Raw genomic sequence first — 47,438 nt, 5'->3', positions numbered from 1 at the left:
GCTCATCCCTGCTGACCTCCGTACCAGCCAGCAGCTTGAATCAGAAAATCGCCCGCGCGGGAATCCCCTTTCGATTCATTCAAACAAGATCACGCTCTAGGCGCGGAAGCTTTTGGGGTCGATCCCGAGCTTCTGCATCTTGTCGTAGAGCGTTTTTCGGGGAAGCCCCAGCCGCGCCATCGTTTCGGCGATATTGCCGCGCGTCTGCGCCATCGTGTCGTGGATGATCGTCGCCTCGAACCGGCGCACCCGCTCGGCGAGCGGCGCGTCGGCGGGCATCGCCGACAGGCCGGGGTCAGACGGCAGGTCGAGCACGACGCTATAGGCGAAATTCTTGAGCTCGCGGACGTTGCCCGGCCAGTCATGCTCGACGAGGTGGCGGCGGATGCCGTCGTCGATCTGGAACCCCGCCATCCCCATCTTCGCCGCGGCTTCGTCGAGGAAGAAGGCGAAGGTTTGCGGAATGTCCGAGCGACGTTCGCGGAGCGGCGGGATGCGCAGCTTCACGACGTGCAGCCGGTAATAGAGATCCTCGCGGAAGTCGCCGCCGCGCACCGCATCCATCAGGTCGGTCTTGGTCGCCGCGACGACGCGCAGGTCGACAGGCTCGGGCGCGCTGGCACCGATCGGCTGCACCTCGCGTTCCTCGATCACGCGCAGCAATTTCGCCTGCACCGACGGGTGCATCGTGTCGATCTCGTCCAGGAACAATGTGCCGCGATGCGCGCTACGGATACGGCCCGCCTGACCAAGCTTGCCGCTGCTCCGGTCGACCAGATCGCTGCCGAACAGCTCGGCCTCGGCCAGCTCGTGCGGCAGCGCCGCGCAGTTCACCGCGACCAATGAGGCAGGGCTCCGCCGGCTCTGGCGGTGGAGCATATGCGCGACCAGTTCCTTGCCCGTCCCCGTCTCGCCTTCGATCAGCACATCGATGTCGGCTTGCGCCAGCTGCGTGATCGTCTCGCGCAGCCGCAGCATCGCAGCGCTTTCGCCGATCAGCGGACTATCGATCGCCGCTGCCGCCGCGGTCAGCCGCCGGTTGTCGAGGATCAGCGCGCGGTGCGCGAGCGCGCGGCGCGCGATGCCGACGAGGTGATCCGCGGCAAAAGGCTTGGCGAGGAAATCGAAAGCGCCGTCGTGGAGCGCGCGCACCGCCATTGCGACATCGGCGTGGCCGGTGATCAGGATGACGGGGATGTCGGGATCGATTGCGTGGATCGCCGCGCGCAGTTCGAGCCCGTCCATCCCAGGCATGCGGATGTCGGTGACGACGATCCCGGAGAAGCCCGCTTCGATGCGCGGCAACACGCTCTGCGCATCGGGAAAGGCTTCGACCGCCAAGCCCGCAAGGTCGAGCGTCTGGACATTCGCTTCGCGCAGCGCCGCATCGTCGTCGACGAAAAAGATCGTCTGCTCGCCGGTGAAAAAGCTCATGCCGGCCTCAACGTCAGGCGGAACCCCGCGCCGCCGAGCGGCGAGGGGACCAGGGTCAGCGTACCGCCGAATTCGGCCATGATATCGCTCGCGATCGCAAGTCCGAGCCCGAGCCCGTCGGGCCGCCCGGTGACGAAGGGGGTGAAAAGCTGTGGCAATAGCTCGGCAGGAACGCCGGGGCCGTTATCGCAGACGTCGATATGGACCGGGTCGCTGCCGTACGCATGCAGCGTGATGCGCGCATTTTTTTCCCCATGCACCGCGTCAACCGCATTTTGCAGCAGGTTGACGAGCACCTGCTCGAGCCGGACGCGGTCGGCGTGCACCGTCGCCGCGGGATTTTCGATTTCGACGTCGAGCGCGATGCCTTGCGCGCGTAGCCGGTCGCCGATCAACAGCAGCGTCCCGTCGACCGCTGATTGCACCGCCACGGGCCCCAGCGAGGTGGGCTTGCGGCGCGCAAAATTGCGCAGCTCGTTGGTGATCGCCCCGACGCGTGCCGTCAGTTCGACGATGGTATCGAGGTTGCCGCGTGCCTTGTCGGGCTGCGCCCGTTCCAGATAGCGTAGGCTGTTCTCCGCAAACGTCCGGATCGCGGCGATCGGCTGGTTGATCTCGTGCGCGACGCCCGCGGTGATCTGGCCGATCGATCCCAAACGGCTCGCCTGCGCCAGCTCCTCGCGCGCGGCGCGATAGCGGCGATCGGTTTCGCTCTGCCGTTCGGACGCCAGCCGCAGTTCGTCGTTCGCAGTGCGCAGGTCGCGCGTACGCGCGGCGACTTCGCGTTCGAGCGCTTCGTGCGCGGCCTGGCGCAGCGTCTGCCGCTCGACGACGCGCAGCAGCGTGATGATGGCCGCGCCGACAAGGATCAGCAGGACGAGGAAGGCCACGCGCGCGGTGGCATTGGCGCTGGCGCGTGCTGGCTCGGCGGGCTGGAGCAGGCGGAGCGTACCGCCGGGGAAGGACACGCGCTCGTCGGCTTCGCGGAACAGGTCCGCGCCGACGCGAATGCCATCCCCGGCGCGGCTGACCGGCAATGGATCGAGCCGCGCCTCGCCATAGCTGCGCGTCGCGCGAAGCCGCTGCTGCGCCGCGGCCGAAATCGGGGCGAAGGAGCGGAAGCGCCAGCGCGGCTCGCTGCTCATCACGATGATCCCCGCTGCATCGGTGACGAGCGTTGCCGCCGCCGAATCCGCCCACCGCGATTCCAGTTTGTCAAACTCGACCTTGAGCACGATCACGCCAAGCTGGCGCCCGCCGACATCGACACGGCGCGCGAGGTAGAGCCCGGGGCGTCCGCTGACCGTGCCCAGCGCGAACAGCTCGGCCTCGCCGCTCTGCATTGCGCCTTGGAAATAGGGTCGGAAGCGGTAATTCTCGCCGACGAAGCTCGTCGGCGCGCGCCAGTTGCTTGCCGCGATCGTCATTCCGCTGGCGTCGATGACATAGATCACCGTGGCGTCGGTGCGCGCCGCAAGCTGTTCGAGTTCGCGATCGAGCCGCCGCGATGCGGCATCGCTCTTGTCGGCGAGCGCGGCACGCACGTCGGGGAATTCGGTGAGTACGCGCGGCAGCAGGCGGAATTTCTGCAACTCGCTTTCGAGCAGGCTTGCGTGCGCCCGTGCATTCTGCCGTGCCTCGACGTCGGCTTGTGCGCTGGCACGGCCCGCGGCCCATTGCGCGAGGCCGAGCCCCGCGACGAGCAGGATCGCCAGCCCCGCCGCCACTGCGACGAACAGGCGTCGGCGGCTGGCATGGGGTCCGATCGGGGGCGAATCGCTTTGCACGGACATGTGCGGATTATTGCACAAATGCTTGAGAGCGTATGCGGTATTTCGCACAAGTTTGATGCTTTGCAGCGTGGTACGTTCACTATTTTATAATAAAAACAATAGGTTGGTTAGATTTCCCGTGGCGTTTGACGATGATTCCATGTCGCCTCTATTTTTAGCCAAAGGCCGGGAACACCCTGGTCCGCGTCGAGCCGGACGCAAAATATGGGGAGAGGCTGGTGGCAGCCACGATCGACATGAACGCGGTGCACACGCCGGCCAAGTCCGGGCCATGGTGGTCGCATCTCTATGTGCAGGTGCTCGCGGCGATTGCCGGCGGTGTCCTGCTCGGCCATTTATGGCCCGACGTCGGCGTCCAGCTCCAGCCGCTTGGCAAGGGCTTCATCGACCTCGTCAAGATGATCATCGCGCCGGTGATCTTCCTCACAGTTTCGACCGGCATCGCATCGGTCGGCAGCGGCAAGACGCTCGGGCGCCTGACGGCGAAGACCTTCGCCTATTTCCTCTTCTTCTCGACGCTCGCGCTGATCATCGGGCTGATCGTGGCCAATGTGGTGCAACCCGGCGCGGGGATGAATATCGACCCCAGCACGCTCGATCCGGGCGCGATCGCGAAAATCGCCGAATATGACGCCAAGGCGCACGACACCTCGCTCGTCGGTTTCCTGCTCGCGATCATTCCGACGACCTTCGTCTCGGCGCTGACCTCGGGGTCGATCCTGCAGGCGCTGTTCGCGGCGATCCTGTTCGGCATCGCGCTGTCGCACACCGGCGCCGCCGGCGCGCAGGTGCTCGGCATGCTCGAAAAGCTGTCGAGCGTCTTCTTCTACCTCGTCGGCATGTTGATGCGCTTTGCGCCGATCGGCGCATTCGGCGCGATGGCGTTCACCATCGGCGAATATGGGGTTGAATCGCTCGTCAATCTCGGCGCGCTGATCGCGACTTTCTATCTGACCTCGATCCTGTTCGTGGTCGTCGTCCTTGGCGGGATGGCACGGCTCTGCGGCTTTTCGATCTTCCGGCTGATCGCCTACCTCAAAGCCGAACTCCTGCTCGTACTCGGCACCTCGTCGTCCGAAGCCGCGCTGCCCAGCCTGATGGAAAAGCTCGAGAAGGCAGGCTGTGCCAAATCCGTCGTCGGCATGGTCGTGCCGACCGGTTACAGCTTCAACCTCGACGGCACCAATATCTATATGACGCTCGCGGCGCTGTTCGTCGCGCAGGCAACAGGTATCGACCTCAGCCTCGGTGACCAGGTTGCGCTGCTGCTCGTCGCGATGGTGAGTTCGAAGGGTGCGGCAGGGGTCACCGGCGCGGGCTTCATCACGCTCGCCGCGACGCTTACCGCCGTGCCGACGGTGCCCGTCGCGGGGCTGGCGCTGATCCTCGGCATCGACCGCTTCATGAGCGAGTGCCGCGCGCTGACCAACTTCATCGGCAACGCACTCGCCGCGATCGTCGTCGCCATGTGGGAAAATGCGCTCGACCGCGATGCCCTCAACCGCGCGCTGAACGGTGAGCCCGCACCGCTCGCGGCGCCGCCGGTCGAGACCGACAGCGATTGAGATCAACAAGATATAGAAATTCAAACAATAAAATTGGGGAGAATGATGATGAGGCGCAGTTTTGGAACAATGCTTCTGGCGAGCACGGCGATCTGCCTTCTCGCGGGCGCACCCGCACAGGCCCAAACCGTCGAAGCCGATCCGGCCGCCGAGGCAACCGATGCCGCCGAGCCGCAGCCCGATGGCGAAACCGTCGGCGATATCGTCGTCGTCGGTTCGCGCATCGAGGGCGCGCGCGTCACCGAGGCGCTGCCCGTGGTGGTCGTCGGCCAGGACAGGCTCGACGCGATCGGCGCGGTCAGCGGCGATGAACTGATCCGCAACATCCCGCAGATGGGCGACGTCAGTTTCAACCCCGGCAACAATGCGCAGACCAGCAACGCCGCGCGCGGCGACGTCGGCTCGGTCAATTTGCGTTCGCTCGGCGTCGGCAACACGCTGGTGCTGCTCAATGGCCGCCGCATCGTCACCCATCCGGCGAGCCAGGGGCTGTCGGACACCGGCACCGTCCCGGTGCTGAGCTACAACTCGAACGCGATCCCGACGACGGGGCTGCAGCGGCTCGAAGTGCTCCTCGATGGCGCCGCCGCGCTTTACGGCTCGGATGCCGTCGCGGGCGTCGTCAACACGGTGCTCAAGGATAATTACGACGGCCTCAGGATGCAGGCGCAATATGGCGGCGCCGAGGGCACGCATCTGCGCGAATTCCAGGGCAATATCCTCGCCGGCAAGAGTTTCGACCGCGGCAATATCACCCTCTCGTTCGAATATACCGACCGCTCGGCGCTGCGCGCAGAAGATCAGGATTTCACTGCGTCGGCGAACCTTCGGCCGCTGTTTGCGGATGATCCCGACTTCGCCGACTCGCAGACCCCCGACGCCCGCGCGACGCGCGGGGCGTGGCCGGCGTTGCAGGTTCCCGTCACCGGCGGCCGTCCGCGCCGCGGCACGACGAACCTGACCACCGCAGCCGGCGCATTCACGGTTCGTCCGACGCGGTTGGGCGGCTGCACGCAAGCGCTCACCGCCGATCTGTGTCTGGTGAACACCGCGCTCGCGACCAACAACGCGTTTCGCGACCTGCGTTACGACACCGCGGTAGGGACCACCGTGATGCCCAGCGTGAAGCGCTACAACGCATTCGTGAATGGCCACTACGACGTCACCGACGATCTGACTTTGTTTGGCGAATTCGGCTATTACCGCTCGAACACGACCCGCATCCAGCCGCCGGTGATCAACCTCAACCAGATCTGGATTCCCGCCAGCAACTATTACAATCCGTTCGGTGCGACGACGGTGGGCGGCCAGCCCAATCCCAACCGCATTGCGAACCTGACCAATGTGCCCGCCGCCGGCCTGCCGGTGCTGCTGACCACCTACCGCTTCGTCGATACCGGGCCGCAGGCGGTGAAAGTCTCCGGCGAGCAGCTGCGCGGCCTGATCGGCGTCCGCGGCGAGGTTGCGGGCTTCAAATGGGACAGCGCCTTCGTCTATTCCGAAGCCTCGGCGGTCGACAGCAGCCTTGCGGTTCGCAGCTCGGCGCTCCAGCAGAGCCTCGCGCTCGCGACCCCCGACGCCTATAACCCGTTCAACGGCGGCTGCATCGACAGCCTGAGCTCGGGCGATTGCACCCCGAGCTCGCAGGCGGCGATCGACGCGATTACCTTCCAGCTTCGGCGCCGGTCGAAAACCACACTGACGATGGGCGACTTCCGCGCCTCGCGCCCGGACCTGTTCGCCTTGCCCGGCGGCGATGTCGGCGTTGCCTTCGGCCTCGAGGTGCGGCGCGAGACGCAGCGCGACGATCGCGATTCCGCCGTCGACGGATCGAGCCCCTTCATCGATGCCGTGTCGGGCGCGGTGACGATCAGCGACGCCGCAGCGGTCAGCGACAACCCCGACACCTATGGCAAAAGGACGGTCGCGGCCGGCTATGCCGAACTCGCGGTGCCGCTCGTGTCGGAGGAGATGAACATCCCCCTCGTCCGTCGTTTCGACGTCCAGCTTGCCGGCCGCTACGAACATTACAGCGATTTCGGCAGCGTCGCGCGGCCGAAAATTGCCGCGGCGTGGGACGTCGTCGACGGTATTCGTTTCCGTGGCTCCTTCTCGCAGGGTTTCCGCGCGCCGAACCTCGAACAGGTCAACGCGGTCGAATATGCGCGCCTTGCGACCAGCCAGGATTTCCTGCGCTGCGAGGTCGATCTGCGCGCCGGGCGGATTCCCAATTTCACCGCTTGCGGCAACAATGTCGGCTATTCGCGCCGCGTCTCGGGCAATCCCGATCTGAAGCCCGAAAAGAGCACCAACTATAATCTGGGTGCGGTGTTCGAGCCGACCTTCCTGTCGCCCGACCTCGGGCGGATAACCTTCACGGTCGATTATTGGTCGATCAAGCAAAAGGGCATCGTCGGCATCCTCGGCAACGATACCGCCGTCGCGCTCGACTATCTGCTGCGCCTGCAGGGATCGTCGAACCCCAACGTCATTCGCGACGCCGCCAACGCCGACGATATCGCGGCTTTCGCGGGAACGGGCATTACGCCGGTAGGGCGGATCAACACGGTCCGCGACCAGTTCGTCAACCTGTTGCCGCAGACCGTCCGCGGGCTTGATTTCGCTTTCTATTGGCAATCGCCGAAGACCGATGTCGGCAAGTTCGATTTTTCGGTCAACGCGACGCGGCTGCTCAAATTCTCGCGCGCGCCGGGCGATGCGGTCGACATGCTGGTCGCGGCTGCCGAAGCCGGCGAGATCAACCCCGCGACGCCGCTGCCCGAGACCCAGAATCTGATCGAGGCCAATGGCCGCCCGAAATGGCGCGGCACCGCGTCGCTCACCTGGTCGCTCGGGCAGTTCCAGATCGGCGCCTTCGCGCGCTACACCGGAGCGGTCGATGAAACCGCCTTCGTCGATGCCGATGGCAACCCGTGGCGCGTCAAGTCGCAGGTCACCGGCAATCTTTATGCGCAGGTGCGCGTCAAGGACGCCGACGGTCTGGGCGGCGACATGCGCTGGCGTGTCGGGGTGCGTAACATCACGAACGAAAAGCCGCCGCTTTCGTCCGAGGGCTATCTGGGGTCGCTCTACAACCCCTCTGGCCGTTATTGGTACACCTCGGTCACCACGGAGTTTTGATATGACATACGGGCACGGCATCTGGTTTCTGATCGGCGCTGCCGCGCTCGCCGTCGCGCCGGCGGCAACGGCAAAGGAGAGCGCGCCCGCGCCGACCGCCGCCGGCGCGACCCCATCCGTCACCCCGAAGGCGGCGCCGAAGACGATCCTGTTTATCGGCAACAGCTTCACGCAGGGGGCGCATTCGGCGGCGCGCAACTGGCGCGCGGGGTCGGTTACCGATCTCAACAACGCCGACTATGGCGGCGTGCCGGCGTTGTTCAAGCTCTTCGCCGAGCAGGCGGGGCTCGACTATCGGGTCAGCCTCGAAACACAGGGCGGCAAATCCCTGGGCTTCCATTTTGACGAGCGGCGCCAGCTCTTCGACCGGCCGTGGGATGTTGTCGTGTTGCAGGAATTCAGCACGCTCGACCGTGACAAACCGGGCGATCCGGCGGATTATATGCGCAACGTCGACCGGCTCGCCGCGCTGTTCAAGGCGCGCAATCCCGCCGTCGACATCCGCCTCGCCGCGACATGGACGCGCGCCGACCAGATCTACAAATCCGGGGGGCATTGGTACGGAAAGCCGGTGACGGCGATGGCCGATGACCTCCGCGCCGCGGCCGACCGCGCACGATCCGCCACCCCGTCCGTGGCGGGTATCGTGCCGGTCGGCCAGGCATGGAACCGCGCGATGACCGAAGGCGTGGCGGACCCCAATCCCTATGACGGGATCGGCTACGGCCAGCTCGATCTGTGGGCGTACGACCATTATCACGCCAGCGTCGCGGGCTATTATCTCTCGGCGCTCGTTACCTTCGGCGCGATCACCGGCGTCGATCCGACGACGCTGGGCGCAAAGGAGAAGGGCGCCGACGAACTGGGGCTCTCGGACGCACAGGCGGCGGCGTTGCAACGCGTCGCGCGCGATACGCTCGCGAACGGGTAATCGGCCTTCGGGAAAAAGGGAGCCGGACAGGTAGGATGCTCGCCTGCCAATTCGTTGGCCGCAGGGAGAAAACGGAAAAATCCCTGCGTTCATCATCTCTGTCGCGTCCGATTAACACGGCTCCACAAAGTTCACAACGTTGTGCCGATGCGGTCGAGACGAGCCGTGCAGGGAGGGGGAGGGTGCGCGATCCGTCTCGATGGAGTTATTGGAGCAGGGCGATCCCTGCCCGATAAGGTCCGAGATTGGACCGCCTGATTGTACCAACGCATCACAAAGACCAGATGGTACACTGGCTTTCGCACCTCTCAGGTCTCCAGCCCGCGCGGCCGCTCGGCTACTTCCAATGCAAGGGACGCAACCGCGTCGAAGCACTGGAAGGGCAAGTGTCATGAAGATCGTCGTGATCGGGGGAACCGGGCTTATCGGTTCAAAGGTCGTCAGCAAACTGAACGCACTCGGGCATCAGGCCGTCGCCGCCGCGCCCAACACCGGCGTCAACACGCTGACCGGCGAAGGGCTTGCCGAAGTCCTGACAGGCGCCGAGGTGGTCGTCGATCTCGCCAACTCGCCGACCTTCGACGAGGCCGCGATCGATTTCTTCAAGACCGCCGGCAAGAATGTCGCCGAGGCCGAAAAAGCGGCGGGTGTCGGCCATCATGTCGCGCTGTCGGTCGTCGGCACCGAAAAAATGGGCGGCAGCCCCTATTTCGTCGCGAAGCAGGCGCAGGAAGAACTGATCCGGGGTAGCGGTATTCCCTACACGATCATCCACGCGACGCAGTTTATGGAATTCCTTCGCGGCATCGGCCAATCGGCGGTCGTCGGCGACGAAATCCACCTCTCGCACGCCTACATTCAGCCGATGGCGGCCGAGGATGTGGCCGATGCGGTGACCGCGGTCGCGCTCGCCGAACCCGCGGGCGGGACCGTCGAGGTCGGCGGACCCGAAAAATTCCACCTCGACGAAGTCGTCGGCAAGGTGATGGCATTCGACGGCGATACGCGCCCGATCGTGGTCGACCCCGAGGCGCGCTATTTCGGCCTGCGGCTCGAGGATGACTCGCTGATCCCCGGCCCCGATGCCAAGCTCGGTTCCACGCGCTTCGACTGGTGGCTCGAAAACGTCCCGCCGCCGCCGAAGAAATAAATATCATCGATCACAAGGGGAGATCATCATGCTCAAGACGATTTGTATCTGGACGGCCGTGATCCTCGGCATCGGCGCCGAAGCGAATGGGCTGTTCATGCTCTGGTCGCCCGCCGACTGGTATCTCGCGGTTCCCGGCGTCACGACGACCGGCCCGTTCAACCAGCATTTCATCCGTGACATCGGGCTGATCTTCCTGTTCGTCGGAACCGCGCTCCTCGTCGGCGCCTTCCGCCCGCAATATCGCGTGCTGCTGTGGACCGCCGCGAGCCTTTGGCTCTGGGGCCACGCGCTGTTCCACTTCTGGGAAGTCGCCGTCGGCATCTGCGGGCCGGATGCGCTCGCGCGCGATTTTGGCGCGGTGACCTTGCCCGCGATCCTCACGGCGCTGCTCTCGATATGGGCCGTCGCCGACGCCCGGAAGGCACCGTCGCGCTCCGCCTCTACGCTGTAATTCACCCCGAAGAATAAGGAGAATATCGATGACCCCGCGTATGAATATTTTCCAGGCCGCCCCCGATGCAATGAAGGCGATGCTCGCCGTCGAAGCGACGTTCGAAAATTCGGGCGTCGAACATAGCCTGCTCGAACTGGTGAAGCTGCGCGCATCGCAGATCAACGGCTGCGCTTTCTGCATTCACATGCACGTCACCGACGCGGTGAAGCATGGCGAAAGCCACATGCGCATTCACCTGCTCGACGCCTGGCGTGAATCGCCGCTCTACACCGACCGCGAGCGCGCCGCGCTGAACTGGACGGAATCGCTGACCGGCATCGCCGAAACGGGTGCGCCAGACGAGGATTATGAGCTGCTGAAGGCGCATTTCGACGACAAGCAAATCGCCTATCTGACCGTCGCGATCGCCGCGATCAATTTCTGGAACACCGTCCAGATCAGCCTGCGTGCCGTCCATCCGGTCGAACAGGCGGCCGCAGCCTAACGAGCCCCCGAGGTGCTGGGCTTGCCGACCCTGCCGTTCAGCACCGACCCCGGCCGCTGGGGCACCGCCCTCCCGGTGTCCCAGCGGCTCCCCGTCAGGAGATGATCGATGAAACTCTATTATTGCCCCTGGGCCTGCAGCCTGGCCGCCCATATCGCGCTCCACGAGGCCGGCACACCGTTCGAGAATGAGAGCGTCGACATCAAGACGAAGATCACCGCGAGCGGCGCCGATTTCAACGGCGTCACGCGCAAGGGTTATGTTCCCGCGTTGCAACTCGACAATAGCGAGGTCTTGACCGAGAATATCGCCGTTCTCGATTATCTGGCGGGCGTCTATCCGCAATATGGCGTCGAAGGCCCGCTCGGCCGCACGCGGCTCGTCGAGGCGCTCGCCTATATTTCGACCGAACTCCACAAAAGCTTCAAGCCCTATTGGCACAATGGAACCGATGAACAAAAGGCCGTCGCGAGCGCCTATATCACCGCGCGGATGCGCTATCTCGGCGACACGCTCAAGGGCGACTATCTGTTCGGCGACCAGCCGACCGTCGCCGATTTCTATCTGTTCGTGAACACGCGTTGGGCCGAACGTTTCGGCGTCGAAATTCCTCCCGCGATCGCCGCGATCCATCACCGGCTGAACGCGCGTCCCGCCGTGCAGGCGACACTCCAGGCCGAGGGGCTCGCTTAACTGCGGGTGCCTTGGCGGTTCCTGCATCCGCACGCTTTCTGTTATGCGTAGGTTGGTCAGCCGCCGCGATTCCGGAGAACATCATGCCGACGCGCCCTTTCGATTTTCACAATGCCGCCGGCGATCGCCTGTCGGGTCGCCTCGAGCTGCCGGTCGGTTCGACCAAGGCATGGGCGCTGTTCGCGCATTGCTTCACGTGCGGGAAGGACAATAAGGCCGCGGTGCGAATATCGCGCCGCCTGGCCGGTGCCGGCATCGGCGTCCTGCGCTTCGACTTTACCGGGCTCGGCGCCAGCGAAGGAGAATTCGGCGCGTCGGGTTTCAGCCATAATGTGAAGGACCTGGTCGACGCAGCAGGCGCGATGGCGGATGCGGGGATGCCGCCAATGCTGCTTGTCGGACACAGCCTGGGGGGCGCGGCCGTCATCGCGGCAATGGGATCGCTGCCCGGCATCCACGCCGTCGCGACGATCGCGGCGCCCTTCGACGTCGAACATGCGCTCCACCAGTTCGACCCCGAAGGGTTGGAGACGATCGAGCGCGAAGGAAGCGGCGTCGTGGCGATTGGCAGCCGCCCCTTCACCGTCCGCAAGGAGTTCGTCGCCAGTCTGCGCGAACAGGATCAGGGCGCGCGCCTCGCAAAGCTGAAGCGGCCCCTGCTGCTGCTCCATTCGCCGATCGATCAGGTGGTCGGGATCGAAAATGTCACCAGCATGTACCTCGCCGCCAAACATCCCAAGAGCTTCGTCTCGCTCGACGGCGCCGACCATCTTTTGACCAATGCCCGCGATGCCGATTTCGCCGCCGACATGATTTCGGCCTGGGCCAGCCGCTACCTGCCGGCAACGCCGCCGACCGCGGCCAGCCAGTTCGACGCGGAGGCAGAGGAAACGCGGCTCGGCAAATTCCAGCTCGCGATGCGCGCGGGCAAGGCCGCCTTCATCGCCGACGAGCCCGAAAGCGCTGGTGGTCTCGGTTCGGGGCCGACCCCGTTCAACCTTCTCTCGTCCGCACTCGCCGCCTGCACGACAATGACCTTGCGCCTTTATGCGGACCGCAAGGGCTGGCCGGTCGACCGGATCCGCACCGGCGTGACCCACCGGAAGGAAAAGGGCGCGGACAAGCCCGACATCTTCAGCCGCCGCGTCGAGATCGAAGGCACGCTCGACGACGCGCAGCACGCCGAGCTGATCGCCGTCGCCGATCGCTGCCCCGTGCATCGCACGCTAGAGGCGGGGTCGCGCTTCGAGGCGACCGAGGCCGGATGGGAGGAGCCCTTGGTGCCGGGGGACGAAACGCCCGCTTAGTGCAGGGCGATTGTCGACTCTCGGTTCTGCCATGACCACGCCCGCCGGGTTAAATTGCTGAAACAGCAATCGTATCGCTCCATTCGTTCGGCGGCGCTCGCCGCATTATTCTTCTCGGGTATCGCAACCGCTCAGGCCGCCGAAGATGCGGCGAAGCCGACCGTCGTACTGGTTCACGGCGCTTTCGCGGACTCCTCCGGCTGGAACGACGTGATCGCCCGTCTCGAAAAGGACGGTTATCCTGTGATCGCCGCAGCGAACCCGCTGCGCAGCGTTGCGAGCGATGCCGAAAGCGTCGCCGCGGTCGTGCGCTCGATCCCGGGCGGCGTGATCCTCGTCGGGCACAGCTATGGCGGCGTCGTCATTACCGAAGCCGCAAAGGGCAATGCCAATGTGAAGGCGCTCGTCTATGTCGCCGGCTTCCTGCCCGACACGGGTGAATCGGCGCTGACGCTCTCGGCTAAATTCCCGGGCAGCACGCTGGGCGATGCCCTTTCGCCAGTGCGCCTGCCGGACGGCGGAACCGATCTTTATATCCAGCCCGCCAAATTCCACGGCCAGTTCGCCGCCGACCTGCCCGCGGCGCAGGCGACGCTGATGGCCGCGACGCAGCGGCCGGTGACGCAGGCGGCGCTGACCGACGCATCGCAGGCCGCGACGTGGAAGAGCCTGCCGACCTATGTGATCTATGGTGCCGAGGACCGGAACATCCCCGCCGCGACGATGAAATTCATGGCCGACCGCGCCCATGCGCGCAAAACCGTCGGCGTCGCAAACGGCTCGCACGCGCTGATGGTCTCGCATCCCGTCGAGGTCGCCGAGCTGATCGAGAATGCAGCGACCGACCGACCGCTAGGGCAGCGGAACGAACCGCCGCGCCAAGCGTCCAATAGGCGCCCGTCTGCCAACGCAGACGGGCGCCTTCGGTCATTGCGGCCGCGGGGCATTTGCGATCCGGCTGGAGGATTGGATGCAGGCGCTGGAGGGACTTGACGCCAAGCCATCGCAACGCCCGTGGGACCGGCACGCCAGCCCGATCTCGATCCTCATTCTCGGCGGCCTGTTGCTGGCAGCGGCGCTCGGCTTCACCGGCGGGCAGCCAAGCACGCCGCGCACAGCCGATCTGGGCGATGTGCGCCTGACGGTCAAGACGCCGACGACCATTCGCAACGGCGAGTTTTTTGAAACCGACATCACAGTGAGGGCCGAGGTTCCGCTCGACGACGCCGTGGTCGCCATATCGCCCGCGCTCTGGCATGACATGACCGTCAACACGATGATCCCGGCGCCCGCCGAAGAGAGTTTCGAGGACGGCCGTTTCCATTTTTCTTACGGCCCGCTCGCCGCTGGGGACAGTCTCCACATCAAGGTCGACGGACAGATCAATCCGCCGCTGTTCGCAGGCACGCGAGGCGAAATCGCGGTCCTTGACGGCAGCCGGCGCATCGGTGCGATGCCGCTTCGCATCAAAGTGCTGCCCTGATGGATATTGTCCTTCGCGCCACGGTGATGTTCTTCATCCTGTTCCTGCTCATCCGGCTGCTCGGCAAGCGCGAACTCGGCCAGATGACGCCGTTCGAATTCGTCGTGCTCGTCGTGCTCGTCGTGCTCGGCGACCTGATCCAGCAGGGCGTGACGCACAACGACTTCAGCCTGACCGGCGCGACGCTCGCCATCTGCACCTTCGCCTTTTGGGCGCTGGTGCTCAGCTGGACCGCCTATCTGTTTCCGCGCGCCAAGGATCTGCTCGAGGGCGCGCCGCGCGTGATCGTGCGCGACGGCGAGATCGTGACCGAAAATCTGCGGCGCGATCGGCTGACGCGCGACGAGATCCTGTCCGAAATGCGGCTCGCGGGGATCGGGCGGATGTCCGAGGTCGCGTGGGCGATCCTCGAGCCGCAAGGGAAGATGAGCTTCATCAAGAAGGACGATCAGGCGGCGCAGCAGCAGGACCGCGACGATCCCGTCAGCTAATAGATCGGGGTGATCTGCATCTGGGGCAGCGGCCGCGGCGTCCCGTCGCTGAGGTCGGGGCCAAGGTCGTCCCACTCCTCGCCGCGCGACACCAGGTCGGCGAACAGCGTCTGCGCGGCACCTTGGGCTTCGGCCGACCGGAACTTATACGAAACCGGCGGCGGCGCTCCCGTGCGCACCGTCGCAAAGGCGGCCGCATAAGCCGGGATCGGCGGAACGACCTTCGCGCTCGCCGCAATCCGGATCGTATAGCGCTGGAGGCCCGAGGCGACGTTCCGCCATCGCACCCAATAATGATTGTCGAACGAGAATTGGTACAGCCGTTCGCCGGCGACCGTGCCTTTCAATGAAATGCTGTCCAATATGGCCTGCGACATGTCGAGGTTCATGCCGCCCTCGACCTTGTCGAGCGCGACGTGGACGATCCGGTCGCGCTGCCCCGGCGCCCGCGACTGCAACAGGTCGCGCCAGTTCTGCATCGTGCTGATGATCCCGAACACGAAGCCGGACACCTCGGCCAGCGCGAGCGGCCGGGCGATCGAGCTATAGCTGCGTTGCCAGCCGCGATTGTTGTGCAGCGGAAGCCACACCGCGGCCTCGGCCTTGTCCTGCGCACTTTGAGGCTCGGGGTTCTCGGCCGCCGCATCGTCGTCGCTTTGGGGATAGACGAGATTGATTGCAAACGTCGGCCAGCGCGGCAGCGGCGCGTCGAACAGGTGGAGCGGAAAATTGCTCGACACGCCGCCATCCGAAAACCAGCAGATGCGGAAACCCTCGATCACGGAGAGGGGCGCCTCGCCGCCGGTCGCGAGACTATCGGTACTCTGGCTCAGCGTCGCCTCCTTGGCATCCTCGCCGTCATCGAGTGCGTCTCCCTCCGTCTCGCCGCGGAGTGTCCGCCTCCCGACGGGCTCGTGGAGCGGCACCGCGCTGATCAGCAGCGGAAAGCTGAGGCTCATGCGCATCGCCACCAGCACGGGCATCCGGCCCTTGCCGGGCAGGCGGTAATAATCCTTCTCCCCGACCCGATCGGGCGACCCCGCCATCGCCACCATCGCATCGACCACCGGCTTGGGGAACAGCAGGTCGAATTCTTCGCGCAGGAACCAGAAGGACGCGTCGGTAAAGGGCAGCGTCCGCGGTTCGTGATGCGAGACGCCCGTCGTGATCATCTGCAGCGAGATCGCCGTTTCGGTGTTCGGCTCGCCAGCGTAGCGCGGCGCGTCCCACAGATCGTCGAACAGCAGCGGCTCTGAAATCGCCTTGCCCGACAAGGATTGCAGGACGTCGTGCAGCCATTCGGTCAGCGCGGGTTTCGCGGCATCCCTGTGTACGCTCAGGCCCGAGCAAAGCCCGAGCAGATTGCGCCGCGTAACGCGCGCAACGCGCAAAACTGCGGCAATCGCGGCGCCAAGATAGGAGCAGATCACCGACGGCAACAGCACGGCGACAACTCCGTGCGGCCCCGCGAGCCAGTAACCTCCCACGAGGAACAGGCCGAGCAAAAGCAGCGCTTCGAGCGGCGCGATCGCCACAACCGCAACTGCGGCGACCAAGGTCTTGCGCAGCACGCTCGCGTTCCCGGCGAGGGTGACGATCAATCGATAGGCATTTCGTCCGCCGCGCGCCGGCTGGAACAGGCTGAAGATGAAGCCCTGCGACGAAAGCTGCGCCGCGATGCGTTCGAGACCGGCGAAGCCAAGCCTCGCGGGGCAGGGGGCGGTCGATCCCGATGCGACATGCTTGCGGTCGCCCAAGGCGGCCGCCGCGGTGGCGGCCGCGGCGATCGCGCCCGCCGACGTTCCGCCGATATTCTTGAACCGGAAATCGCGCGCGAGCGCCAGAACGGCGTTCGGATAAACGATGCCGCTCGTGATGCCGCCCTTCATCACCAGGTCGCAATAGCGCGTGGCTGTATCGCTCATGTCATCGCTCTCCGGATGTGCAGGGCTTTTTCTTTTCTTATCCCGCGGCGCCGATCAAGTCGCTGTCCTTCTTGATGAAGTGGGCCAATCCGACCATCATATAACGCAATTGCTTATGCTGTGTTGGGGCTGTAATACGGGCGCTGCGCATGAAATGGTTCCGTAAACCCGAAGGCCCCGATCCCACCCTCGCCGCGACGCCGGGTGGCCCGTTCGCCGATATAGCAGCGCCGCCGCCGCCCATCGTGTCCGAGACGCGCGGGCGCAAATGGATGCGCCGTATTTCGCGCGGTTTTGCGATCTTCTGCGTGATTTTCATCCTGCTCGTCGGCTGGCTCGCGCTCACCGCACCGCTCTCGAAATCGCTCGAACCGATCGCGCCGCCGCAGATCACCTTGCTCGCCTCGGACGGCACGCCGATCGCGCGCATCGGGGCGATCGTCGATACGCCGGTGAAGGCGGCGGATCTGCCGAAACATGTGACCGGCGCCTTCCTCGCGATCGAGGACCGGCGCTTCTACACCCATTGGGGCGTCGACCCGCGCAGCATCGCGCGCGCGGTCTGGAGCAATGTCACCGGCGGACGCACGCAGGGCGGCAGCACGATCACCCAGCAGCTCGCGAAATTCACCTTCCTCACGCCCAAACGCACCCTCGGCCGCAAGGCGCGCGAGGCGCTGATCGCCTTCTGGCTGGAAGCTTGGCTCAGCAAGGACGAGATTCTCGAACGCTATCTTTCGAACGCCTATTTCGGCGACAACACCTATGGCCTGCGCGCCGCATCGCTCCATTATTTCTATCGCCAGCCCGAGAAGCTGACCCCGGCGCAGGCGGCGATGCTCGCTGGGCTGGTACAGGCGCCGTCGCGCCTCGCCCCCACCAAAAACCCTGACCTCGCCGAAAAACGCATGAAGCTGGTGCTGAATGCGATGGTCGCGACCGGCTATCTCACCGAGCAGGAGCGGGGGGCGCTCCGTACCCCGCGCATCGATGTGCGCAGCCGGAACACATTGCCGACCGGCACCTATTTCGCCGACTGGGCGCTGCCCGAGGCGCGCAAATTGAGCGATGTCGGCTATTCGCGTCAGACGATCGCGACGACGCTCGATGCGCGGTTGCAGGGCGTCGCGCGCCGCGTGACGGGGCGCGCGGGGCTGGGCAAGGCGCAGGTCGCGCTCGTCGCGATGCGCCCGAATGGCGAGGTCGTCGCGATGATCGGCGGCAAGGATTATGCCGCATCGCCCTTCAACCGCGCGACGCAGGCGCGGCGCCAGCCGGGTTCGACCTTCAAGCTGTTCGTCTATCTCGCCGCGCTCCGCGCCGGCTGGGACCCCGACGACATGATCGACAACAGCGCGATCGAGACCGGCTCCTATCGTCCCAAAAATTCGGGCGGCGCCTATTCAAAGGAAATCAGCCTCGAAGACGCGTTCGCCTCGTCGAGCAATGTCGCCGCGGTGCGGCTGCTCCGCGAAATTGGCGACGACAAGGTCATCGACATGGCGCGTGACCTCGGCGTCACCGCGCCGATGGCCAAGGGCGATCCCAGCCTCGCGCTCGGCACGTCGAGCATGACCCTGCTCGAACTTACCGCCGCCTATGCCGCGGTCGCGGCGAACAGCTATCCGGTCGAGCCGCACGCGTTCGAGACCGACGAAAAGGGCTGGTTCGAGAATCTGATCTCAGGCCCATCGAGTTTCGGGTCGAGCGAGCATGAGGACATCGAACAAATGCTGCGCGCCGCGGTCAATCGTGGCACCGGCCGCGCCGCGCGGCTGCCGCAGGCGAATTTCGGCAAGACCGGCACCAGCCAGGACAATCGCGACGCGCTGTTCGTCGGCTATGCCAACGGCCTCGTCGTCGGCGTGTGGATCGGAAACGACGACAATACGCCGCTTCAGGGCGTGTCGGGCGGCGGGTTGCCGGCGCGCATCTGGCGCGACTTCATGACCGAGGTATCGGGCAAGAAGGCCGCGCCGCGGCCGAAGAAGGTGGTCGATCCGACCGGCCCCGTCGAGCCGCTGGATATTCCCGACATCGGTGACATTCCGATCGGCGACCGGACGCGCATCGGGATCGAGGGCGGCGATGCGGTCATAACGACCGAGATCAACGGCAGCCGGATCGACCTGCGTCTGCCGATGTCGGAGGGGCGTCCGCCGCCCGAGGTCACGGCCGAGCCGCCACAACCCGTGCCTCCACGCTAGGTCGGTTGTGGGCCGGAGGTCAGTCCGTCGGCAAAATATCGAATGCGGCGGTTGCCATCATCTGGCCATTGACGATCAACTCGACCTCATGCCGACCCGGATGATGTCGCCGCGTGCTGAAATCGCGGATCGTCTGTCTGATGGCGAGCGGCGCTGTCTCCCCAGCCGCGAGTTCGAACGTCTTGAGTTTGAAGACCTTGGCAGCACTTTTTCCGCCCGCGCGGGCGTAATGGACGCGATAATCGACCACCAGCCGCTGATCGTCGGCTGAGGCCGACGCGAGATCGGCGGTGATGGCTATCCGGTCGCCGAGGCGAACGGTTGCTGGCGAAATTCCGAAATTGCGCACGCTTACTGCGGCGCCATGGCCAACACCGATAAGCGCGAGAGCGGCGGGATCGCCCTTCTTGATCAGCGTGCGCAGCGCATGGCGGATGATCCAGGCCGTGCGCGCGTCGTCCTGCGGCCACGCCGCTAGGCGGCCCAGCAGCCAGTCGGGCCGGTCCTTGGCGATATCGTTCAGATGATTCGCGACCGATTTGCGGACGTACAGGCTCGGATCGGCCTTCAGCATTTCGAGGATCGGCGCCGCTAGCGTCGGATCGGCCTTCAGCGCCGGGACGCGTGCCGCCCAAGGCAGGCGCGGCCGCGCACCCTCGCTCGCGAGCCGGCGGACATGCTCGTCCGCGCTGCCGGTCCATCGCATCATGACGGCCAGCGCGCGTGACGTATCCGCGGCCAGAAACGGACGGATCGCAAACTCGGCCGAGCCGAAGCGCGTCAGGTCGGCGAGCGCATCCATCGACCGGTCGAAATCATCGAGGCCATAGCGCGCGACATATTCGGTAACCGCCATCGCCTGAAACCCATGGGTGAGCCGCGGCGCCATCGCGCGGACGACATCGAGCGCCGCTGCATAATCACCGGGCAGCGCCGCATGGAGCGCGTCGGCGATATGGCGCACGCGTTCCATGATCGACAGTGCATCCAGCCCGCCCGATGCCGCAGACAAAAAGGCGGCGCGATCGAAGCGTGGCGACGCCGCCGTCCCCGCATCACCGATCGTCTGCATTGCTTGCGGGCCCAGAATATCCTTGAGCAGGGCGGGGGTTTCTTGGGTCATTGCGGCTTTGGTCCCGACGCCTTAGCGGCGCTCGACCAATCCGCCACCCAGCGCGACATAAAGCGTCACCAGATTGTCGACCTGCGCACGCCTCAGCTCGATCAGCGCCTGTTCGGCGGCGAACAGATTGCGTTCGGCATCGAGCACTTCGAGATAGGTCGAGACCCCCTCGCGATACCGCTTGCGCGCGAGGTCGGCGATCTGCCGGGTCGCGAGCGTGCCGCGTTCCTGCGCCTCGACCTGTTCGGCGAGGTAGCGGCGGCCAGCGAGCGCATCGGCGACTTCGCGGAACGCGCCCTGGACGGTCCGCTCATAGGTTGCGACGGCGATATTCTCGCGCGCCTCGGCGACGGTCAGATTGCCCTTGTTGCGCCCGAAATCGAAGATTGGAAGGCTGATCGACGGGCCAAAACTCCAGCCGAAACCGTCGTTGCTGAACAGGTTGTCGAGCGAACCCGAAGCGAAGCCAAGGTTGCCGGTCAGCGAGATCGACGGGAAGAAGGCGGCGCGCGCGGCGCCGACATTGGCGCGTGCGGCGCGCAATCGTTCTTCGGCCGCCACCACGTCGGGCCGCGCGACGAGCAGGTCCGACGGCAGGCCGGCGGTCAGCGTCGGCGACTGGCCCTGCGCGACGAGCGGCAGCGGTGCGGGCAGGGGGCCGGCAACCGGTCCACCGGTCAGCACGGCGAGGAAATTATCGGCCTGCGCCTTGCCGAGCTTCAGGCTCGCAAGTTGCGTCTCGGCCTGCGTCAGCAGCGTTTCGGACTGGCGATAGTCGAGCGCCGACGTGACCCCCGCATCGAGGCGGCGCTTCGCGATCCGCAGCCCTTCCTTGCGGCTCGTCACCGTGGCTTCGGCAAGCTTGATCTGCTCCTCGGCGCCGCGCGACGAGAAATAGGTCGAGGCGACGTCGCGGACGAGCGTGAGGCGGAAGGCGCGCTCGGCCTGCTCGGTCGCGAGATACTGGCTGCGCGCCGCTTCGGACAGATTCTTGACGCGCCCCCAGAAATCGAGCTCGAACGAGGTCACGCCGACGCCGACCGAATAGCGATTGGAAGTGTCGGTCCCGGGTCCGGTCAGCGAAGCGCCACGCGTGCGTGTGGCGGCGGCGCTGGCGCCGACCGTCGGCAGACGGTCGGCATCCTGGATACGGTACAGGCCGCGCGCTTCCTCGATCTGCGCAACCGCGACGGCGAGGTCGCGGTTGCGCTCGATTGCCTGCGCGATCAGGACCTCGAGCTGGGGATCGGCAAAGAAGTCCTGCCAGTTGACCTCGGTTGCCCGCTGCCCGAGCGTCACATCGCCGGCGAATTCGGCCGGATAGGCAGGCGCGGTGGGCAGCGCCGGGCGCTCATGTTTCGGCGCCATATTGACGCATCCGGCGAGCGTCGTCGCTGCGAGCAGCGCGATCAGGTTACGCATGACCGGGTTCCTCATGATGTCCTTTTTCGGCGGGGGCGGGCGGCCGCTTGCGGCTGATCCACTTGCGTACCGATAGATAGAAGAGCGGGATGAAAAAGATGCCCAGCAAAGTGGCCGCGATCATCCCGCCCATCACGCCCGATCCGACCGCGATGCGGCTGGCGGCGCCGGCTCCGCTCGCGATGACGAGCGGCACCATGCCCAGAATGAAGGCGAGGCTGGTCATGATGATCGGCCGCAGGCGCAGCTTCACCGCTTCCATCACCGCGTCGAGCGCCGATTTGCCTTCGGCCTCCTGCTCGATCGCGAACTCGACGATCAGAATCGCATTCTTCGCCGCAAGCCCGATGATCGTGATCAGCCCGACATTGAAATAAATGTCGGCGGAAAGGCCGCGGAACATCGAGAAGAGCACCGCGCCGAGCACGCCCAAGGGCACCACCAGCAGCACCGCCACCGGCACCGCCCAGCTTTCATAAAGCGCCGCGAGCAGAAGGAAGACGACGACCAGCGACAGCCCGAGCAGCATGCCGATCTGGCCCGCCGACTGCTTCTCTTCATAGGAGATGCCCGTCCATTCGAAAGAGAAGCCCGCCGGCAGTGTCTGCGCCAGCCGCTCCATCTCGGCCATCGCCTCGCCGGTCGACTGGCCGGGCGCGGGTTCACCCGAAATCGTCATCGCGGGATAGCCGTTATAGCGCTGAAGCTGCGGAGCCTCGGCAGACCACTCGGCCTTGCTGAACGATCCGAAGGGCACCATGTCGCCGTTCGCGCTGCGCACGCGCAGTTCGAGCACGTCCTGCGGCGTCATCCGGCTCGCGGCATCGGCCTGCAACAGCACGCGCAGCACGCGGCCTTCGCGGGTGAAGTCGTTGGCGTAGGCGCTGCCGAAGCTGATCGCGAGCGTCGCATTGACGTCGCCGATCGACAGGCCGAGCGCGCGTGCCTGGATCCGGTCGATGTCGACCTTCAGCACGGGCGCATCCTCCTGCCCCTCGGGGCGGACGTTGGCGAGCAGCTTGCTCTGCATTGCACCGCCCAGAATCTGGTTGCGCGCGGCGATCAGCGCGTCGCGCCCGTTGCCGCCGCGGTCCTGTAGCTTGAAGGTGAAGCCGCTCGACGTCCCGAGTTCGGGGATCGACGGCGGGCTCAGCGAGAAGGCGAAAGCCTCCTTGATGTTCGCATAGGCGCCCATCGCCTTGCCCGCGATCGCGTCGGCGCTGTCGCCGTCGCCCTTGCGCTCGTCCCACGGTTTCAGCGGGGTGAACATGATCGCGTTCGCCTGGCCTTGGCCAAAGAAGCTGAAGCCGTTGACCAACACGACATTGGCGACCTGCGGCTGTTCGGCGAAGAAGGCTTTCACCTGCTTGGTCGCCTCGTTGGTGCGCTGCGTCGTCGCGCCGGGTGGCGCCTGGATCACGGTCACCAGATAGCCCTGATCTTCCTGCGGCAGGAACGAGCCCGGCAGGCGCGTGAAGAGCAATGCGGTGATCGCGACCATCAGCGCGAACACGCCGAGCCAGCGCAGCGGCGTCGCCAGCATCTTGCCGACGCCGCCCTGATAGCGGTCGGTCGTGCGCTCGAACCAGCGGTTGAAGCCGCCGAAGAAGCGGTCAAAGAATGCGCCGATGCGGCCCTTGCGCTCGGTCTGGTCGTGCGGCTTCAGCAGCGTCGCGCAGAGGGCAGGCGTCAGCGTCAGCGCGAGCAGCGCCGAGAAGGCGATCGAGATCGCGAGCGTCATCGAGAATTGGCGATAGATGCCGCCCGTCGATCCGGGGAAGAAAGCCATCGGGATGAACACCGCGATCAGCACCAGCGTGATGCCGATGATCGCCGAAGTGATCTGGCTCATCGCCTTCACCGTCGCGTCATAGGGCGACAGATGCTCCTCGTTCATGATGCGCTCGACATTCTCGATCACGACGATCGCGTCGTCGACGAGGATGCCGATCGCGAGCACCATGCCGAACAGGGTCAGCACGTTGATCGAAAAGCCGAACATCCAGAGGCCGAGGCACGCACCCGCGAGCGCGATGGGAACCACGACGGTGGGGATGACGGTCGCGCGCCAGTTCTGGAGGAACAGGAACATCACGAGGAAGACGAGCAGCATCGCTTCGCCCAGCGTGATCACCACCTCTTCGATCGAAAGGCTGATGAAGGGCGTCGTGTCGTACGGGATCGACCAGGTGACGTCAGGCGGGAAGCCCTTCGACAGTTCGGCCATCCGATCGCGGATGCCCGTCGCGGTCGACAGCGCATTGGCGCCAGGGGTGAGCTGGACCGCAAGGCCGGCCATCGGCTTGCCGTTGAGTTCGGACGAGAAAAGATAGCTCGCCGCGCCCAGCTCGACCCGGCCGACGTCGCCCAGCGTCACCGCCGACCCGTCGGGGTTCGCGCGCAGGATGATGCTTTCGAACTGTTCGGGCTTGGTGAAGCGGCCCTGCGTCGTGATGACGGCGTTGAGCTGCGCGCCCTTGGCGAGCGGCTGGTCGCCGAGCTGGCCGCCCGGCGTCTGGCTGTTCTGTTCCTGCACCGCGCCGAGCGCTTCTGCCGGCGACAGATTGTGCGAGGCCAGCTTTTGCGGGTCGAGCCAGATGCGCATCGCATATTCCGGCGCAAATGCCTGGACGTTGCCGACGCCGTTCACACGCCGCAGCTCGTCGAGCACGCGCGTATTGGCGAAGTTGTTGACCTCCATCGGGTCGGTGTTGCCGCTCTTCGAGGTGATCGCGACGATCAGCAGAAAGCCCGAATTGGCCTCGGTGACCGAAATGCCTTGGCGGCGCACATCCTCGGGCAAACGCTGCTCGACGCGGCGCAGGCGGTTTTGCACCTCCATCTGCGCATTATCGATGTCGGTCCCCGCCTCGAAGGTCAGGGTGATCGATGCGGTGCCGTTCGATTCGCTGGTCGAGGCCATGTAGAGGAAACCCTCGACCCCGTTCAGCTCCTGCTCGATGACCTGCGTCACATTCTGTTCGAGCGTGCTCGCGTCGGCGCCCGGATAGGTGACGCCGATCGTCAGCGATGGCGGCGCCACCGACGGATATTGCTCCACGGGAAGCCCGCGCAGCGCGATGATGCCCGACAACAGGATGCCGATGGCGATGACCCAGGAGAAGATGGGCCGGTCGATGAAGAAGCGGGGTGTCATGTCAGGTCAGCGCTTCGCCGCGGGGGTCGATGCCGTTCCCTTGGGCTGCGCGACGCGCACCGGTTGCCCCGGCTGCACCTTTTGCAGCCCGTCGACGATCACCCGGTCGCCGGGTTTCAGCCCGTCGAGGATCGCCCACTGACCGGCGACCATCGTGCCGAGCTTCACCGGGCGCGGGGTCGCGATATTCTTGGCGTCGAGCACCATCACGCTCGCCTCGTCGGCGGCCAGCTTGACCGCGCGCTGGGGTATCAGGACGCCATCCGACCGGTTGCCCGCGAAGATGCGGGCACGGACGAACTGTCCGGGCAGCAGCGCCGAATTCGGGTTCGGGAATTCGGCGCGCAGCGCGGCGGTGCCCGTCGCCTCGTCGATCGACAGATCGAGGAAGTCGAGGTGGCCGACGACCGGAAAGGCGGTGCCGTCCTCGAGGATCAGCTGCACTTCGACGCGGTCGAATTGGGGCGCGGTGACCTTGCCGGATCCCATGTCGCGGCGGTTCGCTAGCAGGTCCGAACTCGATTGCCCGAAATTGACATAGACGCGGTCGATCTGCTCGATCGTCGTGAGCAAGGTGCCGGCCCCCGCGTTGACGAGCGCGCCCTCGGTCACTTCGGCGCGCCGCGCGCGGCCCGATATGGGGGCGGTAACCATCGAATAGCCAAGGTTCAGCCGCGCCGATTCCAGATTGGCCTGCGCCGCCTGCACATCGGCCTCGGCGGTACGCTGCCCGGCGACCGCGGCGTCATATTCCTGCTTGCCGATCGCTTGGTCGGCGAGCAGCGGCTGATAGCGGCCGACCACCTGCCGCGCGTTGGCGGCGGTCGCCTGTGCACGCGCAAGCTGCGCGCGCGCCGCATTGGCGGTTGCAGTCAACTCGCGCGGGTCGATCCGGAACAGCGGCGTCCCGGCACGGACGTAGCTGCCTTCGTTGAACAGCCGGCGCTCGACGATGCCATTGACCCGAGCGCGGACTTCGGAAGTGCGAAATGCCTGAACGCGGCCAGGCAATTCGATCACATTCGGTACTGCCTGCGTGCGGATCGTGACGATATTGACCTCGGGCGGCGGCGGAGCGGGGGGCGCTTCCGACGAGCAGGAAGCCAGCACCAGAGCCAGCGCAGCGCCGGCGGCGCAGCCAAGAGGACGAAAGCGACTCATATGGACCCCTGAAAAATCGCAGTTGTGCGGGATTTGTTTATACGCAAAAGCTTGCGTTGAGGCGCTCTGTAATTTAAATTACAAAAAAGCGCAAGGGAGGAGGAAAAATTTGAGCATGTCGGAATCGGCCTTATGTCAAATGGATAGGCCATCGCCACGCGAACGTCGGCAGAGCGCAATCCTCGATGCCGCCGAGGCGCTGTTCCTCGAACAGGGGTATGAGCGCACCAGCCTCGCCGAAATCGTCAAGCGTTCGGGCGGCTCGCTCGCGACGCTCTATGAGTTGTTCGGCAACAAGCAGGGGCTGCTTCGCGCGATCGCAACGCGCTGGTGCGACGAAGCGATGCTGCGGTCGCTTGACGACGACGCCACGCGGGGATTGTCGACCGTCGAAATCCTCAAGAGCTACGCGCATCGCCAAAGCGAGCTAATGGAATCGCCGCACGCGGTCGCGCTGATGCGCATGTTGATTTCCGAGAGTTTGCGCGACCACGAATTCGCGATGCAGATTTACCGCGACCTGCACGTGCCCGCGCTCGAGGAACTGATCGAGCTGTTCGCGGAATGGGCGGCAACCGGCAAGGCCGACATCGACCGCCCGGAGGCGGCAGCGCGCCTGTTTTTTGATATTGTCGTCGGCGATTCAATGCTGAGCACGCTGATGGGGATCGAGGACGAATGGCTCGACCCGGAAGAGATCGACTGGCGGCTCCAGCCTTTCCTGTCGCATTTCAATATCCGTTAGCGCGACCCTTCGGGGCGCCGCGATCTGTTGACAGGGTTGTCAATAACTGAAAATGTGCCGGCTCCTGCTTCGGGAGCGTCGTGCCTTGGCCAGTACTGCCCTGCCTTCGGCCGCCCGCGCCGACGAAACCCCGGTATTGCGCCCGCGGACGGTCGCCGCCTATGCCGCGACGGCGGGGCCGACGGTGATCCTCGGCCTGCCGTTCAGCGTCTATCTGCCGCCTTATATCGCCGAGGGCGGCGTCATTTCGGTGGCGCTGGTCGGGCTGCTCTTTTCGCTCACCACGATATGGGACGGCGTCGTCGACCCGCTGATCGGGACGATGGTCGACCGTGTGCGCACCGGGCTCGGCGCGCACCGGCGCTGGATGCTGCTCGCGATCGTGCCGCTGTTTCTGCTGCTGCTCGCGCTGGTCACGGTCGGCGACCGGCTGCCCTTTGCGGCGCTCTTCCTGATGATGATATTCTTTTATTCGAGCTACAGCCTTTATGAGGTCGCGCAGCTGTCGTGGGGCTCGGCGCTGGTGCGCACCCCGGCCGACAGCGCGCTGCTTTACGGGATGCGCGACTGGTTCGCGAAGATCGCTCTGATCCTCGCCTTTGCCGCGCCTGCGGCGGCGCAGCTCCTGATCCCAGGGATCAGCTTGCAGGGGCGGATCATGGCCTATGCCAGCCTCTTCCTGCTCATGGTGCCAGTCGCGCTTTTCGCGATCCGCCTCGTCCCGCCGCGTGCGGTTGTGGCAGAGGCGGGCATCGGCTGGCGGCACGAGATACGCGCGTCCTTCTCCTTCCCGCCGCTGATGCTGCTGCTTGGCGTGCAGTTTCTCAACAGCTTCGCCTTCGGATCGCTGACCTCGCTGTTCGTCTTCTTCGCCGCCGCGGTGCTCGATCTCGACGCGCAGAGCGCGGTGCTGCTCTTCGCAAGCTTCATTGGCGGGGCCTTCGCGTCGCCCGTGTGGACCTTTCTCGCGCGCCGGTTCGGCAAGCCGCCGATGATGATGGCGATGGGGCTCCTGATCTCCAGCCTGCTCGTTGCGACCTTGTTCCAGAAACCGCAGGGCCTGGAGCAGGCGGTGGGTTTCTCGCTGATGCTCGGGACCGGGTTCGTCGGATTGCTCTTCACTTACTCGATGCTCGCCGACTTGATTCCGCAGGATGCCGGCCGCTGCGGCCGCAATCGGTCGGCTTTTCTCTTCGCGCTCTTGAACCTGATGCAGAAGTTCGGCGTCGCCGCCGCGATCGCGGTCAGCTATCTTCTCCTCGACCTCGTCGGCTTCGACCCGCAGAACGGCAAGGCCGCGGCGCGCGAACTGCACCTGCTGTTCGCGCTCCAACCGACCGTCAGCTGGATTGTCATGGCCGGGCTGCTGATCTGGATGCAGCGCGCGCTTGCCCGCCTTTGACTTGCAATCGCCGCAGGGCCCAAGTAAAGGCCGCTTTCATTCGGACAGATGCGCCGTTTTCCTTCCGCCTTTCGCCGATTTGATCGGGGAGGGTGGGCGGACTATTGCCCCAAGCGCGCTTGACGCGCGGGGGGCGGCAACCCATCTGGCCCGGATCATTGACGCAAAAAGACAGGACGATCGACATGGCGAAGACCAGCCCGGCTGAGTTCATCAATCAGGTACGCGCCGAAGCCCGCAAGATCGTGTGGCCCACCAGCCGCGAAACGGTACAGACGACGATCATGGTGATCATCATGACGACGATCCTTGCGCTGTTCTTTTTCGGCGTCGACACGGTTTTCAACGCGATCGTCAGCTGGCTGACGTCGCTCGCGCGCTAACGCCCGCGGTTTCAGGGACAGGATACGGATAAACATGGCGCGCTGGTACATCATTCACGCCTATTCGGGTTTCGAGAACAAGGTTCGCGATTCGGTGCTTTCCGAAGCCGAACGCATGGGCCTGACCGACTTCGTCGAAGCCGTCGAAGTGCCCGTTGAAACCGTCACCGAGGTGAAGCGCGGCAAAAAGGTCCAGGCCGAACGTAAATTCTTCCCGGGCTACGTCCTCGCCAAACTCACGATGACCGACGATGTCTATCACCTCGTCAAGAACACGCCGAAGGTCACGGGCTTCCTCGGTTCGATGGGCAAGCCGCAGGCGATCAGCGAAGCCGAAGCCGCACGCATCCTGAACAGCAAGGAAGAGGCAGCGGCCCGTCCGAAGCAGGAAATCCGCGTCGATTACGAAATCGGCGATCAGGTCAAGGTGCTCGACGGTCCCTTCGCCAGCTTCAACGGGCTGGTCGAGGAACTCGATTTCGAAAAGGCGCGCGTCAAGGTGTCGGTGTCGATCTTCGGTCGCGCCACCCCGGTCGAACTCGACTTCGAACAGGTCGAACGCTTCAAATAACATCGCAGCGCGCCTCTGGGCGCGCGCGAAATCCGCTGAATGGAACGCGCCATGAGCCTCACTCCCGAAGAGATGCAGGCTCGTGCCGACCATGCGCGCGAAATCTACACCAGCGTCGATCGCGAACGGCTCGTCCGGCATATCGTCCACCTCTTCGATCTCGAAGCGGCGGACGAGCCCGACGAATTCACTTACCCCGCCTTCACCAAGCCGCGCCGCCAGCGCATCTTCGGCGGGCAGGTGATCGCGCAGGCGATGGTCGCCGCGGCGCGCACCGTCGATCCCGGCAAGAGCGTCCATTCGCTCCACGCCTATTTCCTGCGCGGCGGCGACGAAGCGAAGCCGCTCCACTTCCGCGTTCACCGCGATTTCGACGGGCGCAGCTTCGCCAACCGCCGCGTTGTGGTGCGTCAGGACGGCAAGGTGATCTTCAACCTCACCGCCTCGTTCCAGGCGCCCGAGAAAGGTCTGTCGCATCAGATCCCGATGACGGGTATCCTGCCGCCCGAGGAATGCTGGGACTTCGCCGATTTTATCGCCGTCGACCCCAAGATCAGCGACCGGCGCATCGAACATATGGCGCGCATGCACCCGTTCGAGGTTCGCGCCTTTCGCCCGCCGCCGTCCGAAAAGGCGACGATGCAATATGAATGGTTCCGCATTTCCTCGCCTGTCGGCGACGATCCGCTGATCCATCGCGCACTGCTTGCCTATGCCTCGGACATGGGGCTGCTCTCGACGACGCTGATGCCGCACGCGATGACCTGGGACACGCCGGGCCTGTTCTCGACCAGCCTCGACCATGCGATGTGGTTTCACGACGATATTCGCGTCGACGAATGGTTCGTCTATGTCATGGACAGCGACTGGAGCGGCGGCGGCCGCGGGATCAACCGCGGGCGCATCTATCGCCGCGACGGCACGCTGATCGCCTCGGCGGTACAGGAAGGGCTGATCCGCTACGATCCGGCCGCGACCCAGTAATTAGAGTCGTCATTGCGAGGAGCGAAGCGACGCGGCAATCCAGAGTTTGCGTAAACCGCTCTGGATTGCTTCGCTCTGCTCGCAATGACGGTCGAAAAAGCAGGCGGTCGGCTTGCCTTTTTTGGCTTTTACGTCTAACGGCGCCGCTTCGCGTCAGACAAGGGCGTGATTCCGCGCGGGAGGAAGGGGTGATGCCCTTCTGTTCGACCGCTAATTTTGAGCCTCGGATCAAGTCCGGGGCGACAGAAAGATAGGAGGCCATCATGGCTAAGAAGATCAGCGGCTACATCAAGCTGCAAGTTCCGGCAGGGACCGCAAACCCCTCGCCGCCGCTCGGGCCGGCACTCGGCCAGCGCGGTGTCAACATCATGGAATTCTGCAAGGCGTTCAACGCCGCAACCGATTCCATGGAAAAGGGCACCCCGACCCCGACCATCATCACCGTCTTTGCCGACAAGAGCTTTACCTTCGTCACGAAGACGCCGCCGGCAACCTACCTGATCAAGAAGGCCGCGAACCTCAAGGCGGGCTCGAAAGAACCCGGCAAGATCAGCGGCGGCAAGATCGCGCGCTCGAAGCTCGCCGAAATCGCCGAGATCAAGATGAAGGATCTCAACGCCAACGACATCGAACAGGCAACGAAGATCATCGAGGGCAGCGCGCGCTCGATGGGCCTCGAAGTGACGGAGGGCTGATCCGATGACCAAGCTGACCAAAAAGCAGAAGGCCCTCGAGGGCAAGGTTGATGCGCTGAAGCTGCACACCGTCGACGAAGCGCTGAAGACCGTTCGCGAGCTGGCCTCGGCCAAGTTCGACGAAACGCTCGAAATCGCGATGAACCTGGGTGTCGATCCGCGCCACGCCGACCAGATGGTCCGCGGCGTCGTGACGCTCCCCGCCGGCACCGGCAAGGACGTCAAGGTTGCCGTGTTTGCGCGCGGCGACAACGCCGACAAGGCGCTGGCCGCCGGCGCCGACAAGGTTGGCGCCGAGGACCTGATGGAAGACATGCTCGCGGGCAACCTCGACTATGGCCGCGTCATCGCGACGCCGGACATGATGGGCATCGTCGGCCGCCTCGGCAAGACGCTGGGTCCGAAGGGCCTGATGCCGAACCCGAAGCTGGGCACCGTGACCCCGAACGTCGCCGAAGCCGTGAAGGCCGCCAAGGGCGGTCAGATCGAATTCCGCGTCGAAAAGGTCGGCATCATCCACGCCGGCCTCGGCAAGCTGTCGTTCGGCGAGGAAAAGCTCCGCCAGAACTTCGACGCCTTCGTCGACGCGATCGTCAAGGCCCGCCCGGCCGGCGCGAAGGGCAAATATGTCAAGAAGATCGCGCTGTCGTCGTCGATGGGCCCGGGCGTGAAGGTCGATACGGCCGACGTGACCGGCGCCTGACAGGCACGCAATGATTTAGGGAAGGGCCGGGGGAAACTCCGGCCCTTTTCTTATGCCTGCTTTGGGTTGGGAAGCGGACGTTCCTCGCCTTCGTCACCCCGGATCAAGTCCGGAGTGACGATGAGGGACTATCCTCCCTGTGCCGCAGGCATGGGGAGGTGGCCGCGCGAAGCGCTGACGGAGCGGCTTATGGCGCGACGTTGCGGCCCCTCCACCCCCGCTTCGCGGCGGTCCCCCTCCCCACGGCTGCGCCGCAGGGAGGATCAATGTCCACAATTGGTCGAATCCCGCCTTTCCCCCGGTCAGGCCGGTTTGCGAAACTCGATCAGGTCCCATTTGTTTCCATAAAGGTCGAGGAAGACCGCGACCGTGCCATATTCGGCCTCCATCGGCTCGCGCTCGATGCGAACCCTCTTGTCGAGCAAGCGCTGATAGTCGCGCGCGAAATCGTCGGTCTGCAGGAACAGGAAGACGCGCCCGCCGGCTTGGTCGCCGATGAATTTTGCTTGTTCTTCATTGGAGGCGCGCGCCAGCAGGATCGTCGCCCCGTCCGGCGGATTGCCGGGCGGCGCGACGAGCACCCAGCGCTTGTCCTGCGCGGGCTGGTAGTCGTCGGCAACCAGCGTGAAACCGAGCGTCCCAACATAAAAGTCGATCGCCTCGTCATAATCGCGGACGACGAGCGCAATATGCGCGAGCGATTGCCGCGTCATTCGCGCAAGCCCCGTAGCGCCGCGCCGGCCGCAAATGGCCCGATCACTGTCAGCAGCAGGCTCGTCGCCGCCAGCAGCTTCATCGCCCCGCGCCCCGACGGGTCGAGCATGCCCGCGCCGAAAATCAGCATTGGCACCGCGAGCGGGAGGACGAGCAGCCCGCCGATCGCGCTGCCCCCCTTGTGGTTCGCGGTCAACGACGCACTCAGCACTGCCAGCGAGGCAAGCGCGGGAATAGCGATGGCGATTCCCGTCGCGAGCAGCTGCGTCCGCGCGCCATCCTGCGCCAGCAACGCCGCCGCCGGGAATAACGCGATCATCAGCGGCAGGCCGAAAGCGATCATGTGCGCCGCGATCTTGACGGCCGCGACAACTTCGTCGGCCATCCCGCGCACCGCGAGCTGATCCAGCACGCCGGTATCGCGGTCGGGGCGCACCAGCCGGTCGATGGGAAGGAGCGCGGCGAGCAGCGCCGCGACCCAAACCATCCCGCCGCCCGCGCGCCGCAATAGCGGAGCATCGGGGCCAACGGCGAACGGGAAGGCGGTCGCAACGAGCAGGAAAAACAGCACCGGCAGCCATAGCGCCCCGCTGCCCCACGCGCGGCGGAGGTCGCGCCAGAAGAGGGCGATGAGCGCGGTCATGCGACCGGGTCCATATCGAGTTCCGCCAGATCGGCGATGGCGAGCGCGAAGTGCGAAGCGAGCAGCAACGCGCCGCCGTTGCTCCGATGCTTTGCGATGGCGGCGACCAGCCGTGCCTGCGCCGCATCGTCCATGCCGTTCGCGGGCTCGTCGAGCAGCCAGATCGGCGCGCCCGATGCGATCACGCGCACCATCGCCGCGCGCTTGCGCTGCCCGGTCGAGAGCATCGCAACGGGAACCTCAGCGAGGGAGCCAAGCGCCATGTCGTCCATCGCGCGGTCGACACTGTGTCCGTCGACGGTGTCGATCCGCGCCCAGAAATCGAGCGCGCGGCGCAGCGGCAGCTCGGCATCGAGCGCCGATGCCTCGTCGATCAGCGCGACACGCTCGCGGCGCTCGATGGTCCCTGCGGCAGGGCGCAGCAGTCCGGCAGCGAGGCGGATCAGGCTCGATTTGCCCGCACCGTTCGGGCCGCGCAGCCACAGCGCGTCGGCGCGGCCAAGCGAGAGCGACAGATTTTCGAAGAGCAGCCGATCGCCGCGGATGCACGCAACCTGGTTCAGCCCCAGCAACGCCGTCACGCCATATCTTCCAGCGCGTGCATATCATCATCCGAAAAACCGAAATGATGCCCGATTTCGTGGATCAGTACATGGCGTACCAGCGTGTCGAGCCGTTCGCCGGTCTCGATCCATTCGACGAGGATCGGGATGCGATAGAGGGTGACGCGATCGGGCATGCCGCCGCTCTGGTCGATGCTGCGCTCGGTCAGCGGGCGGCCTTCGTAGAGCCCGGTGAGTTCATAAGGATGCTCGATGTCGAGCGAGGCGAGCATCTCGTCATCGGCGAATTCCTCGATCGAGACGACGACCCCCTCGATATGCGGGGCAAATACCGCGGGCATCGTCGCCAGCGCCGTCTCGGCCATCGCGAACAGCGCATCGGCATCGGGCGCGCCGCCGGTCCATCCAGCAGGCAAATCGGGCAGGGCAGGCTTGTCGCTCATCGCGCCCTTCCTTATGGCGGCGGCACGATATTGACCAGCGGGAGAAAGAAGATGGTGCAGAAACTCGACGATGCAGAGCGCGGCGCGCTCCTGGCGCGCTTTCCCGAATGGACGCACGAACCGGTGCGCGACGCGATCACACGCCAGTTCAAATTTGCCGATTTCGCGCAAGCCTTTGGCTTCATGGCGAGCGTCGCGATCATTGCCGAGAAGATGGACCATCATCCCGAATGGTCGAATGTCTACAACCGCGTCGACATTTTGCTGACCACGCACGACGCCGATGGCCTGTCGGAACGCGACGCGAAGCTCGCCGAGGCGATCGAGGCGCTGCTCTGACCGCTAACGACCGATAGTTGCCGTTCTTCTCCCCTCCCGCTGGCGGGAGGGGTCGGGGATGGGCAGCGACGTTGCGATGGCCCACCCCGCTGCGGCTAGCCAGCAAGCTGGCAAGCCTCGCTGCCCCTCCCGCTTGCGGGAGGGGATACCCGCGCACCCACTCTTACGGCCGCTTCACACCCCAAAGCCGCCGCTAGTGCCGATCTTCATCGCTTGACTTGCGCTGCTCGACGACCCCCTTACAAGCAGCGCAAAGCACAGCAAACGCCCCAGGGGAGCCCACCGCATGACCGACAGCCTGTTCCGCCGCAAACCGATCGTTCCGGAACGGCGGGAGGGCGAGCAGACGCTGGCGCGGACGCTGGGCTGGCCGCATCTGATCGCGCTCGGCGTCGGGGCAATCGTGGGCACGGGTATTCTGACGCTGATCGGGGTCGGTGCCGACAAGGCGGGGCCTGCGGTCATCCTGTCCTTCGGCATCGCGGGGTTGATCTGCGCTTGTGCCGCGCTCGCCTATGCCGAAATGGCGACGATGATCCCGGCATCCGGTAGCGCCTATACCTACTCCTATGTCGTGATCGGCGAACTGCTCGCCTGGGTCGTGGGGTGGAGCCTGATCCTCGAATATTCGCTTGTCGTCAGCGCGGTCGCGGTCGGCTGGTCGGGCTATGCCGCGCCGTTGCTGGAAGCATGGGCAGGCGTCCCGATGGCGCTGATGCAGGGCCCCGAACTCGGCGGCATCGTCAACCTGCCCGCGATCGCGATCATCGCGGTCGTTGCGGGGCTGCTGCTCGTCGGCACGCGTGAAAGCGCGACGCTCAACGCGATCCTTGTGCTCGTCAAAATCGTCGCGCTTATCGTGTTCGTCGCGGTCGCGCTGCCTGCGTTCAACGCGGCCAATCTCGAACCCTTCAGTCCCTTTGGCTTTGCCAAGCATATGGGGCCCGATGGCGTCGAACGCGGCGTGATGGCTGCGGCGGCGATCATCTTTTTCGCCTTCTATGGCTTCGACGCGATCGCAACCGCGGCTGAGGAAACCAAGAATCCTGACCGTGACCTCAAGATCGGCATCGTCGGGTCGATGTTCGCGTGTGTGATTATCTATATTGCCGTCGCGGTCGCCGCCGTGGGCGCCATCGCCTACACGCGTTTCGCCAACAGCCCCGAACCGCTGGCACTGATCCTGCGCGAACTCGGCAGCCCGCTCGCGGCGCAATATCTCGCGGTCTCGGCGATCATCGCGCTGCCGACGGTCATTCTCGCCTTTTTCTATGGTCAGAGCCGCATCTTCTTCACGATGGCGCGCGACGGGCTGCTGCCCGCCAGCCTTGCCAGGCTGTCGTCGCGCGGGACGCCGGTGCGCATCACGATCTTCACTGCGCTCGTCGTCGCGGTGCTCGCGGGCTTCATCCCGCTCGGCGAGCTTGCCGCGCTCGCCAATGCCGGCACGCTCGCGGCGTTCACCGCGGTGTCGATCTGCATGCTGATCATGCGCCGCCGCGCGCCCGATGCGCCGCGTACCTTCCGTACGCCGCTGCCTTGGGTCGTCGGCGGCATCGCGGTGCTCGGCTGCATCTATCTCTTCTTCAGCCTGCCGGCGCAGACGCAGTTATGGTTCCTCGTGTGGAATGTCGGCGGACTGGGCGTCTATTTCCTTTATGCCCGCCGACACGCCGTCGTCGGTTCGTCCTAGTCGAACAACTCGCTCAGGAAGCTCTTCTTGTAATTCTTCTTGTACGGCTTGCCGTGGTGGCGGTCGTCATAGCCGCGCTCGCGATATTCGGGCTGCTGCTGTGGCGGCGGGGGAGGAGCAGATGCGCGCGGCGCGGGCGCGGAGGTGCTGGCGGCTTCGCTGCGCTCGATGATCTTGTCGAGTTCGCCGCGATCGAGCCAGACGCCGCGGCATTGGGGGCAATAGTCGATCTCGATTCCCTGCCGTTCCGACATGGTCAGGTTCACGCGGCAGGTCGGGCAAAGCAGCCCCTGGGCATCGGACACGAAGTTTCCTTTCAAGGCAAAGGCGACCCGACGGGCCGCCATGTCCCTAACGTGGCACGGCCAACTTGCGTTCCGCAAACAGAAAAGGTCCCGCTCCGACCGGGGAGGCGGAGCGGGGCCGAGTTTCGCCGTGCTCTGTTCAGCTGTCGGCTTCGAAAGCCAGCAAGTCGCCGGGCTGGCATTCGAGTTCGATGCAGATCGCCTCGAGCGTCGAGAAGCGCATCGCCTTTGCCTTGCCGGTCTTGAGGATCGACAAATTGGCCAGCGTGATGCCGATGCGGTCGGACAGATCGGTCAGCGTCATCCGCTTCGCGTTGAGCAGGTCATCCAGTTTCACGACGATCGCCATCACACGGTTCCTTCCAGCTCGTCGCGCATCGCGGTGCCCTGTTCGAACACCGCCGCGAGGACGAAGGCGAGGAGGATCGCGAGCAGGCTGCCGAGCGAAATGCCCCCCATGTCCGCAAAATCGCTGCCCGCTTTCGCAATGCTGCCGGCGGCCCACTGCAGCGGGATCGCCAGCAACTGCGTGACGACCAGCGCCCAGCCGATCCGGCGCAGCCGTCCGGCATTGGCGGGAATGAAGGGATCGCGCGCCGCGCTCGCCACGAGGGCCTGAAACTGGCGGATCATATAGGCTGCGGCGGCAAGGATGGCGAAGAGCAGCAACATCAGTACGCTGACCGGGAAACGCAGCGTCGTGACGTCGATGAATTCGGGGCTGCCGCGGAAGCCCTCCATTACCTCGGGCCAGGCGACGATCAGCGCGATTGCGACACCGATGACGAGCAGCGCGGACGCCACGATCAATCCGAGGATCAGCCAAAGCAGCCCGCGCGTCGCGCCGAGAAGGGTGTTGTTGGGAACAGGCATATCGTTCTCCGATGGTTTGCTTATCGAAGAACGATATATTTCCAGCTTTTCTTATCGTCAATCGATAATATCGAAAAACGATAATCAGTCGCCTCGGCGGCCGCCGGCACGTGCCCCTATCGTCACCCCGGACTTGAACGGGATTCCATGACTGCATGCGCGGTGCTTCGATCGAGGGCGTTATGAATCCCGGATCAAGTCCGGGATGACAAGGGGAAGGGGGTCAAGCCGCCTGCCAGTCGAACGTCAGCGGCGCCTCGCGAAAGGCGAAGCGGTCGAGGTGGCGCGCCACCACGTCCCTCATCGCGTCCACATGCTCGGCGCTGCTAGCGTCTATGCGGACCGACAGCGCGTCGGCTCCGGCATCGAACGTCACCAGCGCATCGCCGGTCCATGTCGCGCTGCGCGCGTCCTTGGGGAAGATCACGGTGCCGTGGTCGGGCGTGAATTCGACCGCGAGATTATGCTGCCAGTGCTTGCAAAGCTGCTGGAGATATTTGCTCGCGTGCGCCGTGGGCACGTTGGCGACAGCGCTAACCATCACAGCCGCTCGATCTTTTGCGCCGCCTCGTCGATCAGCGCGACGATGTCGTGCAGCGCCGCATTGTCGAGGTCGCGGTCGCCGAGGCGGTTCATCAGCACCTGGCGCAGATTGCCCATCGCGCGGCGCACCGACGCCGAGTCCGTGCGCTGCGTTTCCTCACCGACCGCGGTCAGGCGGGTGATCGCGGCGTCGACGATCTCGCTATTGGCTTCGAGTTCGGCGCGTCCCGCGTCGGTGATCGCGAACAGCTTTTTCGCGCCGTCGCTCTGCTGCGCTTCGATCTGCCCCATGTCGTCGAGCATCGTCAGCGTTGGATAGATGACGCCGGGGCTCGGCGCATAGCTGCCGCCGGTCAGTTCCTCGATCTGGCGGATCAGGTCGTAGCCGTGGCGCGGTTCGTCGGCGATCAGTTTCAAGAGCACGAGCCGAAGCTCGCCGCCGTCGAACATCCGCCGCCGCTCGCCGCGCTCGCCCCGGCCTCCGCCACGACGACCGCCGCCGCCGAAGCCGTGCCCGAACCCGTGGCCAAAGCCGCGGCCGCCGCGATGCATCGCGTGCCGCCCGCCGCATCCGCGACCATCCATTTTCGCATAGAATATCATTTTTCGTTCCTTAGAGTGATTCTAGATGCGTCTAAGATATATCTTAAGATAAAATGTGCAAGGGCTTCTGGATAAATTCTCGATGGTATGCGGGGCGATCAGCTTCGCGGCGCGAAGCGCAAGTGAATCAACGGATAGGCGCGGCCTTGGCCATCGCGCTCTGATCGGCTGGTCGGCACGAAACCCAGGCGCTCGTAGAAACCGACGGCCTGCTTGTTCTGCTCGTTCACTTCGGTCGTAAGCGTCGGATGGCATTCCAGCGCATGCGCGACCAGCGCACGCCCGACCCCGCCTCCGCGATGTGCGGGATCGATGAACAACGCCTCCATGCTCGATCCGTCGAGCAGCATGAAGCCGATCGGCCGGTCATCGGCGTCGACTGCCAGCCACAGTGGCGCTGCGGGCAGGAAGGATTGGACTTCGGCTTCGATCGCGGCGCGATCTTCGGCTGCCAGAAAGTCGTGCGTCGCATCAACGGCGTCGCGCCATATCTCGACGACGCGCGCGCCGTCGGCGGGTGTCGATTGTCGGATCCGTATCATGAAGGGCCTTTAGTCGATCGCGACAGGGCTCGCCAACCCGGAAGGCCACCGAAATCCCGCGATCGGCCTTGACTTTGCACCCATCGACGCTATTAGCGCCCCCGTGTTGCCGCGGGTTCGCGCTATGTGGACTTGGGGCAATTCCGTCCGAGACAGTTGGTGAAGGGGATTTGCCCTTCTTAATTTCCAGCCGAGACGGGGAACAGTCTTTTTCGGTCGCCCGCCTGTTTGATCAGGCGACGCGTCTTGACCGACCCCATCGGACATCGTTGCGCAAATGCAGGCGAGCCTTGGCTCGCGTCTGTCTTTGCGTGTGTTAGCCGCCCGGCGGCGTGTGCGTTTCGGCGCGCGCGGTTCCGGGCAGATGAGTGGAGTATAGGCATGGATCGTACGGAAAAGGCCGAAGCCGTATCCTCGCTGAACGCTACGCTGGCATCAGCTGCCTCGGTTGTGGTCGTCCGCAACCTTGGCATGACCGTCGCTCAGTCGACGGTGCTGCGCCAGCAAATGCGTGATGCAGGGGCCGACTTTCGCGTCACGAAGAACCGTCTTGCCAAAATCGCGCTCGATGGCACGTCCTACACCGGTATCGGCGAACTGCTGACCGGTCCCACCGCACTTGCAACCTCGACCGATCCGGTCTCGGCTGCAAAGATCGCGGTGGAATTTGCCAAGACCAACGACAAGCTTGAAATCGTTGGTGGCGGCATGGGCGACGTGGTCCTCGACGTGAATGGCGTCAAAGCGCTGGCTTCGCTTCCCTCGCTCGACGAGCTCCGCGCCCGGATCATTGGTCTGGTGCAGGCTCCGGCCACCAAGGTTGCGCAAATTGCCGCAGCCCCGGCGGGCCAGTTGGCGCGGGTTTTTGGCGCATATGTCGCCAAAGAAGCAGCGTGATTTCGAACTGAACTGAAACTTACTGCCGGGACATCCCGGTTCTGATGGAGAATGAACATGGCTGATCTTGCAAAGATCGTTGAAGAACTGTCGACGCTGACCGTCCTCGAAGCGGCTGACCTGTCGAAGCTGCTCGAAGAAAAGTGGGGCGTTTCGGCTGCTGCTGCTGTTGCTGCCGCTCCGGCCGCTGCCGCTGCTGGCCCGGCTGCTGAAGAGCAGACCGAATTCGACGTCATCCTGACGGGTGACGGCGGCAACAAGATCAACGTCATCAAGGAAGTCCGCGCGATCACCGGCCTGGGTCTTGGCGAAGCCAAGGCACTCGTCGAAGGCGCGCCCAAGGCGATCAAGGAAGGCGTGAACAAGGCGGAAGCTGAAGAGCTGAAGGCCAAGATTCTTGCTGCCGGCGGCACCGTCGAACTGAAGTAATTCGGTTGGATGGGTTCCGGCCGGTTGATCCGACCGGGGTCCAGCGAAAAGAAAAAGGGCGGCGCCGCGAGGCACCGCCCTTTTTTTATGCGGTGAGGGGACCACCGCGAATTGTCGGGCCTAGTTGTTCGAATAGCCCGGACGGAAGGTGGTCGAGGTGCGGACACGCGCGGGTTCGGGGCGGCGCACGTCCTGTTCCTGCGTCGCAGGGGCAGGGCGCTGGGCGATTTCCCATGCGCTCACCGGCTTGCGAGTCATGTCCTTCTGCGCGCCGAGTGTCTCGTCATAGACGGTGCGTTCTTGGCGATCGAGGAAACGCGCACGCTTCAACCGCTTGCTCAGCGTCGCAAAGGGGTTGTCGTCGGTGGGCCCGGCCATCGCCATCGCCTCGTGACGACCCATGCTGCCACTTGGCGCCGCGGCGAAGGCGGGAACTGTCCGCGGAGCGACCTCTTCGCGCGGGGCATAGGCGGGCGTGATCCACGGCTGCGTTTCGCCGGTCACCGGCTCGGCCGCAGCGTCGGGCGCGGGCTCATATTCATACGCCGTGGCTTCCGCGCCGGCCACGCGGCGGCGGCGGGCGAAGGCCAATCCGGCGCCGCCGATGATCAGCAGCGCGGCTGCGCCGCCGGCGATCTCCCAAGGAAATTCATTGCCGGTCGTGCTGGCCGTTTCAGCGGGCAGCGATGCCGGCTCGGCGATCGGCTCGGCCGGCGCTGCCATCGGGGTGGCGATCGGCGTAGCTTCCTCGATTGCCGGAGCCTCGGCCGCCGGCGTCGCGGCCGGCGTGGCCGTCGCTGCTACGGGCGCCGCCGAGCGCGCACGCGGTGCTGCGCGTTCGGCGCGCGCCGGGGCGGGCGCTGCGGCGCGCTGCGCTGCCTTGGGTGCGGGAGCAGTCTTTTCGACCGGGATATCCAGCGGGACGCGGATAACCGGGGCCGGTGCGGCGGGCTGCGCGGTTGCGACTGCGGCGGTGGTGCTCGGTTCGGGCACCGTGGGCGGGGTCTGCGGTGTTGGCGCCGCGACTGGCGGGGTCATCGTAACAGTCGGGGCTTCCTGCGCAAAAGCGCCGGGGGTGGAAAGAACCAGGAACGCGGCAATCGCGCTCATGGCGGGGCGGGAGAGGGCGATATTTCTTGTCATAGTGAAGGACGAACGAGCCACCTGCCGAAAATGCTGCTTGGGCAGCCCGGTTTCCGGGATGAGCCGTGGCTGCCGAACGGCGCGGCGAGGATTCATGTGCGGCTGGTCGTGCCGTCATACCATTTTTGCGATCGGTCGGACCGGCCCGATGATCGCCCGGGGCGGTTCAGGGAGCACGCATTTGCAAGGACATGCGCTTCATTATGACAGGGATTTTGCGTTTTGGTGTCGGGCGGGTCACCAATTCGTCATTCCGGCGCAACCTGGGCGTGATCAAAGCCGCGCATGAAAACCACCGACCTTGCCCCGACCCGGCTGCCGAACCAGCTGTGCGAGACGCAGCGGCTCCTCTTCATCGCCAAGCATGCCCGCTGGACCGGTGGGCTACATGCCGATGACGGCAATCACGCGCTCTATCACCGCGAAATGCGCGAAACGCTCGAAGGGATCGGCATCGAGCTGCTGATCGCCGACAGCTATGCCGCGCTGTTCGACCGACCCGCCGCCGATTTCGTCTTCCCGTTGCTCAATCGCGGCGGCTTCTTCAATTCCGAAATGCTGCTGCCCTTGCTCTGCAACCAGCACGGGCTGCCCTATCTTGGCGCCTCGCCGATCGTGCGCGGCTTGTCCGACGACAAGCATCTGACCAAGCTCGAGGCCGCGGCGCGCGGCGTGCCGACCGCGTCTTGGGCGCTGTTTCGCCGCGGCGCTCCGGTTGACGTGTCGCGCTGCCCACCGGCGCGGCGCTGGGTGATCAAGCCGAACAACAGCTCGGCCTCCTGGGGTGTTCGCGACGCGCACGACCGCGTCGAGCTCGCGCGCTCGGTCGCCGAAATCCACGCGCTCGATCATGACGCGCTCGTCGAACCCTTCATCGACGGCAGCGATATCGAGGTGCCCGTGATCACGCTCGATGGCGAACCCGCGATGCTGCCGATGATGATTTTCGAGCAGGACGATCCGGCCCAGCTTCGGACCTATCAGGAAAAGCGCGATCTGGTCGGCAATGTCGGGTACAGTATCAAGCGGTTCGACGATCCTGCGATCAGCGAGCAGATCATCGACTACACGAACCGCATGGCGGACATATTCCGCCCGTTCGACTACGGCCGGTTCGAGTTTCGCGTCGATCACACGACCGGCGATGTCCGTCTGCTCGAGGTCAATCTCAACTGCAATCTCTGGTCCGAAAAGCTGTTCTCGCGCTCGGCGGTGGCGGCGGGCTTCACTCACGCGACGCTAATTGAAACGATCGTCGCCGAAAGCATGCTTCGCCAGATCGCGCCGGCCGCGGCGCGGCGGAGCGCCGCATGAGCGGTTCGATCCTGATCCTTGCCGGCCGCCGCGACGGTGCCGTCGATGCGCTGGCCGAGGCGTATGGTGTCGGCGACAAATGCCTTGTGCCGGTCGCCGGCAGGCCGATGATCGCGCATGTTCTCGAAAGCGCGGCCGATAGCAGCGCCCGGCAGGTGTTCGTTTCGACGCATCACGCGGTGCTGCTCGCCGAGTTGAACGACCCGGTGGTCGATCTGCTCGGTGACCGGCTGATCATTGTACCTGCGGCCGACAATCTGGCGGATTCGGTTCTCGCTGTCGCGGGGATTGCCAGCTTCCCGCTGCTCGTTACGACCGCAGACAATTGCCTGCTGACCCCCGCGACGATCGCCGAAATCGAAGCCGAAGCGGAACGGCTCGGCGCGGATGCCGGGGTTGCGCTGGCGCGGCGCGAGGATGTGCTGGCGGTTCATCCCGAAGGCCAGCGGCGCTTTTACGAGTTTTCCGACGTCGCGGTGTCGAACTGCAACGCGTATTGGCTCGGGCACCCGAACGCGTTGAGGGCGGCGGAGGCGTTTCGCGGCGGCGGCCAGTTCGTCAAGAAGCCGTTCCGCGTGATGCAGGCGTTCGGCCTGATCAACCTGCTCCGTTTCCGCTTCGGGCTCGGTCCGATCCACCACATCTTCCAGCGAATTTCGCGCCATCTGGACGTCGAGATCGCCCCGCTGCTGGTCAGCAACGGGGCGACGGCAATCGATGTCGACAATGAAAGGTCGCGGCGCGTGACCGAGGCGCTGATGAAGCGCCCCGACATCGTCAATCCGCGACCCAGTTCCCGTGGAAGCCGGGGGGCACCCGATGCGGAAGATGCACGACAGCTTGCGGTGACCCGGTAAAGTCGTCGGCGTTGAGGATGACGAGCGCGGTCGTCTCGTCATTCATGTCGACCACCAGGCCGATCAGCCAGCCGTCGTCCTCGCCGCCGCTTTCGCTGCGCGGGACGAAAACGAACTCGCCGGGATGCCGGCCGGGGCCGAAATCGTGGATGGCGGTCGTGCCCTTGTCGAGGTCGTGCTTGAACAGGCGCGTGTCCGCGAGCGCCCATTCAGCCGACACGCCGTCGGGGATCGCGATCGTATAGGCAAAGCGATAGGGTTTCGTGGTCAATCGTTCGTCATAGCGCGGGAATTCCTGCGCATGATCGTGGATGACCGTGCGAACCGTGGTGCCCGCCGCCGGATCGATCGTCCAGCGTTCCATCCGCGATTTCTCGCTGTCGGGACCACGTTTCGAACTCGCGAACATCGTTTCGTGCGCGACAACGTCGACGATCACCTTGCCGTCGCCGGTTTCATAAGCGTTGGCGGCGTGAAAGACATAGCAGGGCTCGACCGGCGCCCAGATGATGTTGTCGCCGCTGCCTTTCCTGGGGAGGAGGCCGACGCGTGCCGGATGTGCGTCGTTCCACGCATAAGGGAAGCGATAGCCGCCAAGCAGCATCTTCATCGAGAAGGTGACGGGCAGGTCGAAGACGAGCACATAATTCTCGGTGATCGCGCAATCGTGGATCGACGGACCGTCGCTGACCGCGATCGCCTCCTCGCGAATGACATGCGCTTGCCTGTCGAGCACGACGTGCCAGACCTTGTTCGGCTCGTCGCCGCGATAGGTGATCGCGTGCATCTCGTCGGTCACCGGATCGTGATGCGGGTGCGCGGTATAGGAGCCGACGAGGGTGCCGTCGAACGGGTTATGCGCGATGGTATTGAGTTCGTAACCGAGCTCGACAGGCTTGCCGCCGGCTTCGACGATGGCGAAGGTGCGGCCGGCGAGGCCGACGACATTGGTGTTCGGCGCGTCATTGCCGTCGGCGCGCGGGCCGGGAGGGAGCTCCTCGCCGAGCACTTCGCAGGCTTCCGAGCCGCGGACCCAGCGGTTACGATACCAGTCGGCCTTGCCGCCTTCGATACGGATGCCGTGGACCATGCCGGCGCCGGTGAACCAGTGATAGCTGGCGGGATCGGGGGCGGCTGCGGGGTTCGGCCCGTTGCGCAGGTAACGGCCGGTCAGCGCGGTGGGGATCTCGCCCTCGACGCTGAGTTTCTCCAGCGTGACCTCTTCGGTCATCGGCTTGTGGATGCCCGTCAGGAACGGGTGCGCGTCGGTGGGGCGGGGGAGGCGCTTGCGGTTGAAGTCGGCGACCTTGCCGATGCCTTTCGCGACCGCGCCGCGGATCAGGGTTTCGACGTTGCTTGCCATGATATTGCTCCTTACGGATGTTGGCGAAAGTGCCGCCCCTCGGCTGGCCGGGAGGCCGGCCGCTCGGGATAAATTGCCCCTCGGGCAGCGGGGGGCTTGTGCGGGCGACTCGATATGTTTACAGTGACAACATGATGACGAACAAAGATAACAGTGTCAACATAAAAAGCGACGGCGCGAAGGCGGCGGGCGCTTATCATCATGGCGACCTGCGCGCGGCGGTGATCGCTGCGGGGCTGAAGCGGCTGGAGGACGCCAACGGCGCCGAGCTCGGGCTGCGCGCGCTGGCGCGCGACGTCGGCGTGAGCGCGACCGCGCTGTACCGGCATTTCCCCGACAAGGAGGCGCTGCTCGACGCGCTCGCCGACGAAGGGCTGCGGCGCCTCGGTGCGCTCCAGGCGCAGGCGTGGTTGAAGGCGGGCGGCGCAGTTGCGGGCTTCAAGGCGACGGGCATCGCCTATGTTCGCTTCGCCCACGACGAGCCCGCTCTGTTCCGGCTGAGCTTCACGCGCCAGATGTCCGAACGCTGTCCCGACGGCAGCAGCGATGGCGGCGAGGTCGCGTATAATCTGCTCCGCGCGGGGGTCGGGGAGGCGCTTCCCGGCGTCGAAGACCCCGATACCGCGGCGCTCCACGCCTGGGCACTGGTGCATGGCCTCGCGATGCTGATCCTCGACCGGCGCATCGAATGGGACGAAGCGAAGGTCGCGGAAGTTGTCGGGCTAACCTTTGGCGGGGTTGGCTGAGGCCCGCACGAAAGCGCCGCGCGTGGGTATTATTATTAGCGGTTTATTTTCCCCTTTTCGGTTAACTGATCGCATGACCCAGTCGCTGTCCCCCAGAGTCGAAGCGGTCTTTTGGTTCCTGCTGACCGCAACGGGATATTTCCTGCTTGCCAGCCTGTCGTTGCACGCCACCAAGGGCGCCGACAATATCGCGGCGGTATGGCCGGCCAGCGGATACCTCCTCGCGCTGCTCCTCCTGATGCCCGCATCCGCGCGTGTCGTGGCGTTCGCCGGGATGGTGGCGGCCAGCCTGGCGGCGAACATCCACGGCGGTGCGCCGCTCTGGTCGAGCCTTGCCTTCACTTTTTCGAACGGCTGCGAAGCCGCGCTTGCGCTGTGGATATTGCGTCGCCGCGAGCCGGGCGAACTTTCGTTCATGGTGCCGCGGTCGGTCATCAGCTTTTGCATCGCGGCGTTCACGGCGAGCACGGTCAGCGCCGTCCTTGCGTGGGGGCTCGCTGGAAAGGGGCTCGATTTCCTCCTTTCGTGGCTGACGACGGTGTTGCTGGGCATGCTGATCGTGACTCCGCCGATCGTGATGCTCGCCCGGATGGTCGGCACGAATGCGCTGGCCAACGCGTCCACGCGGATGAAAGCCGAAGCGACCGCGATCCTGACGGCCACCGGCCTCGTTACCATCGCGTGCTTTTCCCAGGCGCAATTTCCCGTGACCTTCCTGCCGTGCATCGCGGTGGTCGCGGCGGCGTATCGCCTCGGCCCCTTTGGTGCGGCGACGGGGATGCTGATCGTGACGCTCATCGCCTCGCTCGTGACGGGGCAGGGCTATGGACCGATCGCGGCGATCGAAGGCTCGCAAAAGGTCCGGGTGCTGTTCCTGCAATTCTATCTGCTGGTGCTGTTGTTCACGACCTTGCCGCTCGCGGCGTTGCTGATCGGGCGCCAGCGGCTCGCCAAGCGGCTGGAGCAAAGCAACCGCTGGCTGCTGCAGGCGGAGGCGGCGGCGCTGGTCGGGCATTGGCGCGTCGACCTTATCGGCTGGACGATCACATGGTCCGACCAGAGCTATCGCATCCACGGATTGGAACCCGGAATGCCGGTCGACGTCGATTATAGCGTAAAACAATATGTCGCCGAGGACCGGCTGGCGGTGCGAAAGATTCTGGCCGACGCGGTTCGCACCGGCCAGCCGTTCGAATTTCAGGGGCGGATATTGCGCGCCGACGGCGAGATACGGCATGTCAAATCGCACGGATCGATCGAGATGGGCCGCGGCGGCAAAGCCGTCGGCATTTTCGGGACCGTCCAGGACGTGACCGAGACGGTCGAGAATGCCCGGATCCTCGAGGCGGCGCGAAGCGCGGCAGAGCGCGTCGCCAACACCGACATGCTCACCGGCCTGCCCAATCGCCGCCATACGCTGGCCTTCCTCGAAAAGGCGCTGGCGGGCGCCCGCGACCATGGCGCGCCGCTTGCGGTCGCGATCTTCGACATCGATCATTTCAAGCGGATCAACGACACGCACGGCCATGCGGTGGGCGATCAGGTGATCCGCCGGGTCGCGCAGCGCGCCAACGCGGCGCTCCGCGACGAGGACATGCTCGGCCGCATCGGCGGCGAGGAGTTCGTCTGCATCCTCCAGCGATCGAGCGCGCAGGCGGCCGAAATCGTCGCCGAGCGCGTCCGCAAGGCGGTCGAGGTCGGCACCGCCGCGGAAGACGACCTGCCGAACGCGACGATCAGCGTCGGCCTGGCTGTCTATGACGGCGAGGCCGACGTCGAGGAGCTGCTGCACCGGGCCGACAAGGCGCTCTATGTCGCCAAGCGCGAAGGACGGAACCGGCTGCGCATGGCCGCGTGAGGCGGCCGAATGACGCCTTTCGACCGATAGTTGCCGTTCTTCTCCCCTCCCGCAGGCGGGAGGGGTCGGGGGTGGGCAGCGACGTTGCTATGGCCCACCCCGCTGCGGCTAGCCAGCAAGCTGGCAAGCCTCGCTGCCCCTCCCGCTTGCGGGAGGGGATACC

General features: G+C 65.1%; 46 protein-coding genes. 27 read left to right on the top strand and 19 right to left on the bottom strand.

Features of this window, described 5'->3' with window-relative positions; all coding sequences use genetic code 11:
- Positions 1 to 96 precede the first annotated feature (96 nt).
- Both ACREBX_RS12075 and ACREBX_RS12070 read right to left on the bottom strand, forming a co-directional pair.
- On the bottom strand, positions 97 to 1,434 hold the full coding sequence (locus ACREBX_RS12075; protein WP_431561992.1) for a sigma-54-dependent transcriptional regulator: 1,338 nt from the start codon (positions 1,432 to 1,434) through the stop codon (positions 97 to 99).
- Positions 1,431 to 3,227: a sensor histidine kinase gene (locus ACREBX_RS12070; RefSeq protein WP_431561991.1), complete on the bottom strand. Its 1,797-nt coding sequence runs from the start codon at positions 3,225 to 3,227 to the stop codon at positions 1,431 to 1,433. The genes ACREBX_RS12075 and ACREBX_RS12070 overlap by 4 nt, the downstream gene beginning before the upstream one ends.
- 236 nt (positions 3,228 to 3,463) lie before the next feature.
- On the opposite strand from ACREBX_RS12070, the gene ACREBX_RS12065 reads away from it, so the two are divergent.
- From ACREBX_RS12065 to ACREBX_RS12015, 11 genes are all read left to right on the top strand, one after another.
- A complete protein-coding gene (locus ACREBX_RS12065) occupies positions 3,464 to 4,792 on the top strand; it encodes a dicarboxylate/amino acid:cation symporter (protein ID WP_431561993.1) in 1,329 nt (442 codons plus the stop codon).
- Between the two features lie 69 nt (positions 4,793 to 4,861).
- The gene (locus ACREBX_RS12060; RefSeq protein ID WP_431561990.1) at positions 4,862 to 7,933 is read left to right on the top strand and encodes a TonB-dependent receptor plug domain-containing protein; all 3,072 of its coding nucleotides are present in this window, start codon (positions 4,862 to 4,864) and stop codon (positions 7,931 to 7,933) included.
- Position 7,934: 1 nt separating this feature from the next.
- Positions 7,935 to 8,864: a DUF4886 domain-containing protein gene (locus tag ACREBX_RS12055; RefSeq protein ID WP_431561989.1), complete on the top strand. Its 930-nt coding sequence runs from the start codon at positions 7,935 to 7,937 to the stop codon at positions 8,862 to 8,864.
- Between the two features lie 391 nt (positions 8,865 to 9,255).
- On the top strand, positions 9,256 to 10,014 hold the full coding sequence (locus ACREBX_RS12050) for an SDR family oxidoreductase (protein ID WP_431561988.1): 759 nt from the start codon (positions 9,256 to 9,258) through the stop codon (positions 10,012 to 10,014).
- 28 nt (positions 10,015 to 10,042) lie between these two features.
- Positions 10,043 to 10,468, top strand: a complete 426-nt coding sequence (locus tag ACREBX_RS12045) for a hypothetical protein (RefSeq protein WP_431561987.1) — start codon at positions 10,043 to 10,045, stop codon at positions 10,466 to 10,468.
- Between the two features lie 28 nt (positions 10,469 to 10,496).
- Complete coding sequence (locus ACREBX_RS12040; protein WP_431561986.1) at positions 10,497 to 10,955, top strand: carboxymuconolactone decarboxylase family protein; 459 nt, start codon at positions 10,497 to 10,499, stop codon at positions 10,953 to 10,955.
- Between the two features lie 108 nt (positions 10,956 to 11,063).
- Positions 11,064 to 11,648, top strand: coding sequence for a glutathione S-transferase C-terminal domain-containing protein (locus ACREBX_RS12035; protein WP_431561985.1), 585 nt, complete (start codon positions 11,064 to 11,066; stop codon positions 11,646 to 11,648).
- Positions 11,649 to 11,731: 83 nt separating this feature from the next.
- On the top strand, positions 11,732 to 12,955 hold the full coding sequence (locus ACREBX_RS12030; protein WP_431561984.1) for a bifunctional alpha/beta hydrolase/OsmC family protein: 1,224 nt from the start codon (positions 11,732 to 11,734) through the stop codon (positions 12,953 to 12,955).
- Between the two features lie 54 nt (positions 12,956 to 13,009).
- Positions 13,010 to 13,948 carry an alpha/beta fold hydrolase gene (locus ACREBX_RS12025; RefSeq protein ID WP_431561983.1) on the top strand — a complete coding sequence of 313 codons (939 nt, stop codon included), beginning with the start codon at positions 13,010 to 13,012 and terminating at the stop codon, positions 13,946 to 13,948.
- Complete coding sequence (locus ACREBX_RS12020) at positions 13,926 to 14,438, top strand: hypothetical protein (RefSeq protein WP_431561982.1); 513 nt, start codon at positions 13,926 to 13,928, stop codon at positions 14,436 to 14,438. The genes ACREBX_RS12025 and ACREBX_RS12020 overlap by 23 nt, the downstream gene beginning before the upstream one ends.
- Positions 14,438 to 14,929, top strand: a complete 492-nt coding sequence (locus ACREBX_RS12015) for a DUF421 domain-containing protein (RefSeq protein ID WP_431561981.1) — start codon at positions 14,438 to 14,440, stop codon at positions 14,927 to 14,929. Before ACREBX_RS12020 ends, ACREBX_RS12015 begins: the two co-directional genes overlap by 1 nt.
- Here ACREBX_RS12015 and ACREBX_RS12010 read toward each other — a convergent pair.
- Positions 14,926 to 16,854, bottom strand: coding sequence for a hypothetical protein (locus ACREBX_RS12010; RefSeq protein ID WP_431561980.1), 1,929 nt, complete (start codon positions 16,852 to 16,854; stop codon positions 14,926 to 14,928). The genes ACREBX_RS12015 and ACREBX_RS12010 overlap by 4 nt on opposite strands.
- A 149-nt stretch (positions 16,855 to 17,003) precedes the next feature.
- Here ACREBX_RS12010 and ACREBX_RS12005 point away from each other — a divergent pair, with 149 nt between their 5' ends.
- Positions 17,004 to 19,061: a transglycosylase domain-containing protein gene (locus tag ACREBX_RS12005; protein ID WP_431561979.1), complete on the top strand. Its 2,058-nt coding sequence runs from the start codon at positions 17,004 to 17,006 to the stop codon at positions 19,059 to 19,061.
- A 19-nt stretch (positions 19,062 to 19,080) separates the two neighbouring features.
- Here ACREBX_RS12005 and ACREBX_RS12000 read toward each other — a convergent pair whose 3' ends face one another.
- Genes ACREBX_RS12000 through ACREBX_RS11985 form a run of 4 tightly spaced genes read right to left on the bottom strand, consistent with a single transcriptional unit; the run spans position 19,081 to position 25,924 of the window.
- Entirely contained in the window at positions 19,081 to 20,184 is a 1,104-nt protein-coding gene (locus tag ACREBX_RS12000) for a DNA alkylation repair protein (protein WP_431561978.1), read from the bottom strand.
- A gap of 21 nt (positions 20,185 to 20,205) precedes the next feature.
- Complete coding sequence (locus ACREBX_RS11995; protein WP_431561977.1) at positions 20,206 to 21,606, bottom strand: efflux transporter outer membrane subunit; 1,401 nt, start codon at positions 21,604 to 21,606, stop codon at positions 20,206 to 20,208.
- Positions 21,599 to 24,763, bottom strand: coding sequence for a multidrug efflux RND transporter permease subunit (locus ACREBX_RS11990; protein ID WP_431561976.1), 3,165 nt, complete (start codon positions 24,761 to 24,763; stop codon positions 21,599 to 21,601). The genes ACREBX_RS11995 and ACREBX_RS11990 overlap by 8 nt, the downstream gene beginning before the upstream one ends.
- A 6-nt stretch (positions 24,764 to 24,769) precedes the next feature.
- Entirely contained in the window at positions 24,770 to 25,924 is a 1,155-nt protein-coding gene (locus ACREBX_RS11985) for an efflux RND transporter periplasmic adaptor subunit (protein WP_431561975.1), read from the bottom strand.
- A gap of 139 nt (positions 25,925 to 26,063) precedes the next feature.
- On the opposite strand from ACREBX_RS11985, the gene ACREBX_RS11980 reads away from it, so the two are divergent.
- The 7 genes from ACREBX_RS11980 (at position 26,064) to rplA (ending at position 31,407) form a co-directional block, all read left to right on the top strand.
- Positions 26,064 to 26,669 carry a TetR/AcrR family transcriptional regulator gene (locus tag ACREBX_RS11980; protein ID WP_431561974.1) on the top strand — a complete coding sequence of 202 codons (606 nt, stop codon included), beginning with the start codon at positions 26,064 to 26,066 and terminating at the stop codon, positions 26,667 to 26,669.
- 85 nt (positions 26,670 to 26,754) lie between these two features.
- Complete coding sequence (locus tag ACREBX_RS11975) at positions 26,755 to 28,071, top strand: MFS transporter (RefSeq protein ID WP_431561973.1); 1,317 nt, start codon at positions 26,755 to 26,757, stop codon at positions 28,069 to 28,071.
- A 185-nt stretch (positions 28,072 to 28,256) separates the two neighbouring features.
- On the top strand, positions 28,257 to 28,454 hold the full coding sequence (secE, locus tag ACREBX_RS11970) for a preprotein translocase subunit SecE (protein WP_431561972.1): 198 nt from the start codon (positions 28,257 to 28,259) through the stop codon (positions 28,452 to 28,454).
- 34 nt (positions 28,455 to 28,488) lie between these two features.
- Positions 28,489 to 29,025, top strand: a complete 537-nt coding sequence (nusG, locus tag ACREBX_RS11965; protein ID WP_037516051.1) for a transcription termination/antitermination protein NusG — start codon at positions 28,489 to 28,491, stop codon at positions 29,023 to 29,025.
- A 51-nt stretch (positions 29,026 to 29,076) separates the two neighbouring features.
- A complete protein-coding gene (locus tag ACREBX_RS11960; RefSeq protein WP_431561971.1) occupies positions 29,077 to 30,009 on the top strand; it encodes an acyl-CoA thioesterase in 933 nt (310 codons plus the stop codon).
- A gap of 263 nt (positions 30,010 to 30,272) precedes the next feature.
- A complete protein-coding gene (rplK, locus tag ACREBX_RS11955; protein WP_058539477.1) occupies positions 30,273 to 30,704 on the top strand; it encodes a 50S ribosomal protein L11 in 432 nt (143 codons plus the stop codon).
- A gap of 4 nt (positions 30,705 to 30,708) precedes the next feature.
- Positions 30,709 to 31,407 carry a 50S ribosomal protein L1 gene (gene rplA, locus ACREBX_RS11950; RefSeq protein ID WP_431561970.1) on the top strand — a complete coding sequence of 233 codons (699 nt, stop codon included), beginning with the start codon at positions 30,709 to 30,711 and terminating at the stop codon, positions 31,405 to 31,407.
- Positions 31,408 to 31,709: 302 nt separating this feature from the next.
- On the opposite strand, the gene ACREBX_RS11945 is transcribed toward rplA, so the two are convergent.
- The 4 genes from ACREBX_RS11945 to ACREBX_RS11930 are packed head-to-tail and all read right to left on the bottom strand — an operon-like array spanning position 31,710 to position 33,770.
- A complete protein-coding gene (locus tag ACREBX_RS11945) occupies positions 31,710 to 32,120 on the bottom strand; it encodes a VOC family protein (RefSeq protein WP_431561969.1) in 411 nt (136 codons plus the stop codon).
- Entirely contained in the window at positions 32,117 to 32,764 is a 648-nt protein-coding gene (locus tag ACREBX_RS11940; protein WP_431561968.1) for a heme exporter protein CcmB, read from the bottom strand. The genes ACREBX_RS11945 and ACREBX_RS11940 overlap by 4 nt, the downstream gene beginning before the upstream one ends.
- Positions 32,761 to 33,345: a heme ABC exporter ATP-binding protein CcmA gene (gene ccmA, locus ACREBX_RS11935; protein WP_431561967.1), complete on the bottom strand. Its 585-nt coding sequence runs from the start codon at positions 33,343 to 33,345 to the stop codon at positions 32,761 to 32,763. The genes ACREBX_RS11940 and ccmA overlap by 4 nt, the downstream gene beginning before the upstream one ends.
- Positions 33,342 to 33,770, bottom strand: coding sequence for a metallopeptidase family protein (locus ACREBX_RS11930; RefSeq protein WP_431561966.1), 429 nt, complete (start codon positions 33,768 to 33,770; stop codon positions 33,342 to 33,344). Before ACREBX_RS11930 ends, ccmA begins: the two co-directional genes overlap by 4 nt.
- 51 nt (positions 33,771 to 33,821) lie before the next feature.
- On the opposite strand from ACREBX_RS11930, the gene ACREBX_RS11925 reads away from it, so the two are divergent.
- Entirely contained in the window at positions 33,822 to 34,109 is a 288-nt protein-coding gene (locus tag ACREBX_RS11925; protein ID WP_431561965.1) for a 4a-hydroxytetrahydrobiopterin dehydratase, read from the top strand.
- 286 nt (positions 34,110 to 34,395) lie between these two features.
- Positions 34,396 to 35,802, top strand: coding sequence for an amino acid permease (locus ACREBX_RS11920; RefSeq protein ID WP_431561964.1), 1,407 nt, complete (start codon positions 34,396 to 34,398; stop codon positions 35,800 to 35,802).
- On the opposite strand, the gene ACREBX_RS11915 is transcribed toward ACREBX_RS11920, so the two are convergent.
- The 6 genes from ACREBX_RS11915 to ACREBX_RS11890 all read right to left on the bottom strand — a co-directional run bounded on the left by ACREBX_RS11915 (position 35,799) and on the right by ACREBX_RS11890 (position 38,668).
- Positions 35,799 to 36,149 carry a zf-TFIIB domain-containing protein gene (locus ACREBX_RS11915; RefSeq protein WP_431561963.1) on the bottom strand — a complete coding sequence of 117 codons (351 nt, stop codon included), beginning with the start codon at positions 36,147 to 36,149 and terminating at the stop codon, positions 35,799 to 35,801. The genes ACREBX_RS11920 and ACREBX_RS11915 overlap by 4 nt on opposite strands.
- 97 nt (positions 36,150 to 36,246) lie before the next feature.
- Positions 36,247 to 36,456, bottom strand: coding sequence for a helix-turn-helix domain-containing protein (locus ACREBX_RS11910; RefSeq protein ID WP_431561962.1), 210 nt, complete (start codon positions 36,454 to 36,456; stop codon positions 36,247 to 36,249).
- Entirely contained in the window at positions 36,456 to 36,980 is a 525-nt protein-coding gene (locus ACREBX_RS11905) for a DUF2975 domain-containing protein (protein WP_431561961.1), read from the bottom strand. The genes ACREBX_RS11910 and ACREBX_RS11905 overlap by 1 nt, the downstream gene beginning before the upstream one ends.
- Before the next feature lie 223 nt (positions 36,981 to 37,203).
- A complete protein-coding gene (locus ACREBX_RS11900) occupies positions 37,204 to 37,521 on the bottom strand; it encodes a DUF2218 domain-containing protein (protein ID WP_431561960.1) in 318 nt (105 codons plus the stop codon).
- Positions 37,521 to 38,126: a PadR family transcriptional regulator gene (locus ACREBX_RS11895; RefSeq protein ID WP_431561959.1), complete on the bottom strand. Its 606-nt coding sequence runs from the start codon at positions 38,124 to 38,126 to the stop codon at positions 37,521 to 37,523. Before ACREBX_RS11895 ends, ACREBX_RS11900 begins: the two co-directional genes overlap by 1 nt.
- Before the next feature lie 98 nt (positions 38,127 to 38,224).
- On the bottom strand, positions 38,225 to 38,668 hold the full coding sequence (locus tag ACREBX_RS11890; protein WP_431561958.1) for an acetyltransferase: 444 nt from the start codon (positions 38,666 to 38,668) through the stop codon (positions 38,225 to 38,227).
- Positions 38,669 to 39,049: 381 nt separating this feature from the next.
- Here ACREBX_RS11890 and rplJ point away from each other — a divergent pair, with 381 nt between their 5' ends.
- Together rplJ and rplL are read left to right on the top strand one after the other, a co-directional pair.
- Positions 39,050 to 39,565 (top strand): 50S ribosomal protein L10, encoded by a 516-nt coding sequence (gene rplJ, locus ACREBX_RS11885; RefSeq protein WP_431561957.1) that lies wholly within the window; start codon positions 39,050 to 39,052, stop codon positions 39,563 to 39,565.
- A 57-nt stretch (positions 39,566 to 39,622) separates the two neighbouring features.
- Positions 39,623 to 39,994, top strand: coding sequence for a 50S ribosomal protein L7/L12 (gene rplL, locus ACREBX_RS11880; protein ID WP_431561956.1), 372 nt, complete (start codon positions 39,623 to 39,625; stop codon positions 39,992 to 39,994).
- A gap of 120 nt (positions 39,995 to 40,114) precedes the next feature.
- On the opposite strand, the gene ACREBX_RS11875 is transcribed toward rplL, so the two are convergent.
- Positions 40,115 to 41,104 carry a hypothetical protein gene (locus ACREBX_RS11875; RefSeq protein WP_431561955.1) on the bottom strand — a complete coding sequence of 330 codons (990 nt, stop codon included), beginning with the start codon at positions 41,102 to 41,104 and terminating at the stop codon, positions 40,115 to 40,117.
- A 318-nt stretch (positions 41,105 to 41,422) separates the two neighbouring features.
- Between ACREBX_RS11875 and ACREBX_RS11870 the strand changes: the two genes are divergently transcribed.
- Both ACREBX_RS11870 and ACREBX_RS11865 read left to right on the top strand, forming a co-directional pair.
- Positions 41,423 to 42,451 carry a D-alanine--D-alanine ligase family protein gene (locus ACREBX_RS11870; RefSeq protein ID WP_431561954.1) on the top strand — a complete coding sequence of 343 codons (1,029 nt, stop codon included), beginning with the start codon at positions 41,423 to 41,425 and terminating at the stop codon, positions 42,449 to 42,451.
- Positions 42,448 to 43,308, top strand: a complete 861-nt coding sequence (locus tag ACREBX_RS11865; protein WP_431561953.1) for an NTP transferase domain-containing protein — start codon at positions 42,448 to 42,450, stop codon at positions 43,306 to 43,308. The genes ACREBX_RS11870 and ACREBX_RS11865 overlap by 4 nt, the downstream gene beginning before the upstream one ends.
- Here ACREBX_RS11865 and ACREBX_RS11860 read toward each other — a convergent pair.
- Entirely contained in the window at positions 43,229 to 44,671 is a 1,443-nt protein-coding gene (locus tag ACREBX_RS11860) for a carotenoid oxygenase family protein (RefSeq protein ID WP_431561952.1), read from the bottom strand. The genes ACREBX_RS11865 and ACREBX_RS11860 overlap by 80 nt on opposite strands.
- Positions 44,672 to 44,802: 131 nt before the next feature.
- Between ACREBX_RS11860 and ACREBX_RS11855 the strand changes: the two genes are divergently transcribed.
- Positions 44,803 to 45,417, top strand: a complete 615-nt coding sequence (locus ACREBX_RS11855) for a TetR/AcrR family transcriptional regulator (protein ID WP_431561951.1) — start codon at positions 44,803 to 44,805, stop codon at positions 45,415 to 45,417.
- Positions 45,418 to 45,490: 73 nt separating this feature from the next.
- Positions 45,491 to 47,275 carry a diguanylate cyclase gene (locus ACREBX_RS11850; RefSeq protein WP_431561950.1) on the top strand — a complete coding sequence of 595 codons (1,785 nt, stop codon included), beginning with the start codon at positions 45,491 to 45,493 and terminating at the stop codon, positions 47,273 to 47,275.
- The last annotated feature ends 163 nt before the right edge of the window (positions 47,276 to 47,438 follow it).

The organism is Sphingopyxis sp. (assembly GCF_050725655.1).
GTDB lineage: Bacteria > Pseudomonadota > Alphaproteobacteria > Sphingomonadales > Sphingomonadaceae > Sphingopyxis.
This window is presented reverse-complemented; position numbering and strand designations above follow the sequence as displayed.

What these genes read in the sequence shown, in the direction of transcription:
- ACREBX_RS11870 (WP_431561954.1), top strand. Translation starts at nt 41,423, where the DNA reads ATGAAAACCACCGACCTTGCCCCGACCCGGCTGCCGAACCAGCTGTGC.
- ACREBX_RS12070 (WP_431561991.1), bottom strand. Translation starts at nt 3,227, where the DNA reads ATGTCCGTGCAAAGCGATTCGCCCCCGATCGGACCCCATGCCAGCCGC.
- ACREBX_RS11990 (WP_431561976.1), bottom strand. Translation starts at nt 24,763, where the DNA reads ATGACACCCCGCTTCTTCATCGACCGGCCCATCTTCTCCTGGGTCATC.
- secE (WP_431561972.1), top strand. Translation starts at nt 28,257, where the DNA reads ATGGCGAAGACCAGCCCGGCTGAGTTCATCAATCAGGTACGCGCCGAA.
- ACREBX_RS12060 (WP_431561990.1), top strand. Translation starts at nt 4,862, where the DNA reads ATGCTTCTGGCGAGCACGGCGATCTGCCTTCTCGCGGGCGCACCCGCA.
- ACREBX_RS11985 (WP_431561975.1), bottom strand. Translation starts at nt 25,924, where the DNA reads ATGAGTCGCTTTCGTCCTCTTGGCTGCGCCGCCGGCGCTGCGCTGGCT.
- ACREBX_RS12030 (WP_431561984.1), top strand. Translation starts at nt 11,732, where the DNA reads ATGCCGACGCGCCCTTTCGATTTTCACAATGCCGCCGGCGATCGCCTG.
- ACREBX_RS11895 (WP_431561959.1), bottom strand. Translation starts at nt 38,126, where the DNA reads ATGATATTCTATGCGAAAATGGATGGTCGCGGATGCGGCGGGCGGCAC.
- ACREBX_RS11960 (WP_431561971.1), top strand. Translation starts at nt 29,077, where the DNA reads ATGAGCCTCACTCCCGAAGAGATGCAGGCTCGTGCCGACCATGCGCGC.
- ACREBX_RS11925 (WP_431561965.1), top strand. Translation starts at nt 33,822, where the DNA reads ATGGTGCAGAAACTCGACGATGCAGAGCGCGGCGCGCTCCTGGCGCGC.
- ACREBX_RS11915 (WP_431561963.1), bottom strand. Translation starts at nt 36,149, where the DNA reads ATGGCGGCCCGTCGGGTCGCCTTTGCCTTGAAAGGAAACTTCGTGTCC.
- ACREBX_RS11875 (WP_431561955.1), bottom strand. Translation starts at nt 41,104, where the DNA reads ATGAGCGCGATTGCCGCGTTCCTGGTTCTTTCCACCCCCGGCGCTTTT.
- ACREBX_RS12055 (WP_431561989.1), top strand. Translation starts at nt 7,935, where the DNA reads ATGACATACGGGCACGGCATCTGGTTTCTGATCGGCGCTGCCGCGCTC.
- ACREBX_RS11855 (WP_431561951.1), top strand. Translation starts at nt 44,803, where the DNA reads ATGATGACGAACAAAGATAACAGTGTCAACATAAAAAGCGACGGCGCG.
- ACREBX_RS11995 (WP_431561977.1), bottom strand. Translation starts at nt 21,606, where the DNA reads ATGCGTAACCTGATCGCGCTGCTCGCAGCGACGACGCTCGCCGGATGC.
- rplA (WP_431561970.1), top strand. Translation starts at nt 30,709, where the DNA reads ATGACCAAGCTGACCAAAAAGCAGAAGGCCCTCGAGGGCAAGGTTGAT.
- rplK (WP_058539477.1), top strand. Translation starts at nt 30,273, where the DNA reads ATGGCTAAGAAGATCAGCGGCTACATCAAGCTGCAAGTTCCGGCAGGG.
- ACREBX_RS12010 (WP_431561980.1), bottom strand. Translation starts at nt 16,854, where the DNA reads ATGAGCGATACAGCCACGCGCTATTGCGACCTGGTGATGAAGGGCGGC.
- ACREBX_RS12050 (WP_431561988.1), top strand. Translation starts at nt 9,256, where the DNA reads ATGAAGATCGTCGTGATCGGGGGAACCGGGCTTATCGGTTCAAAGGTC.
- ACREBX_RS12035 (WP_431561985.1), top strand. Translation starts at nt 11,064, where the DNA reads ATGAAACTCTATTATTGCCCCTGGGCCTGCAGCCTGGCCGCCCATATC.
- ACREBX_RS12000 (WP_431561978.1), bottom strand. Translation starts at nt 20,184, where the DNA reads ATGACCCAAGAAACCCCCGCCCTGCTCAAGGATATTCTGGGCCCGCAA.
- ACREBX_RS11865 (WP_431561953.1), top strand. Translation starts at nt 42,448, where the DNA reads ATGAGCGGTTCGATCCTGATCCTTGCCGGCCGCCGCGACGGTGCCGTC.
- ACREBX_RS11850 (WP_431561950.1), top strand. Translation starts at nt 45,491, where the DNA reads ATGACCCAGTCGCTGTCCCCCAGAGTCGAAGCGGTCTTTTGGTTCCTG.
- rplL (WP_431561956.1), top strand. Translation starts at nt 39,623, where the DNA reads ATGGCTGATCTTGCAAAGATCGTTGAAGAACTGTCGACGCTGACCGTC.
- ACREBX_RS12075 (WP_431561992.1), bottom strand. Translation starts at nt 1,434, where the DNA reads ATGAGCTTTTTCACCGGCGAGCAGACGATCTTTTTCGTCGACGACGAT.
- ACREBX_RS12005 (WP_431561979.1), top strand. Translation starts at nt 17,004, where the DNA reads ATGAAATGGTTCCGTAAACCCGAAGGCCCCGATCCCACCCTCGCCGCG.
- ACREBX_RS11860 (WP_431561952.1), bottom strand. Translation starts at nt 44,671, where the DNA reads ATGGCAAGCAACGTCGAAACCCTGATCCGCGGCGCGGTCGCGAAAGGC.
- ACREBX_RS11945 (WP_431561969.1), bottom strand. Translation starts at nt 32,120, where the DNA reads ATGACGCGGCAATCGCTCGCGCATATTGCGCTCGTCGTCCGCGATTAT.
- ACREBX_RS11940 (WP_431561968.1), bottom strand. Translation starts at nt 32,764, where the DNA reads ATGACCGCGCTCATCGCCCTCTTCTGGCGCGACCTCCGCCGCGCGTGG.
- ACREBX_RS11905 (WP_431561961.1), bottom strand. Translation starts at nt 36,980, where the DNA reads ATGCCTGTTCCCAACAACACCCTTCTCGGCGCGACGCGCGGGCTGCTT.
- ACREBX_RS12065 (WP_431561993.1), top strand. Translation starts at nt 3,464, where the DNA reads ATGAACGCGGTGCACACGCCGGCCAAGTCCGGGCCATGGTGGTCGCAT.
- ACREBX_RS11980 (WP_431561974.1), top strand. Translation starts at nt 26,064, where the DNA reads ATGGATAGGCCATCGCCACGCGAACGTCGGCAGAGCGCAATCCTCGAT.
- ACREBX_RS11910 (WP_431561962.1), bottom strand. Translation starts at nt 36,456, where the DNA reads ATGGCGATCGTCGTGAAACTGGATGACCTGCTCAACGCGAAGCGGATG.
- ACREBX_RS11900 (WP_431561960.1), bottom strand. Translation starts at nt 37,521, where the DNA reads ATGGTTAGCGCTGTCGCCAACGTGCCCACGGCGCACGCGAGCAAATAT.
- ACREBX_RS12015 (WP_431561981.1), top strand. Translation starts at nt 14,438, where the DNA reads ATGGATATTGTCCTTCGCGCCACGGTGATGTTCTTCATCCTGTTCCTG.
- rplJ (WP_431561957.1), top strand. Translation starts at nt 39,050, where the DNA reads ATGGATCGTACGGAAAAGGCCGAAGCCGTATCCTCGCTGAACGCTACG.
- ACREBX_RS12020 (WP_431561982.1), top strand. Translation starts at nt 13,926, where the DNA reads ATGCAGGCGCTGGAGGGACTTGACGCCAAGCCATCGCAACGCCCGTGG.
- ACREBX_RS12040 (WP_431561986.1), top strand. Translation starts at nt 10,497, where the DNA reads ATGACCCCGCGTATGAATATTTTCCAGGCCGCCCCCGATGCAATGAAG.
- nusG (WP_037516051.1), top strand. Translation starts at nt 28,489, where the DNA reads ATGGCGCGCTGGTACATCATTCACGCCTATTCGGGTTTCGAGAACAAG.
- ACREBX_RS12045 (WP_431561987.1), top strand. Translation starts at nt 10,043, where the DNA reads ATGCTCAAGACGATTTGTATCTGGACGGCCGTGATCCTCGGCATCGGC.
- ACREBX_RS11930 (WP_431561966.1), bottom strand. Translation starts at nt 33,770, where the DNA reads ATGAGCGACAAGCCTGCCCTGCCCGATTTGCCTGCTGGATGGACCGGC.
- ACREBX_RS11890 (WP_431561958.1), bottom strand. Translation starts at nt 38,668, where the DNA reads ATGATACGGATCCGACAATCGACACCCGCCGACGGCGCGCGCGTCGTC.
- ACREBX_RS11920 (WP_431561964.1), top strand. Translation starts at nt 34,396, where the DNA reads ATGACCGACAGCCTGTTCCGCCGCAAACCGATCGTTCCGGAACGGCGG.